General features: G+C 54.2%; 56 protein-coding genes, 1 tRNA gene and 5 pseudogenes (1 of these 62 running past the window's edge). 28 read left to right on the forward strand and 34 right to left on the reverse strand.

Annotated features, from left to right (window positions below):
- Positions 1-373: 373 nt before the first annotated feature.
- The 14 genes from JCM25354_RS16515 to JCM25354_RS04140 form a co-directional block, all read right to left on the reverse strand.
- Positions 374-2176, reverse strand: a complete 1803-nt coding sequence (locus JCM25354_RS16515) for a Hint domain-containing protein (RefSeq protein WP_051537208.1) — start codon at positions 2174-2176, stop codon at positions 374-376.
- Between the two features lie 17 nt (positions 2177-2193).
- Positions 2194-3945, reverse strand: coding sequence for a hypothetical protein (locus tag JCM25354_RS19870; RefSeq protein ID WP_051537209.1), 1752 nt, complete (start codon positions 3943-3945; stop codon positions 2194-2196).
- Positions 3946-4067: 122 nt separating this feature from the next.
- Positions 4068-4403: a hypothetical protein gene (locus JCM25354_RS04085; RefSeq protein ID WP_025885063.1), complete on the reverse strand. Its 336-nt coding sequence runs from the start codon at positions 4401-4403 to the stop codon at positions 4068-4070.
- Between the two features lie 58 nt (positions 4404-4461).
- The gene (locus JCM25354_RS04090) at positions 4462-5883 is read right to left on the reverse strand and encodes a beta strand repeat-containing protein (RefSeq protein ID WP_025885064.1); all 1422 of its coding nucleotides are present in this window, start codon (positions 5881-5883) and stop codon (positions 4462-4464) included.
- A gap of 941 nt (positions 5884-6824) precedes the next feature.
- The gene (locus JCM25354_RS04095) at positions 6825-7847 is read right to left on the reverse strand and encodes an L-idonate 5-dehydrogenase (RefSeq protein ID WP_025885065.1); all 1023 of its coding nucleotides are present in this window, start codon (positions 7845-7847) and stop codon (positions 6825-6827) included.
- Positions 7848-7922: 75 nt separating this feature from the next.
- Complete coding sequence (locus tag JCM25354_RS04100; RefSeq protein ID WP_025885066.1) at positions 7923-9200, reverse strand: MFS transporter; 1278 nt, start codon at positions 9198-9200, stop codon at positions 7923-7925.
- Between the two features lie 178 nt (positions 9201-9378).
- On the reverse strand, positions 9379-9537 hold the full coding sequence (locus JCM25354_RS21290; RefSeq protein WP_159103441.1) for a hypothetical protein: 159 nt from the start codon (positions 9535-9537) through the stop codon (positions 9379-9381).
- Between the two features lie 38 nt (positions 9538-9575).
- Entirely contained in the window at positions 9576-10766 is a 1191-nt protein-coding gene (locus JCM25354_RS04115; protein WP_025885067.1) for an anhydro-N-acetylmuramic acid kinase, read from the reverse strand.
- The gene (locus tag JCM25354_RS04120) at positions 10763-11671 is read right to left on the reverse strand and encodes an N-acetylmuramic acid 6-phosphate etherase (protein WP_035446710.1); all 909 of its coding nucleotides are present in this window, start codon (positions 11669-11671) and stop codon (positions 10763-10765) included. The genes JCM25354_RS04115 and JCM25354_RS04120 overlap by 4 nt, the downstream gene beginning before the upstream one ends.
- Positions 11661-13016, reverse strand: a complete 1356-nt coding sequence (locus tag JCM25354_RS16520; protein ID WP_051537211.1) for a sodium:solute symporter — start codon at positions 13014-13016, stop codon at positions 11661-11663. Before JCM25354_RS16520 ends, JCM25354_RS04120 begins: the two co-directional genes overlap by 11 nt.
- Complete coding sequence (locus JCM25354_RS22135; RefSeq protein ID WP_243443890.1) at positions 13013-13186, reverse strand: hypothetical protein; 174 nt, start codon at positions 13184-13186, stop codon at positions 13013-13015. Before JCM25354_RS22135 ends, JCM25354_RS16520 begins: the two co-directional genes overlap by 4 nt.
- Positions 13187-13336: 150 nt before the next feature.
- Positions 13337-14872 (reverse strand): carbohydrate porin, encoded by a 1536-nt coding sequence (locus tag JCM25354_RS04130; protein WP_025885069.1) that lies wholly within the window; start codon positions 14870-14872, stop codon positions 13337-13339.
- Positions 14873-14963: 91 nt separating this feature from the next.
- A complete protein-coding gene (locus tag JCM25354_RS20935; protein WP_159103442.1) occupies positions 14964-15602 on the reverse strand; it encodes a hypothetical protein in 639 nt (212 codons plus the stop codon).
- 246 nt (positions 15603-15848) lie between these two features.
- Positions 15849-16625: a helix-turn-helix domain-containing protein gene (locus JCM25354_RS04140; RefSeq protein ID WP_159103443.1), complete on the reverse strand. Its 777-nt coding sequence runs from the start codon at positions 16623-16625 to the stop codon at positions 15849-15851.
- Between the two features lie 189 nt (positions 16626-16814).
- Here JCM25354_RS04140 and JCM25354_RS16525 point away from each other — a divergent pair.
- Positions 16815-18373 (forward strand): annotated as a pseudogene (locus JCM25354_RS16525) (4-hydroxyphenylacetate 3-hydroxylase N-terminal domain-containing protein).
- 15 nt (positions 18374-18388) lie between these two features.
- Positions 18389-18928 (forward strand): flavin reductase, encoded by a 540-nt coding sequence (locus JCM25354_RS04150; protein WP_025885072.1) that lies wholly within the window; start codon positions 18389-18391, stop codon positions 18926-18928.
- 6 nt (positions 18929-18934) lie between these two features.
- Here the strand turns inward: JCM25354_RS04150 and hpaR are convergent, their stop codons facing one another.
- A complete protein-coding gene (gene hpaR, locus JCM25354_RS04155; RefSeq protein WP_025885073.1) occupies positions 18935-19387 on the reverse strand; it encodes a homoprotocatechuate degradation operon regulator HpaR in 453 nt (150 codons plus the stop codon).
- A 183-nt stretch (positions 19388-19570) separates the two neighbouring features.
- Here hpaR and JCM25354_RS04160 point away from each other — a divergent pair, with 183 nt between their 5' ends.
- From JCM25354_RS04160 to hpaI, 6 genes are all read left to right on the forward strand, one after another.
- Positions 19571-19954, forward strand: a complete 384-nt coding sequence (locus tag JCM25354_RS04160; RefSeq protein ID WP_025885074.1) for a 5-carboxymethyl-2-hydroxymuconate Delta-isomerase — start codon at positions 19571-19573, stop codon at positions 19952-19954.
- A 42-nt stretch (positions 19955-19996) separates the two neighbouring features.
- On the forward strand, positions 19997-21511 hold the full coding sequence (gene hpaE / locus JCM25354_RS04165) for a 5-carboxymethyl-2-hydroxymuconate semialdehyde dehydrogenase (protein ID WP_025885075.1): 1515 nt from the start codon (positions 19997-19999) through the stop codon (positions 21509-21511).
- Between the two features lie 70 nt (positions 21512-21581).
- Positions 21582-22562, forward strand: a complete 981-nt coding sequence (gene hpaD, locus JCM25354_RS04170) for a 3,4-dihydroxyphenylacetate 2,3-dioxygenase (protein WP_025885076.1) — start codon at positions 21582-21584, stop codon at positions 22560-22562.
- Positions 22563-22639: 77 nt separating this feature from the next.
- On the forward strand, positions 22640-23518 hold the full coding sequence (locus JCM25354_RS04175) for a fumarylacetoacetate hydrolase family protein (protein WP_025885077.1): 879 nt from the start codon (positions 22640-22642) through the stop codon (positions 23516-23518).
- 66 nt (positions 23519-23584) lie between these two features.
- Positions 23585-24322: a 2-oxo-hept-4-ene-1,7-dioate hydratase gene (gene hpaH, locus JCM25354_RS16530; protein WP_243443891.1), complete on the forward strand. Its 738-nt coding sequence runs from the start codon at positions 23585-23587 to the stop codon at positions 24320-24322.
- Between the two features lies 1 nt (position 24323).
- Positions 24324-25112, forward strand: coding sequence for a 4-hydroxy-2-oxoheptanedioate aldolase (gene hpaI / locus JCM25354_RS04185; RefSeq protein ID WP_025885078.1), 789 nt, complete (start codon positions 24324-24326; stop codon positions 25110-25112).
- A 24-nt stretch (positions 25113-25136) separates the two neighbouring features.
- Here hpaI and JCM25354_RS04190 read toward each other — a convergent pair whose 3' ends face one another.
- Genes JCM25354_RS04190 through JCM25354_RS16535 form a run of 3 tightly spaced genes read right to left on the reverse strand, consistent with a single transcriptional unit; the run spans position 25137 to position 26818 of the window.
- Entirely contained in the window at positions 25137-25838 is a 702-nt protein-coding gene (locus tag JCM25354_RS04190) for an acetolactate decarboxylase (RefSeq protein WP_025885079.1), read from the reverse strand.
- A gap of 21 nt (positions 25839-25859) precedes the next feature.
- Positions 25860-26117 (reverse strand): glutaminase, encoded by a 258-nt coding sequence (locus JCM25354_RS23310; protein WP_369345723.1) that lies wholly within the window; start codon positions 26115-26117, stop codon positions 25860-25862.
- Entirely contained in the window at positions 26108-26818 is a 711-nt protein-coding gene (locus tag JCM25354_RS16535) for a glutaminase (protein WP_369345724.1), read from the reverse strand. The genes JCM25354_RS23310 and JCM25354_RS16535 overlap by 10 nt, the downstream gene beginning before the upstream one ends.
- 142 nt (positions 26819-26960) lie before the next feature.
- On the opposite strand from JCM25354_RS16535, the gene mntR reads away from it, so the two are divergent.
- Positions 26961-27455, forward strand: coding sequence for a manganese-binding transcriptional regulator MntR (gene mntR / locus JCM25354_RS04200; protein WP_243443892.1), 495 nt, complete (start codon positions 26961-26963; stop codon positions 27453-27455).
- 9 nt (positions 27456-27464) lie between these two features.
- Here mntR and JCM25354_RS04205 read toward each other — a convergent pair whose 3' ends face one another.
- The gene (locus JCM25354_RS04205) at positions 27465-28316 is read right to left on the reverse strand and encodes a class I SAM-dependent methyltransferase (RefSeq protein ID WP_025885081.1); all 852 of its coding nucleotides are present in this window, start codon (positions 28314-28316) and stop codon (positions 27465-27467) included.
- A 224-nt stretch (positions 28317-28540) separates the two neighbouring features.
- On the opposite strand from JCM25354_RS04205, the pseudogene JCM25354_RS16540 reads away from it, so the two are divergent.
- The 5 genes and pseudogenes from JCM25354_RS16540 to JCM25354_RS04230 all read left to right on the forward strand — a co-directional run bounded on the left by JCM25354_RS16540 (position 28541) and on the right by JCM25354_RS04230 (position 36073).
- Positions 28541-29931: pseudogene (locus JCM25354_RS16540) on the forward strand (Nramp family divalent metal transporter).
- 595 nt (positions 29932-30526) lie between these two features.
- The gene (locus JCM25354_RS16545) at positions 30527-32365 is read left to right on the forward strand and encodes a TonB-dependent receptor (protein WP_243443893.1); all 1839 of its coding nucleotides are present in this window, start codon (positions 30527-30529) and stop codon (positions 32363-32365) included.
- A 95-nt stretch (positions 32366-32460) separates the two neighbouring features.
- Positions 32461-34740 (forward strand): FdhF/YdeP family oxidoreductase, encoded by a 2280-nt coding sequence (locus JCM25354_RS04220; protein WP_025885082.1) that lies wholly within the window; start codon positions 32461-32463, stop codon positions 34738-34740.
- Complete coding sequence (fdhD, locus tag JCM25354_RS04225; RefSeq protein WP_025885083.1) at positions 34737-35594, forward strand: formate dehydrogenase accessory sulfurtransferase FdhD; 858 nt, start codon at positions 34737-34739, stop codon at positions 35592-35594. The genes JCM25354_RS04220 and fdhD overlap by 4 nt, the downstream gene beginning before the upstream one ends.
- Positions 35591-36073: a nitrate reductase associated protein gene (locus tag JCM25354_RS04230; RefSeq protein WP_025885084.1), complete on the forward strand. Its 483-nt coding sequence runs from the start codon at positions 35591-35593 to the stop codon at positions 36071-36073. Before fdhD ends, JCM25354_RS04230 begins: the two co-directional genes overlap by 4 nt.
- Here the strand turns inward: JCM25354_RS04230 and mobA are convergent.
- Genes mobA through JCM25354_RS16555 form a run of 4 tightly spaced genes read right to left on the reverse strand, consistent with a single transcriptional unit; the run spans position 36068 to position 38357 of the window.
- Positions 36068-36655, reverse strand: coding sequence for a molybdenum cofactor guanylyltransferase (gene mobA / locus JCM25354_RS04235; protein WP_084294630.1), 588 nt, complete (start codon positions 36653-36655; stop codon positions 36068-36070). The genes JCM25354_RS04230 and mobA overlap by 6 nt on opposite strands.
- A 6-nt stretch (positions 36656-36661) precedes the next feature.
- The gene (locus JCM25354_RS16550) at positions 36662-36982 is read right to left on the reverse strand and encodes a hypothetical protein (protein ID WP_051537213.1); all 321 of its coding nucleotides are present in this window, start codon (positions 36980-36982) and stop codon (positions 36662-36664) included.
- Entirely contained in the window at positions 36979-37428 is a 450-nt protein-coding gene (locus JCM25354_RS22140) for an amidohydrolase family protein (protein WP_243443894.1), read from the reverse strand. Before JCM25354_RS22140 ends, JCM25354_RS16550 begins: the two co-directional genes overlap by 4 nt.
- Positions 37401-38357, reverse strand: coding sequence for an amidohydrolase family protein (locus tag JCM25354_RS16555; RefSeq protein WP_243443895.1), 957 nt, complete (start codon positions 38355-38357; stop codon positions 37401-37403). Before JCM25354_RS16555 ends, JCM25354_RS22140 begins: the two co-directional genes overlap by 28 nt.
- Positions 38358-38610: 253 nt before the next feature.
- Here JCM25354_RS16555 and JCM25354_RS04250 point away from each other — a divergent pair, with 253 nt between their 5' ends.
- Positions 38611-39525 carry a class I fructose-bisphosphate aldolase gene (locus JCM25354_RS04250; protein ID WP_025885086.1) on the forward strand — a complete coding sequence of 305 codons (915 nt, stop codon included), beginning with the start codon at positions 38611-38613 and terminating at the stop codon, positions 39523-39525.
- On the opposite strand, the gene JCM25354_RS04255 is transcribed toward JCM25354_RS04250, so the two are convergent.
- A complete protein-coding gene (locus tag JCM25354_RS04255) occupies positions 39474-40304 on the reverse strand; it encodes an ABC transporter ATP-binding protein (protein ID WP_025885087.1) in 831 nt (276 codons plus the stop codon). The two genes, JCM25354_RS04250 and JCM25354_RS04255, sit on opposite strands and share 52 nt — an antisense overlap.
- Positions 40305-40309: 5 nt before the next feature.
- Positions 40310-41062 carry an ABC transporter permease gene (locus JCM25354_RS04260; protein WP_243443911.1) on the reverse strand — a complete coding sequence of 251 codons (753 nt, stop codon included), beginning with the start codon at positions 41060-41062 and terminating at the stop codon, positions 40310-40312.
- Between the two features lie 289 nt (positions 41063-41351).
- Between JCM25354_RS04260 and JCM25354_RS22145 the strand changes: the two are divergent.
- From JCM25354_RS22145 to JCM25354_RS16570, 3 genes and pseudogenes are all read left to right on the forward strand, one after another.
- Positions 41352-42691: pseudogene (locus JCM25354_RS22145) on the forward strand (transglycosylase SLT domain-containing protein).
- 23 nt (positions 42692-42714) lie between these two features.
- Positions 42715-43284 carry a peroxiredoxin gene (locus tag JCM25354_RS04270; protein ID WP_025885089.1) on the forward strand — a complete coding sequence of 190 codons (570 nt, stop codon included), beginning with the start codon at positions 42715-42717 and terminating at the stop codon, positions 43282-43284.
- Between the two features lie 45 nt (positions 43285-43329).
- Positions 43330-43907 (forward strand): annotated as a pseudogene (locus tag JCM25354_RS16570) (DUF1643 domain-containing protein).
- A 126-nt stretch (positions 43908-44033) separates the two neighbouring features.
- Here JCM25354_RS16570 and JCM25354_RS16575 read toward each other — a convergent pair.
- From JCM25354_RS16575 to JCM25354_RS04320, 9 genes are all read right to left on the reverse strand, one after another.
- On the reverse strand, positions 44034-44660 hold the full coding sequence (locus tag JCM25354_RS16575) for a POTRA domain-containing protein (RefSeq protein ID WP_159103444.1): 627 nt from the start codon (positions 44658-44660) through the stop codon (positions 44034-44036).
- A 131-nt stretch (positions 44661-44791) separates the two neighbouring features.
- Positions 44792-46324 carry a peptide MFS transporter gene (locus JCM25354_RS04285; RefSeq protein WP_025885090.1) on the reverse strand — a complete coding sequence of 511 codons (1533 nt, stop codon included), beginning with the start codon at positions 46322-46324 and terminating at the stop codon, positions 44792-44794.
- 66 nt (positions 46325-46390) lie between these two features.
- Positions 46391-46537, reverse strand: a complete 147-nt coding sequence (locus JCM25354_RS21295; RefSeq protein ID WP_159103445.1) for a hypothetical protein — start codon at positions 46535-46537, stop codon at positions 46391-46393.
- A 3-nt stretch (positions 46538-46540) separates the two neighbouring features.
- Complete coding sequence (locus JCM25354_RS04295; RefSeq protein WP_025885091.1) at positions 46541-47452, reverse strand: DnaJ C-terminal domain-containing protein; 912 nt, start codon at positions 47450-47452, stop codon at positions 46541-46543.
- 117 nt (positions 47453-47569) lie between these two features.
- Positions 47570-49093 (reverse strand): efflux transporter outer membrane subunit, encoded by a 1524-nt coding sequence (locus tag JCM25354_RS04300; RefSeq protein ID WP_025885092.1) that lies wholly within the window; start codon positions 49091-49093, stop codon positions 47570-47572.
- A 2-nt stretch (positions 49094-49095) separates the two neighbouring features.
- Positions 49096-50007, reverse strand: coding sequence for an efflux RND transporter periplasmic adaptor subunit (locus JCM25354_RS04305; protein ID WP_025885093.1), 912 nt, complete (start codon positions 50005-50007; stop codon positions 49096-49098).
- 96 nt (positions 50008-50103) lie between these two features.
- Positions 50104-50298 carry a DUF1656 domain-containing protein gene (locus JCM25354_RS04310; RefSeq protein ID WP_025885094.1) on the reverse strand — a complete coding sequence of 65 codons (195 nt, stop codon included), beginning with the start codon at positions 50296-50298 and terminating at the stop codon, positions 50104-50106.
- Between the two features lie 272 nt (positions 50299-50570).
- A complete protein-coding gene (locus JCM25354_RS04315) occupies positions 50571-51002 on the reverse strand; it encodes a phage holin family protein (protein WP_025885095.1) in 432 nt (143 codons plus the stop codon).
- A gap of 133 nt (positions 51003-51135) precedes the next feature.
- Positions 51136-51414, reverse strand: coding sequence for a hypothetical protein (locus tag JCM25354_RS04320; RefSeq protein ID WP_025885096.1), 279 nt, complete (start codon positions 51412-51414; stop codon positions 51136-51138).
- A gap of 74 nt (positions 51415-51488) precedes the next feature.
- Between JCM25354_RS04320 and JCM25354_RS20940 the strand changes: the two genes are divergently transcribed.
- From JCM25354_RS20940 to JCM25354_RS19910, 10 genes and pseudogenes are all read left to right on the forward strand, one after another.
- Entirely contained in the window at positions 51489-51701 is a 213-nt protein-coding gene (locus JCM25354_RS20940; RefSeq protein ID WP_051537215.1) for a hypothetical protein, read from the forward strand.
- Entirely contained in the window at positions 51680-52597 is a 918-nt protein-coding gene (locus tag JCM25354_RS16580) for an ABC transporter ATP-binding protein (RefSeq protein WP_084294631.1), read from the forward strand. Before JCM25354_RS20940 ends, JCM25354_RS16580 begins: the two co-directional genes overlap by 22 nt.
- Positions 52598-52708: 111 nt before the next feature.
- Positions 52709-53680, forward strand: coding sequence for an extracellular solute-binding protein (locus JCM25354_RS19885; RefSeq protein ID WP_025885097.1), 972 nt, complete (start codon positions 52709-52711; stop codon positions 53678-53680).
- Complete coding sequence (locus tag JCM25354_RS19890) at positions 53677-54090, forward strand: hypothetical protein (protein ID WP_025885098.1); 414 nt, start codon at positions 53677-53679, stop codon at positions 54088-54090. Before JCM25354_RS19885 ends, JCM25354_RS19890 begins: the two co-directional genes overlap by 4 nt.
- Entirely contained in the window at positions 54083-54586 is a 504-nt protein-coding gene (locus JCM25354_RS04340; RefSeq protein WP_025885099.1) for a YcgN family cysteine cluster protein, read from the forward strand. Before JCM25354_RS19890 ends, JCM25354_RS04340 begins: the two co-directional genes overlap by 8 nt.
- 56 nt (positions 54587-54642) lie before the next feature.
- Positions 54643-55253, forward strand: a pseudogene (locus tag JCM25354_RS22150) (M48 family metallopeptidase).
- 57 nt (positions 55254-55310) lie between these two features.
- Positions 55311-55396 (forward strand) — tRNA-Leu (locus JCM25354_RS04355).
- Between the two features lie 90 nt (positions 55397-55486).
- Positions 55487-55705, forward strand: a complete 219-nt coding sequence (locus tag JCM25354_RS19905) for a DUF6538 domain-containing protein (protein ID WP_148301372.1) — start codon at positions 55487-55489, stop codon at positions 55703-55705.
- A gap of 65 nt (positions 55706-55770) precedes the next feature.
- Positions 55771-57075 carry a tyrosine-type recombinase/integrase gene (locus JCM25354_RS16600; protein WP_148301373.1) on the forward strand — a complete coding sequence of 435 codons (1305 nt, stop codon included), beginning with the start codon at positions 55771-55773 and terminating at the stop codon, positions 57073-57075.
- Positions 57076-57164: 89 nt separating this feature from the next.
- A protein-coding gene (locus tag JCM25354_RS19910; RefSeq protein WP_025885104.1) for a hypothetical protein crosses the window boundary here: on the forward strand, positions 57165-57671 show its start. The gene runs 813 nt beyond the window's last position; 507 of the gene's 1320 nt are visible here — the first part of the coding sequence; the start codon lies at positions 57165-57167; the stop codon falls past the right edge of the window.

Below are 57671 nucleotides of genomic sequence, written 5' to 3' on the forward strand. Positions count from 1 at the left end.
CCGGATTGTGCTTCATGGAAGCTGCATCAGAAGATGCTACTGTGTTCATGATTGTAGATACCAAGTTTCGATTGATAGACAATACTTATATATTTCATATTATCGTTTTTATTTATGATATAAATATGTCTTCATACTACATGCTTTGCCTCTATTAATTTTTTTTTTCGATCAAGGCAGATCAGAGAAAACAATCTATACATCTAAGAACGAGCGCAGACTGTATAGAGCTTCCAGCTCCATATCGTTTCATTCAGGATGCCAGCTCCCGATCTGAATAAGCGGTCTCATCGTCGATAGTACCGCTTATTCAGATCGTCGCAGGTCTGATAGCTCATTCAGCTATCAGACCTGATTTTAGTGACAGTATCGTCTACTCAGCTACAAACAGCTCGCCTGGTGCACCGCCCCAATCTTGATACTGATCAGCGACAAGATACGGACCGGAGGAAAGTACCTGGATCATTAACACCGCGAAAGAGTGGATATCGCGTTCACAAAGCATCAACGTAGCATCCCCGGCCGTCCAACGTGCCGTGCCAGCTTCGTGCCAGCCAGGCAATGCGCCATTTCTCTGGTGATCCGTCAGCATTATTGTTCTCTGCGCATCGAAAAGAGTGACATCACCAATGAGCACGCCAAGCTTGCGGCGGTCATCGACAAAAGGTCCGACTGTATCATATGGGCGACTGGCGTGGCTCATGATACGCACACTTTTGACCATGGGGGGCAGATGGAAGACAAACTGTCCATCATTGCTCTTGCGGGGGAGAAGAAGGTCGCCGCGATCGGTTACGAGGCGCAGGCCGGAATTGTCCGTCGTCTCCTGCGACAACACAGGGGATTGCTCGGCATATGTCTCTGCTCTGGCTTTGATCTGCCGATACACAGGTTCGACTACCTCACGCTGAACCGCGAGACTGGCTGCACCATCTGCTTCCCAGGTCTTGGCAGTGGCGGGCAGCTTGTAAACGTTGCCGACCTGCTCAAACTGGCCACGATTGCCGGTGTCGAGATAGCTTTCGGTCAGTGCACCATTGGCGCGGATCACAGAATGGCGTTCAGTTTCAATATGGTAGTAGTCATAGCTCGGAACACTCTTGTCATAATAGATGGAACGACCGTTAACGAGCATACGAGCCGGGATGAAGTTGCCACCCAGATAGAGGCAATGCTCAGCCGTCACACGGAAATCCTGCTCGGGCACGTTATCGGCAAGGGCACCACGAGCAATCACGATGGGATAGCCGGCCATGTCATCGGCCAGGTTCGGATTGACCAGGCACGTCGCCTTCCCGACCCAGGTTACGATATCATTTTGTTCAACCTCACCGTTGATCGTCGTGATGGTATCACCAGGAGCAAAATCCTCGATAAGACGAGCACCGTCCGGAGTTGCGATTTCGACACCCCTCAGGAAGCATACTTCATAAACCAGCTTGCCGTTACTATCTGAAGCAAGCGTATAGCCATAGTTGCGTACGTTCAGAATGTTGAGCGTGATTGACGAACCGCTTTTGAGCGTAAGCGTGACATGGTTGACATCCGAATAGGATACAGACGTCACATCAGCCTTGTTTACATTGGCCAGTTTGATCGTGTCCGAAGCCGTCGCGCTTGACCCGTTAAAACCACTGATGACTGTCGTAGGGCTCGTTGTTCCGGTAATCGTGACACTTGCCGCCTGACCATCGTCAAGAACGACCGTCCCGCCTGCAGTTGCAGGAATGGTCGCAGCGCCAGTCCCGGATACGGAGAGTGACCCGGCAATCGCACCGCCCGAGGCCATGCTGAGAACACCGCCAGTATAGACAGTATAGTCTGATGCTGTGCCGCCGGAATTAACAAGCGCACTCCCCCCGGAGAATACTCCCTTGGACTGGAGCACACCACCAGACGAGGCAATGGCAGTTGCGCCTGACTGGACCGTCGTCAGGGAAATCGTGCCACCACTCTGCGCGGTGACAATACCACCTGAAATTATATAACCGTTCCAGACTGCACTGGCGCCGCTTACTACCACAGAACCATAGGCATTGTTATTGCCAGACGCGGTACCGCCCGCCTGAACAATTTCTGTACCTCCGGCCCGGATATTATGATTGGTCACAATAGCGCCTGATGTGACGACCTCAGTACCGCCGGACAGGATATCAACCGTCCCCGTACCGGACACATTACTGGTGTTGTAGGCTACCCCTCCAGCACTGACTGCGAAGCGCCGCCAGATGAAACAACAGTGGCGCTTGCAACGCCACCATTGCTGACAGTGACAATGCCTCCACTCAAAACTGTGGACGGAAAAAGTGTCGCACCGCTCAGGACATTTACAGAAACATTACTTGATACGTTCCAGCCTCTTGTATCTGCATAGCTTAACTGAAGATTTATTGTACCACCACTAGATGTGAATGTTGTATTGTTCGTTCCATTCACAGAAGTGTAGATATTTAATGTACCGCCATTAACGTTTACAGCTGATACAGAGCCGCCCGTGATATTCAGGGTTCCGCCCGCATTGAGCAGCAGTCCCGAGCCATACCCACCGCTACCGACAATCGCGAGACCTCCGGCATTTATGGGATCTGAAGCAAGAGTGCCGCCAGACGATACAACCAACGTCCCACCGGATCCCGTATTCGAAGACAATATTGTCCCGCCACTTTGCGCTGTGACAATACCACCTGAACTTACATAACCGTTCCAGACGGCACTGGCACCGCTGACCAGTACAGAACCATAGGCATAATTGCCGCCAGATGCGGTACCGCCCGCCTGAACAATTTCCGTACCTCCGGCCAGGATATTATGATTGGTTACAATTGTACCTGATGTGACGATCTCGGTACCACCGGACAGAATATTGACTGTCCCGGTACCGGCTGGATTAGTGGTATTGTAGGCCAACCCTCCAGCACTGACTGCGAAGGCACCTCCAGACGAAACAATAGTGGCGCTTGCAACGCCACCATTGCTGACAGTGACAATGCCTCCACTCAAAACTGTGGACGGAAAAAGTGTCGCGCCGCTCAGAACATTGACAGCAACATTGCTCGATACGGTCCATCCTCTGGAGTCAACATAACCTGACTGCAGATTAAGCGTTCCCCCGCTTGACGTGAACGTTGTGCCAGTCGTTCCATCTGTAGGAGTATAGATGTTTATTGTGCCGCCATTTACAGTTGTAGCTGATACTTTACCACCTGTGACATTCAGCGTCCCGCCGGTGTTGAGCGCAAGGCCAGAACCAACCCCGCCACTTCCGACAATCGCGAGGCCTCCCGCATTTATGGGATCTGAGGCAAGTGTCCCTCCAGACCGGGCGATCAGCGTACCACCGGACCCCGTATTGGAAGACAATATTGTCCCGCCACTGATCACGGATGCAGTGCCACCGCTGCTTACAAAGCCGTTGAACAGTGCATTTGCGCCGGAAACAATTACAGAACCAAAATTGTAGTTGCCACCAGACATCTGGGCTCCGGCGCCCACAGATGCCACGCCACCTACTTCAATGGTTGTTCCTCTCAGCGTCGCTCCACTGGCAAGTTTAACCACACCGCCGGATTTAATATCCAGTCCACCGCCAGCAGCCGCACTCTGCAGATCGATAAGACCGCCACTGGACGTAACAGTACCACTTACTGTTCCTCCACTGCTGACGATAAGCCAGTCAGCATATCCCCCTGAAACAATGCCTCCTGAGGCGACCTGGATTTGTCCTAATAGGTGCCCCGCACTCGCAGCGGACAGAATACCTCCGGAGGCAATCACTCCCCCATTGATTACGCCGCCAGCATCAAGCTGGACTTGGCCGTATACGTAACTAACAGACCCATTGCTCGCATAAGGTGAGTATGTGCCGCCACTTCGCACAACAACTACGTCGGCTGCGGCTACATTTCCAGATCTCGTCTGACCAGAACTGACATAGTAGGTTGTCATGATCTATTTCTCACATTATCTTTGATTACTGGGTTATTATTGGAATGCGACTTCAACGATCCCGGTTTTCTGGCTGCTGCGGATTACTTTATGCATACAGAACCCAATAGGCGTTTCTCCGGTCAGTTTAGGCGATCGGAAGGCTGTGATTGTCTGTCAATAATAGCCAGCGCCTCTAGCAGGGATCTGGCCAAGACACTTGCCGCGTCACGGGTCAACCGCAGATGCACGGTTGCTGCTATGGCTATACTCTCACCAACCGGCCGCTCTGCTGCCAGAGTAGTGGTAACCACATCACCAATAGTCCCATAAACCGGGACCTTGTCGGCGAATATCATCGGAGCATTATCAACATTTGTCATGACAATACGCTTGGTATCGCCAACATTCCCTGTATTCACGGTCTTGGCTGTACGTTTTGAAACGATGGTCCGATCATACCCGCTGATCTTGCTCATCTTGACCTCCCTGGCCCAAGTATGACGCCGAGTGAACCCGGCTGCTCCTATGTTCCAACTACGAAATGGTGATGCTGGACGCCTTCAGGTCGGTCACACCGAGGAAGGTCACCTTCATGCTGTTATCGAGCTGGATCGTGGTGTTTCCGCCTGAAACGGTCGCCGTATTGAGCAGATTTTTTATAGCCTGATCTGCATCAGCGGGTTTGTAGTTATACATGAAGAACATATTGCCCGCAGCGCTGCCAAAATCCGTGATGGTAATGTCACCACCATTATGACCGGCCAGTACGCCAAAACTGTTTGCCGCTCCACTGCCACCAGTAACAGTCGCATAACTGCTGCCGTTGGAGTCCTGAAACTGCGTTCCGAAAACAAAATGGTCGGAACCTGAAGTTCCAATCACTGTATTGCTCCCGGCACCCGTCCATGCCTCCAGTGTCCCCTTGGACGACGAAGCATCAATGTATTGATTGCCGGTAGCATTGGGCTGGTTTGCAGTAAACAATGCAAGGCTGTTTGTATTGACTGTCGCACGAAGATCATTAGCGCCCCAGATTGTACCGGTACCTGCACTGATAGATGTCGTACCGGTACCCGATATAAAGCGAAGTGCCCCCGAAACACTGATATTCTGAGCAGAACCATGATAGACTTGCAGATCACCCGCCGCGGAGATTGTGTCTCCAACCGTCCCGACAATGGTACCCGTTGCACCTGTGAAACTAACTTTGGACCCCGTACCACCAAAAACAGAGCTGTTAATTCCAAGAGAAATCTGGCTGCCGGTCAGAGCCGTATCAGCTACCAGGGCATTTGATTTGAGGGTAACAATCGAATTTCCACCAAGCAGGGTAACCGAATCTGACGCATTTTCGACACCGGTAATAGTGTCCTGACCTTCTGAGGCCACAAAACTGGTCCCAGTACCCAATGTGATGCTGTTCTGCCCTTGCCCGGCACGGATATTATTTACACCGCTCGCGGCAATAATCGTGTCATTTCCCGAACCGGTAGCAATCGTCCAGCTCCCGCTACGGCTTGCACCATCGAAAAGTGTGTTACCCGTAGTGGATACAAAAGTACCGCTATAGTTTCCAGCATAGAAACTTGTGTTTGTCGTGTTACTTGCCAGAACCGAAATACTGCTTGCAGCAATCCCGCTCCCATCGACCGTAACGGGGGCATCGAGAGGAGTTACTGTACCGGAGGCGTTGTTTTCGGATCCGATCAGGAGGTTGGTATATCCCCCGGTCATTGCGAAAGAGCCGCCAAGGGTGACGACACCCTGTACTACCGTGGCAGCAGAAGACTGTGCCGCGTTGGAACCTCCTGCAAGATCTACCGAGTTAAGTGTGCCGTTGGCCGAAGCATTTAGCAGCTGCTTGGCATATGTAGAAGCAAGACTCTCCATGCGGGCGCCGTCTATAGTGACCTCGACTGTCATACCTGACGAACCAACTACAGTGACAACGCCCATGTGGCGAACTCCACCTTGATTGCCATTAACGGCAACAAAAAAATCCATATCAGACGGCAAGACTGTAATTTTTGAAATTACCCAGGATCTGGGTGCACACCATAATTAGCGATTAACGGAAATCACGATGCGTCCGGCTTATCCTGACCGTACCTAGAAACATAATGTACATTTTTTCACTAACGTCAACACATTTCGTCACAACAAACACAGATCGTTATCTGATCGTTATTTCAGTTAATATCATAATAAATCCTATCCAATCATATTCGCGCTCTACAATACTCCTATTATCCAAGGAATAAATTTTTGATCTAAATCAAATTTTCTATGGATTATGAAATTGATTATATTAGTATTTGATAATACATTCTCAGTTCCCGTTATGTTGCCTTATATCTAACGAGAACAAGAAATTTCCGGAGGTTTTTGACGTTGCACGCTGTCACAGCATTTATCGCGCGCATATCTGAACGAATTCTCTGCGAAGGGAACTTATTGCAGCGATGGCAGTTAGCCGCTCAAAAAGGTCGAAACAGCTGTTGTTAAGGGGGCGAATCGTTCGACTTGAGAATTAAACTCTCTCTACGCGACACTTTCATACTTTCTGAATGATTACTTTTGGTTCATACGAGAGAACTGTCCTGCCGCCACCCATTCACTCTTGTGCCACGCCTCCGTCAAAGGTCGATTTATTCGCAACCTTTTACTTCAGTCCGATTTCTGAATAGCCAAAAACTGGAGGTCGTACGGCTTGTCATAGATAACCAGCCCATTATCCATGCATATAAAACGAATATATCTGAAAAATATAATATTTCTATCAATTTTAAATTTGTTTGCTACGCATTACATACAAATATATTGGCGCCATAAGAAACTATATCGTTCAATAACAACAGCCTTATGCCACCAGACGAGCCTGTCAATCGTTTTACTGCTCAGAAACTGAGCAGCACCTTCATCGCCTCGCGACGATTGGAAGCAAGGTCAAACGCCCTGCCCGCCTCCTGAAAAGCAAAATGCTGGGTTACCAACATTCCCAGATCAGCCTTGCCTGAATCAATCAGATCGACAGCGAGAGAAAACTCCTCACGAAAGCGAAAAGATCCGATCCAACTAAGCTCGCCTGCGACGATACGGCTTTGTGGCAAGGTGACATCATCACCTAGACCGAGCTGTACAATCGTGCCGCAAGGAGCCATTGATTCCAGCCCGCTACGAAGAGCCTGCTCGTTGCCTGAACATTCGATCAACACATCGACCGAACGCCCAAGCACAGACAGTTTCTCTGGTGTTTCACACGAGTTGATAACATGATCAGCTCCGGCTTTCAGGGCCACAGCCAGGGGCTCCGAAAGAATATCGGTAACGATCACCTCTCTGGCACCATTAATTCTGGCTGCAATAGCGACAAGAGTGCCTATAGGTCCTGCCCCGGTGATCAGAAGGCGTTTGCCCATCAGGGAGCCTGCACGGCTTATCGCATGAAGTGCGACAGCAAAAGGCTCGGCAAGGGCGAGTTCAGCTGACGTCTTGTGACTTGCCTTCACACATTGGCGTGCCTTGCAAACCAGGTCCTGCCTGAAAGCTCCGTCAACATGAGGGTCGCGCATCGCGCTGCCATAAAAGCGCATATCAGTACAATGATTGGCACGCCCAGCAAGACATTGCGCACAGTGTGTGCATGGAAGACCTGGATTCACCGCAACAATATCGCCAACGGAAAGAGTGGTAACGTCAGGCGCCTTGTCAGTGATATGCCCTGCAATCTCGTGACCCAGAATCATGGGGTGCTTGATACGTACAGCTCCAAAGCCACCGTGATGATAATAATGCAGGTCAGAGCCGCAGATACCCCCAGCCTCCACACGTACCTTCACCTCACCTGATTGCAAGGCTGGAACCTCACGCTCCTCAATCCTGAGGTCATGAGGAGCATGAATGACGAGCGCCTGTGTCATGACGATATTCCTTCGACGTTTGGCAATACTGCGATCAGAGCTCTGAAACTACTGTCACGTTGCAGTCCTCACGCCTCAACTCCGCGTGTTCTCGGGCGCAGAAATACGCTCGACGGGGCCCATGATAAAGAGATAGGAGAGTGCGCCGACAATACAAAGTGCTCCTGCAACCGCGAGAGGCAAAACAAACGAACCTCCCGTCAACGTCAGCAATAGACCAGTGAAAGTCGTAATTCCAATTCCTGCCAGATTGGCCGCGCCATTTTGCAACGCACCAATCAGAGCAACATTACCTGCACTTGGCGCTACCTCACCTGGCAAAGTCCAGATATTGGCCGCAGTAAAGGCCAGAGCAGCATAGGAAGCACCCATTAGTACCAGAGCGGTCACCGAGCTTTGAACCAATGGGGCAAACGCAATCACGCAAGAGACCAGCATCCCGCCAACCAGACAGGTCTTTCTCGCCCTTGTTGCACTCCAACCACGGCGCAACAAGGCATCCGAGACTGCTCCGCCAATCCAGCCGAAAGGAATAGCAAAGAGCGCTGGGAACAATCCGTAATACTGGACCTCCTCCATCGAAAAATGGCGGGCCTTGATCAGAAAGGTCGGAAACCAGGTAATAAAGAAATAAATAGCAAAATTGAGACAGAAAAATCCGATCATCATCCCCCAGATCGTGCGCTGCTTCAGAAGATAACCGAGCGATACCGGGGAATTTTCTATCGGTTCATCATGCGTTCTCTGACTCTCACGCAACAGAGCGCATTCTGCTTCGGTAACATGAGAATGATCTTTCGGATCGCGATAGAGCCAGAACCAGACAGCGACCCATATAAAACCAAGAAGACCCGTCCAGATGAAGGACTGTCTCCAGCCGACGCTTGCAACAAGCCAGGCGACCAGCGGCAAGGCGAGAGCCGAGCCCACACGCGAACCACTGTCGAAAATGCTGCTGGCAACCCCCCTTTCCGTACGGGGAAACCAGTTGAACACCACTTTCGCAAAGCCCGGCAACGCTCCGGCCTCACCTACACCAAGCAACAGGCGTGCGGCCAGCAGGCTGGGCAGGCCTGAGATAAAAGCCGTCGCCGCCGTGAAAAGTGACCACCACAATACAGAGCCTGCCAGACAGCGGCGCACGCCAAAGCGGTCGATCAGCCATCCAACAGGAACTTGCATAAGAGCATAGGTCCAGAAAAAGGCGCTCAGCCCGAGTCCGACCTGAAAGGACGACAGATGCAGCTCCGCTTCAATATGCGGTACCGCTATGGCAAGATTTGATCGATCAAGAAAATTGATGATATTGGCGACGAAACAAAGAGCAATCATCTGCCAGCGCAAGGGGCTCATTGACGATCTCCACCTGATCGACCAGCAGAATTGCCTTGGCCGACCAGCGTGCCTTGAAGTCAGACTTCTCCTCAAACCAGGAAGAAGTCCGAATCATCAATCTGCTTGGCCTGATCGAAACCTTACATAACCATGACTAATCTGCCATCTTGAGAAAAGTCACAGCTGTGTGATCTGGTCAGTTGCAAGTGTGGAGAACTGCCTTGGGACTATCAACCGCGTAGGAACTTGCGGTCGGATCATTGGCACAAGCCGCATGATCGATGCCGTGACAGGCGGTCAATGTCAGCGCGCCCACGAGAATTGCCAGAAACTTGCCCATTTTCGATCCATCCATTGTTTCCGTACCATGAACGCATCAACAGACCGAAACTGTCAATCAACTCCACCTGCGGTATACCTGACCTGAGGGTCAAACCTGCCCCCATGATGATCGTTGCAAAACGCCAAAGCACGAGATGGCCTGATTGCAGCGCAACTCAGACGGCCGCCCGTGAAAAATCCTTCAGCACCAGTAATTCCCGGTGCTGAAAGCGGCAGGCCGCGCAGGCTGCGCATGGCAAGATAGGCAAAACATTCAGCCTCGACCATATCGCCGTTCCAACCCAGCGCTTCGACGGGCGCAACCCTGCCAGCAAGGGTATCGGCAAGCCCCTGCATCAGGGCCGGATTATGCCGCCCGCCTCCGCAGACAAACCAGGCGCGCGGCGCTTCCGGCAAAATCGTTTCGGCTACTGCCTGTACTGTGAAGGCAACGAGCGTGGCTGCCCCGTCTTCTGCAGAAAGCGGCGCCAGCAGATCCAAAGCCGCAACAAATTCCTGACGGTCGAGAGATTTGGGTGGCAGGCGTTGGAAAAACGGCGCTGCGAGCAGTGTCGAGAGCCGCGCTCTGTCCACCTGACCGGCACGTGCCAGCGATCCGTTACGATCGCAGGCAATACCTGTGTGCTGCAGGGCCCAGTCATCAAGAAGGGCATTCCCTGGCCCTGTGTCACAGGCCAGAATAACACCGTCGCGTCCTATGAACGTGACATTCGCGACACCACCAATATTGAGAATGGCGACCGGCCCTTCCTCCCCTGCCAGACAGGCAGCGTGATACCAGGGTGCCAACGGCGCCCCCTCTCCCCCAGCCCGCACATCGTCACTGCGAAAATCGTGAATAACCGGTAACCCTGTCGCACCAGAGAGACGCAAGGCATCGCCAATCTGCCACGTACGCCCTTCCTGTGGCGCATGAAACAACGTCTGACCATGAAAGCCGATCAGATCGGCTTCTTTCTCCGACGCCAGAACCTGACGCACGGCCTCGGCGTGAATATCCGTCAGAGCGCGCTCTGCACAGAGCAGCTCAGGCTCATCTCCTTGCAACTCTGCAGCCCGAGCGAACAGATCATATAATACGCGACGCAAGTCAGGCTCATAGCCAAGGCTGAGCGACGCCCCTCGGCGTCCGACTGTCATACCATCAGTTTCGATCAGCGCCGCATCCACTCCGTCAAGTGAAGTACCGCTCATAAGACCAATCACGCGCAAAAACCCTGATCCAGCAGACCGGCTGTTCATACCTTTTTCACACCCGTAAGAACTGCATGGAGATTATTATCGTTTTCCATCAGGGCTACTTCGGCTTCTTCCAGAGTCATACCATGACGCAGCAGCACAGCACGTTTGACATTACCGGAGCTGACCCTGAGTGCCTCACCAATCTCGGCATCGCTCCCTCCGGCAAGGCAACGGACCATCTCCACGGCGCGACGTCCAAGCTTGGCATTCGTCACACGCATATCGACCATCAATCCACAATAGACATGACCCAGACGAATCATGAGTGTCGTTGAAAGCAGATTCAGGGCAGCCTTCTGGGCCGTACCTGCTTTGAGCCGTGTCGATCCGGCAATAGCTTCCGGCCCTGTCGGCAAGAGAATACCCAGTTCGCTTTCGCGCAGCAGACGCGTCTCAGCCACGCAGCTTATACCAATGGTCAAAGCACCAGCTCTACGCGCTGCGCCCAATGCGGCACAGCTGTAAGGCGTGTTGCCACTGGCCGCGATACCAAACACGACATCCTTTGGTCCGACACGGTGCTCGGCCATCTCTCTTATGGCAGAATCTTCATCATCTTCAGCCCCTTCGACCGCTTTAGACTGAGCGTCGTTTCCTCCTGCCAGCATCAGTACCAGACGATCTGCCGGCCAGCCATAGGTCGGCGTCAGCTCTACTCCGTCCTGAATACCCACACGTCCTGCAGTGCCAGCTCCAACATAGAACAGGCGTCCACCGTCACGCAGACGTGGCACAGCGGATTCAACAACGGCTTCCAGTGAGGGCACCGCCGCACGTACCAGCGCCGTTGCCGCCATCTGGGCCTCGGCAAGAGATTCGAGAATAGTCGTGGTGGGCCAGAGCTCTATTGTCGCATAACGCGGATCATGCGTTTCAGTCTGCACAAGAGGCGGCTTACTCATCATGATGCTCCTTGAAGGCCCGTTGCGGCCCGGTTCGTTCCGGATAAGGGATTCTGGCAAGCCCGACAGCGCCAAGATGAAACAGGATACCAAGCGGAACAAGCCAGGAAAAAGCGATTGAAAAACCCGCCATCTGTCCGCCAATCAACACAAATGCCATCATTCCCAACGATACAACAAACCCGACTTTGACAGCACGCACGCCAATTCCCGGCAAAAACAATGCACACAAAAAAACACCAAGTGTCGGCCCGTAGGACCAGCCTGCAATGGTGAGCCCGAGAATAACGGCCGATTTGCTCCCCATGGTAAAGAGCGCTGCCCCAAGCAGCAGCATAATACCCCAGAAAAGCGTCATGAAACGCGGTGCGGACAGTGCCTGTGGCACGTAGCCCGCAAACCTCATAACATCTTCTACCCAGCGCCGCGGTGCTGGACCAAAATCGGTCAGGCTCGCCCCTGCCATAGCATTGAGCGTCGAGGATAAAGAGCCCATCGTGGCACTCAGCACTCCGGCAATCAGCAGACCGGAAATTCCTGCCGGGAGCGCAGTTACAATAAAATGTGGAAACAATGCGTCAGGAGAATCAAATCCCAACACATCGAGACTCCTTCCTGCCTCGGAAATCCAGAGCTGCACGCCGAGCAGAGAGAGCAACCCGAACAGTACAGCCACCACGACAGCACTTCCGATCAGGGCAAGACGCGCTTCACGCAAAGAGCGCGCTGCAAGAAGGCGCTGCACCATAAGCTGATCCGTACCGTGAGAGGCTACTGAAAGTACCGCTCCACCAATCACGGCAGCAACAATCGTGAACGGATCATGCCACCAGTTATAGCGCGTCACGGGGTGGAAGACATGCAGCAATCCAGCCTTCCATGCCTGATGCCAGCCTGATGCGCTAAGAGTAGAACCGACAAAAATCACGCAAAAGACAGCCCCCGTTCCATATAACCCAAGCTGGATGGCATCGGACCAGACAACGGCACGGAGCCCCCCGAGAATTGTATAGACAAGAGTAAAAGCAAGAATACTGCCTAACACCGTCCAGCGACCAAGCGGCATCCCGCTATGGGAGAACAGCCAGATTACCGGCAGCGCTCCAGCCAGAAGACGGATGCTCTCAGCCAGAAAACGCGTTATGAGAAACGCTCCAGAAGCCAGACGCTGCATGGATGCCCCATAACGCCTTCCAAGCAACGTATAGGCGCTTGTCAGGGCTCCCTGAGTATACATCGGCAGAAACCAGTACGCGACGATACTGCGCCCCACACAATATCCGGCAGCAATACCCAGAAAAACGAGCCCCTGCGTATAACCGACACCCGGGATGCTGATGAAAGTCAATGTCGAGGTTTCTGTTGCCACCAGGGACAGACAGAGTGCCCACCAAGCAGATCGTGATGCGCGGAAAGAAAATCCTGCGATGATCCTCCTGCCCTGCGACTCACACGCCAGATCAGAAACGAGAGTGACACGAAATAAAGAATGATAACGACGAGATCGAGCGGCTTCATGTCACCTTGTCAGACTACAGCGGTGGGGAAGAAACCATCATGTCAGACAGATCAGCACCCATACAACTCTTCATGGACCCTGCCTGCTCCTGTTCAACATTGAGGCAGCGTTATGCCTGACAAAGGGTGATATCAGAGCACAGCCCGGCTTCAGTGTGCGGAAAGGCCCGTAAGGAAACCCATATCAATAATGAGCTGTGCAGCAAGGGTAATACCATTTGCGCTGACTCTTCTGGCAGCGGGATTAAAGTAATTATCGGGATTGAACACATACTGGATGCTGGGTTCGATGGCGATACCGGGATAAAGAACGAAATGCCCGCTTCCCTGAAGCCGCATGATATTCTGTGATCCCATTCTCGGATCACCACCATTGCCGATACGCATAAGTCTCTGGAACATCATCTGATGCTCCGAAGCTCTGATATAGCTGAATTTGATCTGCTCCCTGTCCAGCTTTCCGAACAGACCGTGATAACTCAGCCCGCCTTCGGCAAGCGCACGAAAAGGCGCTGCCGGATCTGCAGCAAATCCGAAGCTGCCAAAAACATTAATTCCCTCCGGCATGGGTGAAGCGACGGGATGTTTGTGGTCCCGGCGCCAGATCAATTGCTGGAGGCGGAATTCAGCGCCTGCGCGTCCGTAATGGGAGCTTTTGGTATAAGGATCAGTATACCGGGAACTGTTGAAGAAACCAGTAAGCTGATAACGACCGCCATAGAGATGGCTGACCTGCAGGCGCCGATAATTAAACCCAGCCATGACAAGGTAACCGCTTGCGGTTCTTGTATCCCAGCGCCAGCCATTCCCGCCTTGAAAATACTGGTTCATGTTGGCTTCAAAAGCACCAGCTTCGAAACTGATGTTCTTGTAGACCTTGGCAGTGACATACCCCCCCCAGGAAGCATAAGGCGGTGGAAGAACGCCGGCGGAGGCCTGCATGATCGGATCTACGCAGTTCAGCGCATTGTCGCAGTTGTTGAAAGTGAAATAACGACGCGGATGTGTTCTGCCGATTGAAAAATTGACGCGGTTTTTGAAAAGTTTCTGTTGATAGGTCATCAGGGCCAGCCAGCCACCAGAGAGATCGGTATGCTGCTCAACGCCTGCGATATAGGAACCGACAGCTCCAGACCATCCTGCTGCAGCCGGATAGGTTGAATTTACCGTAGGACGGAACAATATTTCTTCGAAATGAATCTCTCCCCCCTGGATGCCTGCGAGTTTTTCAAGGCTTGCATCGAGACCAAGAGCAATTCCGGTGCCCAGGGTAAAACGTCCCGGTCTGGGGCCGAGATCAGGGTTGGTCATATAGATCTGGTTGAAAATGGCGTGAGGCGTAAAACCGTTGCGACGCAGGAAACGCCCCAGAAATGTAAGCGGGCCGGTTGGCGCTTTCTCATCCGGGCCAAAAAGCAGCGGCACCCCGGCAAGTACCTGCGGAGGAAGCTCGGAGGGAACAAGCGTCAGAGGCCCCTGAACAGCAACGTATTTCTTTTGCAGTTCTCTGGTAACACGCTCTGACTCTTCTGCCTCCTGACTGGGGAGTGACACGGCGGCCCGGGAGTGTCCGAAAGATGCCATGCCTAAAACGGCAACATATCCCCAGAGGAAGACCTTGCGGCGATACGCTGAAATAAAATGACGGGTGGGCGCAAAATATCGCACCACGGAAATTTTTCCCATGAAATTCCCCCTCCGACCAGTGTCGTCGAGCATTCAGTCCTGAGTGTGATGAAAGGGTGTCTGACGGACCGTCCCGTCAGTGTTCTGTCCTTCAGCCGCCTGCCCGTTCCCGGGTGCGTCCATTATCCGAAGCGAAGGAAAGGATCGCACCCAGAGCTATTCCAAGATAGGCGGCGAACAGAATTCGCCATGTGTCAGGCAGAAGAAAGGTGATCGTGTGAGCTGGTGTCCAGAAAAATACCAGGCAAAGCCCGACTATCCTTACCCAGCGCCCAAACCCTTCTTCCCTGATATAGACAAGAGGTGATCTGAAACCATTGTCGAGAAAGCGATCAGTAATGAAATGCGTGAGCATCATGAAGAAACCATAGCCCGAAAATACATTCATCCAGGCGCTGATCGCAAAAGCCGTAAATATTGAGGGAGACGTCGGACCGACAAAGCGGTGAACACCGGCATCAAGAATCATGAATGAGGTTGCGATCCAGACCCCGAAACATCCCCAGATAAGAGCACGCGCCAACAGACGTTCGGGGATCCATCCCCCCCGGGTAAGGCGGCGCTTGAGACATTCTCCAAATGACGCCAGGAAAAAGAATTTTATATAGGCAAGCAGGAAAGGATGAGAATGAACGTTCCTGACCAGGAATAAAACAAAGAAACTTATACAGATCACATAGGCCAAAGCGACCAGATCCGACCATCTGACCCGTTTATCCGTTTCAGACACGACAGAATTATTCTGTTTTTCTGACATTGAAACCTGTCCCCTATAACCTGGGCACCGCTCTTGCCGCCGGGCCAGACGTTCAGCCGGTATTATCTGTTTTCCCCGTACACTCATGGATACGAGCAATAGGGGTTCTAATCTGGAGAATTGCTTACAGGTTTTTAATTATCATGTTAACTAAAAATCCGGAACTTACTGGCAGTTCACACAAGCTTGTTATTCGGTGTCAGAGTTTTGCGACGTTTTTCAGGGTTTCTTTGACCAGTTCCGACGCCATTCCCTCGGTGAAACACCACATTCATTGTGAAAGAAACGGGAGAAATACGCCGGGTCAGGGATCCCTATTTCAGCCGCGATGGCCTCGATGGACCTGATTGTAAACGCAAGAAGACGTTTGCTCTCCTGCAGCTTCCGATCAAGAATCAGACGCTTGAGCGTCTGGCCGAAAGCCGACTGAGTGGCCTGATTGATCTGATAAGGAGTGTGATGAAGTATTTTCGCATAATCCGCGACTGTCCACGCCTCGCGGAAATGAAGTTCGATCAGTTCACGAATACGGGTAGCAAGCGTCGATTGCTCATGATGAAGCAAGGTGTGCCCAACAGACAGGGCCTCCCCCAGAACCGCAATAGCCAGTCCGCGCACGATCTGACCAGATGTATCAGGTGAAGTCTGATACCGCATGCATGCCGTTACCATAAGCGCCTCCATAAGCGGAGTCGGCTGCACACCTGGCCGTGTATCCCCTATGATCAGGGGCGTATGGGACATGTTTCCCTTGAACAGCAAATCCTGACTGACCACGTCATGAGCCAGGGAAATGACGATTGCATCAGATCCTGATGTAACATCGAAACCGTGGACGATCTGCGTCGGAACATAAACAAACATCGGCGCCTGAAAGGTCAGCTTGCGGTCTTCTATGATATAAATGCCGTTTCCTTTGATCCACAGACAAAGCTGGCACAGATGTTCATGCCGATGAGATTCGACGTGCCCGTTATGGAGGAAACGTCGATCCATGACCTTTTCCACATGAACAAATCCAACATCACCCGAGCTGACCTCGTTGCCGTAAGTCTGAAAGCTTGGAATAGACGGGGCGGAATTCATTAAAAAAAGTCCATGTTTTGTTTACTTTTCTGCATTCAGTCACCTGGATGAAACTCTTACCGTCCGACCCCTGAGATCAAATCAGGGGAACATTCAGAAATGAGCGACTCTTCCGGAAGACATGAAGCTGGGAAACAGGGCACGTCGAGCAACTCCGTGCGCCCATTTACCGGTGAGGAATATCTGGAATCCCTCCGCGACGGCAGGAATGTCTATATCAACGGAGAGCGGATCAAGGATGTCACTACTCATCCAGCCATGCGCAATTCGGCGCGATCACTGGCCCGGCTTTATGATGCATTACATGACGAGACCCTGAACAAGGATCTCGTGACCAAGACAGATACCGGCAACGGTGGCTTCACACACAAAAGTTTCCGATCACCCCAATCAGCTGAAGATCTGATCGGCCAGCAGGCTGCAATCGCCCAGTGGGCTAGAATGACCTATGGCTGGATGGGCCGAACTGCTGATTACAAGGCAGCCCTTACCAACACATTGAATGCCAATGCAGAGTGGTATGGCCCGTTCGCCGATAATGCGCGTGCCTGGTACAAGAAGACGCAGGAGCGTGTTCTCTTTCTCAATCATGCCATCGTCAATCCGCCGATCGACAGACATAAACCTGCCGAAGAGGTCAAGGATGTCTTCGTTCACATCACGAAGGAAACCGATGCCGGAATTTACGTATCCGGCGCGAAGGTCGTTGCGACCTCTTCTGCCCTGACCCATTACAATCTGCTCGCCCAGAGCTCGGCAACAGTTACTGAAGATCCGTCCCTCTCGGTTACGTTCATTGCCCCTATGAATGCCCCGGGCATCAAAATGATCTGCCGGACATCCTACGAGGAAACAGCCAACCGGACAGCCTCACCCTTCGATTACCCACTCTCATCCCGATTTGACGAAAACGATGCCATACTTGTGCTGGATAATGTTTTCGTTCCCTGGGAAGATGTTCTCATTCTCCGGGATGCCAAGAAAATTCTGTCCTTCCCGATTGGATCGGGTTTCATGCAGGGCTTCTGCTTTCAGGGGTGCACACGCTTTGCCGTGAAACTGGACTTTCTGGCCGGATTGCTTGCCAAGGCCCTGCGCTGTACCGGGGGAGACGCCTTCCGCGGCAATCAGGCTGCTCTGGGCGAGGTTATCGCTTGCGCCACCTTTTCTGGTCACTCTCGAATGCCATGGCACGCAAGCCACAACAATGGCAGAACGGGGCCGTGTTACCGGACATCGAAGCGGCCATCACCTATCGCGCCTTCATGTCAGACGCCTATCCTCGCGTAATCGATCTCGTCAGACGCTGCGTGGCCTCAGGTCTGATCTATCTGCCCTCTTCGGCAAAGGATTTCGCCAATCCCGAGATTGACGGCTATCTGGCGCGCTATGTTAGGGGATCCAACGGAATAGACCACAAGGAGCGCATCAAGATCATGAAGCTTCTGTGGGATGCCACAGGAACCGAATTTGGTGGGCGGCATGCCCTGTATGAACTCAACTATGCCGGAACCCCTGAAGAAGTCCGTCTGCAAATCTATCGTGGAGCTGAACGCGGGCCGCTTCTGAGAGAAATGGAAGCGCTGGTTGAAGGCTGCATGAGCGATTACGACGAACATGGATGGACCGGCAAGACCTGGTTGCCCCCTCTGGGCTGAGAAGGGATAGAGATCATGGTACCGCATCAATCATCCAGCAGTAATGAAAATACAGCAGCAGACAGACAACTTGCTTTTCGTGCCGCCATGGCGCGTGTAGGCGCGTCGGTCAATATCATCACCTCAAACGGTCCTGCCGGGAAAGGAGGGTTTACCGCGACAGCCATGTGCTCGGTCACGGATGACCCGCCAACCCTGCTGGTCTGCATGAACCGGCGTTCGGCGCAATGCGATCTGTTCCTGAAGAATGGCGTTTTGTGCGTCAATGTACTGGATCATGCCCATACTGATCTGGCCGGTTTCTTTGCCGGAAAAATCACGGAAATGCAGGAGCGTTACAATGCGGCAGAATGGGACAGCCTGCCATCAGGAAATCTGGCCCTGCGCGATGCGGTCGTCTCCCTCGACTGCCGTATCAGCACCCATCATACGATAGGTACACATCACGTCATTTTCGCGGAAGTGGAAACCATAAGGATACGCGCCGAGGGGAACCCACTTCTCTATCTCGATCGAGGCTATGTCCAGGCAAAAGCCCTGAACAAACCCGGCTGAATCTTGTCAGAACTTTGCCAGGTCGTCGAGCAGTTCCAGCAGGAGAGCGATTTTCTCCTTGCCGAAATAGGTCTCGATGGTGCGATAGATTTCAAGACGATCTGGCGCAATCACCCGCATGGCTGCTTCACCAGCCGGTGTCAGCCTGAACAGATACCGTCGTCGATCTGTTTCTGACTGGATGCGTATAATGAGGTCACGTTTTTCGAGCGCCGCCAGGATGCGTGTCAGACTTGGAGGAAGAATGAACGCTTTTTCAGCAAGCTGCGCTGCATCCAGAGTGTCATATTCAAACAGGAGTCGAATGACACGCCATTGCTGTGTAGTGAAATTATGCTCTGCAAGCATTGGCCGGAATCGTGACATCAAAGCCTCACGGGCTCTGAGCAGGGCAATGGGGAGCGCTTTCGTTGACTCATGGGGCAGATCAGCAAGAGCGTCTTCTGCTGGGACAGGCATTTTCACTGATGATCTTCTGACTTTCGATAGATGCATTTCCAGGAGTGCTTTGCCTTTGATGATCTGGATCACGAATACAGGATGAAAAGAATATAACGCAGTTGTGTGGATACTTAAAGTAACCTCTTCGTCTATAAACTTAACACGTTAACTATCAAATCGAGAGTTTCCCCGGAGGTCACCATGCCGCATCTTTCGCTGGAATATTCAGGCAATCTGGACAGGACCATCGACATGGCGGGTTTATGCGCTGCGTTGGGTGAAACACTTTTCAAGACAGGCTTCTTCGAAAAAGGGGCGATCAGGGTCCGCGCCTTCAGAGCCATTGCCTGGGCCATTGCCGATCAGCAGCCTGAGGATGCCTTCATCGATATGTCTTTGCGTATCGGTGAGGGCAGAAGTGCGGAAGACAGGAAACATATCGGCAATATGCTTTTTGCCACTGCAACTGACAGACTTCTGAGCTTTTTTGATACGCCGAATTTCGCCCTTTCGCTTGAAGTGCGTGAAATCGATTCCGCTCTCAGCTGGAAGAAAAATACTATCCATCACCGTTTCAGGAAATAATCGACAGCGACTGGATACTTCTCATTTGGCACGGGTGTGACAATGGAAAACCTGCAAACAAACCTTCAAAAGCTTGATCACTATCTGGAATCTGTCCGCAAGAGCGGGGTATCCAACTACATCAATGGTGAAAGCCGACAGGCTATCAGTGGCGAGCAGTTCGAAACAATATCACCGGTAGATCTGAAACCGCTTGCCCGGGTTGCTCGCGGTGATGCGCGCGATATTGACCTGGCGGCGAAAGCAGCCAAGGCTGCACAGCCTGAATGGGCCGCAATGAGCGGCGTCCAGAGACAGAAAATCCTGCATCGCGTTGCTGACGGAATTGTAGCGCATGCAGAAGAAATCGCCTTTCTGGAATGCATTGATACCGGGCAGGCCCTGCGCTTCATGTCAAAGGCTGCCATTCGCGGTGCGGAGAATTTCCGCTATTTTGCCGACAAGGCTCCATCTGCACGTAATGGTCTGTCGCTCCCCACGACTGGCCAGGCCAATATCACCACCCGTTACCCGGTCGGGCCGGTTGGGGTCATCACGCCGTGGAACACGCCTTTCATGCTCTCGACATGGAAAATTGCCCCTGCATTGGCCGCAGGCTGCACTGTGATCCACAAGCCTGCTGAGTTCTCTCCGGTTACCGCCTCCCTTCTGGTGCGCATTGCTGCAGATGCCGGTCTGCCCCCGGGTGTATGGAACGTGGTCAACGGGTTTGGCGAGGATGCCGGTGCGGCTCTGACGCAGCACCCGGATGTCAAGGCGATTGCCTTTGTCGGCGAGAGCCGGACCGGCTCAATGATCATGAAGCAGGCGGCTGACTCGCTGAAACGCTTTCACTTCGAACTGGGTGGGAAAAACCCGGTTATCGTTTTCAAGGACGCCGATCTCGAGCGGGCAGCCGATGCTGCCTTGTTCATGATCTACTCACTCAACGGCGAACGCTGCACCTCGTCGTCGCGTCTGCTTGTCGAGGCCGAGATCTATGATTCATTCATGGCTACTCTGGCCGAACGGGTGAAGGCCATCAGGGTCGGCCATCCCCTCGATCCGGAAACAGTCATTGGCCCTCTCGTTCATCCTGTTCATGAAAAGAAGGTTCTCGAATATATCGAGATCGGCAAGGCAGATGGCGCAAGGATCGCTGCTGGCGGCAAAAAACATGCTGGTCCTGGCGGGGGCTGCTATGTCGAGCCCACATTATTCACGCACGCCAGCAATACCATGCGCGTCGCCAGGGAAGAGATCTTTGGCCCTGTTCTGACGGCGATTCCCTTCTCGTCAGAAGACGAGGCAGTCAGCATTGCCAATGATACGCCTTACGGCCTTGCCGCCTATCTCTGGACTTCAGATGTCACCCGCGCATTCCGTGTCTCGGAGAAGATCGAGGCAGGGATGATCTGGGTGAATTCTGAAAATGTCAGACACCTTGATACACCTTTTGGTGGGGTCAAGGCATCCGGGATCGGGCGCGATGGAGGAGACTGGTCGTTCGATTTCTATATGGAAACGAAGAACGTCTCATTCGCGACCACGACCCATCACATTCCTCGTCTCGGATAATTCAACCAGGTTTTGATGAATGTTCCCGGTATCCCGGGATCATCCTGATCCCACAGGGGGAGTAAAAATAATGGCTCTTGCACCATTCAATCTATATCCTGAATTCAACATCGTTCGTCTCAGCCATGTCAATTTCACAGTGACGGATCTGGCTGCCAGCCGCGCATTTTATGTAGATACGTTAGGCCTGCAGGTTACTGACGAAGATAACGAGACTATTTATCTCCGCGCCATGGAAGAACGCGGTCATCACTGTATTATCCTGACGAGAAGTGAAAAGGCTGAGGTTCGTTCCCTCTCCTTCAAGGTCTACTCAGAGGTCGATCTGGATAAGGCTGCCAGATATTTCCAGATGCTGGGTCATGCCGTCGAATGGGTTGAACGCCCCTATCAGGGACGGACAATGAAGACCCATGACCACGCCGGAATTCCGCTCGAATTCTATTACAAGATGGACCGACTGCCGCCGATCCATCAGAAATACGCTCTGTATCACGGCGTGAAACCGCTCCGTATCGACCATTTCAACTGGTTCTCGACGGATGTGGACAAGTCGGTCGCCTTCTATAACAACATGGGCTTCCGTGCGACAGAATATACGGAAGAAGAAGAATCCGGCCGGCTCTGGGCCGCATGGATGCATCGCAAGGGAGGCGTTCACGACATTGCGTTTACCTGTGGCAAAGGTCCACGTCTGCACCACACGGCTTTCTGGGTACCGACACCTCTGAACATCATTGATCTGCTCGATCTGATGTCAACGACCGGCTATCTGGCCAATATCGAGCGCGGCCCCGGACGACATGGCATCTCGAACGCATTCTTCCTTTATATCCTCGATCCTGACGGTCATCGCATCGAGATCTATTGCTCCGATTACCAGACTGTTGACCCCGATAACGAGCCAATCCGCTGGGATCTGAAAGATCCTCAGAGACAGACGCTCTGGGGCGCGCCTGCACCGCGCTCATGGTTCGAGCATGGCAGCACATTTGCTGGCGTCGAACCCAGCGAGCCAACGCTCAAGGCAAGCCCGATTATCGCGCCCTGACAGGTGTACAGCCACACGCTGCCCCCTATCCGTTCCGGTAAGGGGCAGCGTGTGGCATCGGATAAGGAAAGACAGACATGACCTCCCGGTTTTTGACATTCAAGGCAGCAGGCAGGACGCGTTACGGTCTGTGGCACCCTGAAGGAATCACAGATCTCAGCGAGACTTATGGCAATATCTGGCCAGGGCTGCGTGAAGTGATCGAGGCAGGCGCTCTTGAGACTCTTGCGCGGGAGGCGCCAGTCAGGGTTGATTTCAGGGAAAGCGAGATCGAGTATCTCATCCCGGTCATCAACCCCGAGAAAATCATCTGTGTGGGAGTGAATTTTCCCGACCGGAACGAAGAATACAAGGACGGGCAGAAAGCACCTGAAAATCCTTCGCTTTTCATCCGCTTTCCGAGGAGCTTCGTTGGGCATCGTCAGCCCCTTTGTCGCCCGCCTGAGTCGATCCAGCTGGATTATGAAGGCGAAATCGTCATCATAATCGGCAAGCAAGGGCGGAGAATCAGTCAGGAACAGGCTCTCAACCACATTGCAGCTCTGAGTTTATGCAATGAAGGGACCCTCAGGGATTGGGTCAGGCATGCAAAATTCAACGTCACACAAGGGAAGAATTTTGATGCCTCCGGCGCCATTGGTCCCTGGCTGATACCGTATCGGAGCGAGGAACAACTGAAGAACGTCAGCCTCACCACGCGGGTCAATGGTGAACTGAGGCAGAATGACGTTACCGACAGAATGATTTTCTCGTTCAGAAAAATCATTGCTTACATCTCGACCTTCACAACACTCGTTCCAGGCGACGTGATTGTCACAGGAACACCGACCGGTGCGGGGGCACGGCTGGAACCGCCCCAATGGCTGAAACCGGGAGATGTGGTAAAGGTCGAGGCGACCGGTCTGGGTTGCCTTGAAAATCCGGTTGCGGATGAGAGGCCTAGCACATCATGCTGACGCCAGATCAGATACAGGCTGCAGTTACCGCCCTCGACAAGGCTGAGACAACAAGAGAACAGATCGTTGATCTCTCTGCTTCATCCCCAGGCGACGCTTGATGATGCCTATGCGATCCAGAGAGAATGGGTCCGGGTCAAGCAGGCTGGCGGGCGGCAGATCATCGGCTGGAAAATCGGCCTGACATCGAAAGCCATGCAATATGCCCTCGGGATCGATACGCCTGATTCAGGGGTATTGTTTGATGATATGCTCTTCGAGGATGGCGCAACCATACCACCCGACAGGTTCATTCAGCCCCGCATCGAGGCGGAACTGGCTTTTGTGTTCCGGGAAAACATCGAAGGGGCATCACTTTCGATGCACGACGTTCTGGCAGCAACAGACTATGTCGTGCCCGCACTGGAAATTCTTGACACAAGAGTAAAGCGGAAAGACCCGGAGAGCGGGATACCCCGCACCATTATCGACACTGTCTCAGACAACGCGGCCAATGCCGGGATTGTGCTCGGCAACACAAGAATTCGGCCCGATGATGTCGATCTGCGCTGGGTGGGTGCCATTGTCTCCCGAAACGCGGTTGTGGAAGAAACGGGTCTCGGGGCTGGGGTTCTGAGTCATCCGGCACGTGGCATTGCCTGGCTGGCGATGCGGCTTCATCAATATGGTGGGCGTATCGAAGCCGGGCAGATCATCCTGTCAGGATCCTTCATCCGTCCGGTTGAAGCCCGGCAAGGCGATACGATCATGGCCGACTACGGAAGATACGGAACCATCAGCTGTTTCTTCGAAAGGAATGCGTGAGATGCCGGCACCCAGAAATCTTTTCAAAGCGGCCCTGCAGGAAAAATCCCCTCTTATCGGATTCTGGCTGGCTTTGGCAGATGCCTATACTGCTGAAATCTGTGCCGGTACAGGCTATGACTGGTTGCTGATAGATGGTGAGCACGGGCCCAATGATCTCAGGACCATCATGCATCAGCTACAGGCCCTCAAGGGGAGTAAGAGTGCAGCTGTTGTCCGGCCAGTAGCGCCTGAACCCTGGATGATCAAACAGCTTCTTGATGTTGGAGCGCAAACCCTGCTTGTGCCCATGATCGAAAGTGCTGCTCAGGCAAGAGAGATGGTGAGCGCCGTGCGGTACGCCCCCGAAGGGAAAAGAGGTGTAGGTGCCGCTCTGGCGCGTGCCTCTGACTTCAACAGAATTCCTGATTATCTCGCAACTGCAGGCAACGAGATCTGTCTTCTCCTGCAAATTGAGAGTCGAGCCGGACTTGCTGCACTTGACGAGATCGTTCAGATCGAAGGCGTAGATGGCGTTTTCATCGGGCCAGCCGATCTCGCCGCAGATCTCGGGCATCGTGGTGATCCGGCGCATTCAGCAGTGCAGCAGCATGTCGAAGCTGCACTGCACAAGATCATGAATGCAGGTAAACCTGCAGGTATACTGACAAGTACTCTGAGCCTGGCTGGACGATATGTTGAAATGGGTGCCCGATTTGTAGCCATTGGCAGTGATGTCGGTGTTCTGGCCAGAGGAGCCGAGACGCTCTGTTCGGAATTCCGCGCAAAACACGTTCACCACACCGGGTGAACTCCGTCTGACAGACCGGGTTTTCTATTTCTCGATACGGTTAATCATCTCGTCCAGCGCGCCCACATCAATCTCAAGTGCCTTGAAGGCCTTGCTGGACGGATTCACAATCTCGATTGTGGTTTTCTCCTCAAAGCTCAGCAAGGCCTCGGGAGCCGAAAACTCGAGAACATGGCCACTTACCACCGATGCCTCGTCGAGAAAATGAAAATGAAAACCGGGGACTGAAACACGTCCGAAAAGTTCAGGAGTCCAGAAGCCAATCAGGCGTCCCTCGATCGCCTCGTGGCGATCCACCTTCTGAGCTGCAGCAACGTCATTGACGCTGCGACTGCTTCCATCCGCGCGATAGGGACGACGCAGAACGAGCTGATCGAAATGCCCGCTTATCGAAACTGCCAGGAAAATATTATCAGCCCTGATAAACCGTCCCAGCTGTTCCTCAACATTCTCATGAGTGATGGACATGACCACATGTTCCTGCTGAGGTGTGAAATCCGTCACCTGCACAAACGGTATTTCCACCTCCGGTGACAGACAGTGCAGGGTCTCACCGGCTGTCGCTTCATGCACGCGACCATCATGAATGGTCAGTTCGCCACTGATCCCGGCAGAGCACCCCAGACCGAAAGCCCTGTGCGAACAGAAGGCCGAAAGCGGTGCCTCGCCGTGAAAATACCCTGCCATCAGGGCACCGATTGTCGAAAACTGGGTAATCTTGCTCATGCAGGCATTCCTTGCAGCTGATCAGGTTATTTTCTGAACCGATAATGGAAAGGGGTTGAAGACTGACCAGCCTGTCTTCTGTACCAGCTTCTCAAGTGCCAGTGTACCAATCAGGGAATTGCCCTGTGCATTCAGCCCGGGCGACCACACAGCGACGGAGGCCAGTCCCGGCGCAATAGCGAGAATCCCGCCACCTACCCCCGATTTGCCAGGCAGACCCACCCTGATAGCGAAAGATCCTGAGCCATCATAATGACCACACATCATCATCAATGCCATGATCGTACGCGTATTGGTACTGACGTCACCATGCGCCCGGACTGGAGATCCACACCGCCGGTCATGAGATAGCCGCCAATTCTGGCAAGCTGGCGACATGACATCGTCAACGCGCACTGATGGAAATAAAGGTCGAGGGTATCTTCAATCGGATTTCGGATATTGCCGAAAGTGCGCATGTAATTGGCAAGGGCAGCATTACGAAACCCCGTTTCTCGCTCCTGCTGCGCCATGTTCTCGTCGATAAACACCTCTTCAGCGGCACCCGATTGAGATTGTGCGAAATCGAGCAGGGCCTGACGGGCACCCAGCCGTCCGAGCTGGGAAACCAGAATATCGGCAATGACAATCGCACCTGCATTGATGAACGGATTTCGAGGAATACCCGACTCGCTTTCAAGCTGGACAATCGAATTGAAAGCGCTGCCTGACGGTTCCTTACGCACACGGGTCCAGAGCGCGCTGCCCTCGAGCGTAAGGGCCAGCGTCAACCCGAAAACCTTGGAAAGACTCTGAATCGAAAATGGCTCATCCGCATCGCCGGCCACATGAGCGCCGCCCCCTGCATCGAGCACGGCGATACCGAATTTATCCGGATCGACACAGGCCAGAGGCGGGATGTAGTCGGCTACCTGCCCGCGTTCGGTAATCCCTCGCATTTCATGCGCGATTTCGGCAACAATGCTGTCGAGATCGGCCATATCCTCTCCTTCCTGCTACAAGTCTCATCCGGGGGACAAAGACATGACATGGCCGGACAGACCAGACAACGTTTCCACAGGACAAGCCTGGTTGAGATGAGCCGCCTTATCTGCAATGAGGAACTTCATGACAGGCGGCATCATGAAACCCAACGATCATACCGACGAGACAAAGGAAATGTCAGAAGTCACGCTTCCTGACGTGGACACGCAATCCGAAGGATTTCGTCTCAATCGGGCGGCGCGACGCCAAGCCCTGATCGAGGACTATGTTGAACTGATTGCCGACCTTCTGGCTGAGGGACGTGAGGCGCGACAGGTTGATATTGCAACCCGGCTGGGCGTCTCACAGCCTACAGTCGCCAAGATGCTGACACGGCTTTCGACCGAAGGTTATGTACATCGCCGACCCTATCGTGGCGTTTTTCTGACCACCAAGGGCCAGAACGTGGCCGATGAGGCCAAAAACCGTCATCGCATCGTCGAGAGTTTTCTGCGTGCCTTGGGATCAGTGAAGAAACTTCGGGTGGATGCCGAAGGCATCGAGCATTATGTAAGTGACGAGACATTGACAGCCTTTGATCGTGCGCTTGCAAGCGGCCTTGGCAACCTGCTCTCTCGCCCGAACAAGAACTGATCAGACACTCTATGGCAAGCCTTCGAGGCGCACAGCTCCACAGAGAAATGATCCACCGCTCAACAACCTGTAAAGACGTGAAACGCAACTCGCCCCAAAAGTGACGTGACGAGCCAGATCGGATTGCTCGCACAGTTCCAGCCCTTTCATACGGTCAGTTACCTCCTGCGGAGTACGCAGACACCACTCAAAACGCGCGCCTGTCTGACGCACACTCGCATTCATGTGTGAATGCCTGACAACAAAGGGCGAAACATAATCAAAGATAATGGATACCGGCGCCTTTCTGGCAATTGCAAAAGCACTCACCTTTTCCAGCAGATTCCAGACAAAATCGGACTTGAGATACATCAACACGCCTTCTGCAAAAAACAGAACAGGCTGACCGGCAACATGAGGAAGCCTTCGTAGCCAGGATTCCGGCCCTGACGCATCGCTGACAAGACTCGCCCCAATCATGCCTGCAGGCCGGACGCGCTCTCGCAGAGCCAGAATTTCAGGCAGTTCGATATCATACCACAGAGCTGCGCCGGCATTCCTGAGACGGTTCTGGCGCATATCGAGCCCGGATCCAAAACTGAGACACATCGAGGCGGGGTAACGATCGAACCAGCTCTCGATAGCGCGGTCAAACCACATGGCCCTGAGAATCGTGCCTCGCATCGATTTCCTGTCCGCCACAAAACGAGCCGGATCGAAACCCAGACCCGCAGCTACGTTTGCTGCGGAAGGATCATGAAATGGAAGTTCAGGGGTATGGTCAGGCGCCAGAAGACGAGCGGCAAGAGTGATAAGCATCGTTTCCGGCACGCCACTCAGCGCCGAAAGCGCCGGGTCGGGAGATGAAGTCATAGATATCATGACGGGACATTCCTTACTGCCATATCCCAAAAATACAGTTGAGAATCATTCTCATATAATCTAGCAAGATCTGGGCGAAAACAACAGTCTTTCTCCTGTCTTGATCAGACACATGCATCCTGCATCAACCAGTTGATCAACAGGACGTTATCGGTCCTGAATCCATTACAATATGCAATATAGCATATTGCATATCTATAAGCCTTAGGTTTGAGTAATATCCCATGTCATGTCCTCCTCCCGCACAAGAACCGATCACCTGCCCAGACCGCCCTAGGGCGGTCCGCGCTTCGTGGCGCTTCACCCGTGCGCTCGAGGCTGATGGACACAGCCTGCCGGAAGTGTTCTCCTCAGTGCATGTTGCACCGGAAAATGCGGGATGGTTCCGTCGCTTCCTGTCTTTCGTCGGGCCCGGCTATATGGTGGCCGTAGGTTATATGGATCCAGGCAACTGGGCGACAGACCTGCAGGGTGGTGCCCAGTTCGGTTACACCCTGCTTTCTGTCATCATGATCTCCAATCTGATGGCCATTCTGCTCCAGGCGCTAGCAGCCCGGCTCGGCATCGTGACAGGCCGCGATCTGGCTCAGGCCTGTCGCGATCATTTCTCACCAGCCATTTCGTTCGTGCTATGGTTCACCTGTGAGCTCGCGATCATTGCCTGCGATCTGGCAGAGGTGATCGGTACGGCTGTCGCGCTGCAACTGCTCTTCATATCCCCTTGCTTTTCGGAGCGCTGATCTCTGCATTCGATGCACTGATCGTGCTGTTTCTGATGAATCGCGGCTTTCGCTATCTCGAAGCGTTTATCATCGCTCTGCTGACTGTCATCGCCGTGTGTTTCGGCGTGCAAATCGCCGCAGCCTCGCCGCCCGTTGCGGCGGTGCTCTCTGGATTTCTGCCACGCACCAGCGTCGTCACAAACCCGGCCATGCTCTATATCGCTATTGGCATTATCGGCGCGACCGTCATGCCGCATAATCTCTATCTTCACTCCTCCATAGTGCAGACCCGCGACTACAGGAGAGACGACAGAGGGCGAAAGGATGCCCTGCGCTGGGCGACACTCGACAGCACCGTCGCGCTTATGCTCGCTCTGTTCATCAATGCTGCAATCCTGATCGTCTCGGCGGCAGCCTTCCATGGTACGGGCCATCAGGATGTCGCTGAAATCGAAGATGCCTATCGCCTGCTTTCTCCCGTTCTTGGAATGGGCGTTGCCTCAACGCTTTTTGCCGTAGCTCTTCTGGCAGCGGGAACGAATTCGACCGTCACGGGTACACTGGCCGGCCAGATCGTGATGGAAGGTTTTCTGCATCTGACCATTCCGCACTGGGCGCGTCGCCTGATCACACGCGGTCTCGCCGTGCTGCCGGTTGTAGCCGTCACAGCTCTCTATGGTGATCACGGAGTGGGCAAACTGCTCATATTCAGCCAGGTCGTGCTGTCACTTCAGCTCCCTTTTGCTGTCATTCCACTGGTTATGTTCGTGTCTGACAGACGCAAGATGGGGCATTTCACGATTTCACCCGGCATGAAGCTGCTGTCCTGGTCTGTAGCCGGGATTATTCTGCTGCTGAATTTCAAGCTGCTTTACGACACTCTCGCCGCCTGAGGCGGGTTTCCCCTGTCACTATCATCATGAAGGATCGCCTTATGCTCTCTCTCCGCTCACAGTATAGCAATTGCTATCTAAAAAAGCTTGGGAGAATCCTTAAGGCATCTGCTTATTGGCATTCGGCTGCCACCCTGACCCCGGCACTACTGGCACCGCCCCTTCTCTGCACTATGACCACAACAGCGCGCGCTGCTGACAGGCCAGTCAGCAGCGCGTCAGCTCTCACTCCTCAAAAAGATCAGAAAGGCAGGCGATCCGTGCCGGAAAACGCCCGGTCATGCAAAAATCTGCCTCAGCCAGTATCATCCGGCCCACCGGAAACTGCTGCAGACAAAGCCTTGAGGGATGCTTGCAGGCAACCTCGTCAAAGCGCTTCAGCTGCCGGAGAAACCGGGCAGCCTCCCTCGGGTCATGAAAATATTATCGTGACGGCTCATCTCGATCAGATGCGTGGTCGCATTGCACCAGGACTGGGGGCCGTCTCATATGGCATTGATCAAAGACAGATACAGGCCACGCCTGGCGGCGAGAATGCCGCTTTCAGTCAAATTCTCCTCCGGCTGCCTGGGGTAGTCATGGATCTTATGGCGAGGTGCATGTCCGCGGAGAGCATGGTGGTCTGACCTACCGTGTCAATGGTGTCCTGCTCCCCGAGGGACTGAACGGTTTCGGGCAAGAACTTGACAGTCGCATCATCCAGTCAGTCGATCTCCTGACAGGCACTCTCCCCGCCCAGTTCGGCTTTCGCACATCCGGCATCATCGATGTCAAGACGAAGACGGGAGACACTCTGAAGAACAACCAGTTCTCACTCTACGGAGGCAGTTACAACACGTTCGTACCATCCCTGCAGCTCGGCGGCTCGAAAGACCGTTGGGACTATTTCGTCACTGCTTCCTACAACCGCAATGATATCGGCATTGAAAATCCGACCAGTTCCTTCCGACCAACCCATGACTTTACCCAGCAGGAGAAAGCTTTTGGCTATCTTGCCTATCAACTGGATGATGAAAGTCGCATCAGTCTTCTGACCAGCGCATCCTATGCCGATTTCCAGCTTCCCAACACAACGGGTCTGCCCATCCTGTACCAGTCCTCGACCATAGCTCCTGAGGATCGGGATATTCAGTCGCGCCTGCTGAGAAACGGACAAACCGAACAGAATTATTATGCCGTACTGTCCTATCAGCGCAGCACCGAGAAAACGAACCTGCAGGTTTCTCCCTTTTTCCGTTATGGTCGTATCGGATACCGCAATGATCCGGACCGGGACCTCGCCTTCTCGGGTATTTCCCAGCATGAGGTCAATGACTTCACCACAGGCGGGCTGCAACTCGACACGTCCTACAACATCGCCCCACATCACATTCTGCGCGTCGGGCTGCTCGGTCAGTATACGTCCGAGCGTCTTGATACGAACACACTCGCGTTTCCGGTTGATGAATCAGGAGAACAGATCTCAATCAATCCCAGAAGGATTATAGACAATAGTGGTAACTGGGCTGTTGAAGCCGGGGCCTACATCCAAGACGAATTCCATATAACACCCAGACTGACCTTCAATTACGGCCTGCGCTATGATCGTTTCGCTTCTTCATTCCACAACGAAGGTCAACTGAGCCCGCGCGCCAATATGGTCTGGAAAGCGACAGGAACAACAACTGTTCACTTCGGTTATTCGCGCTATTTCGCGCCTCCTTCACCTCAGTATATCTCGGATACGACACTCGCAAAATTTGCAGGCACAACCAACGCACCACAAACGATGCTGAACACCCCGACACGCGTGGAGAAATCACACTATGTCGATGTCGGTATCCTGCAACATATCACGCCCGACTATCAGATCACGATCGATGCCTACGGCAAATGGGCGCATGATCAGGGCGATCTCGGCCAGTTCGGCCGTGCTGTCATTCTGGCGCCATTCAGCTACCGACGCGGGCGTGTCTATGGTGCTGAAATCGGCAATTCATGGCGCCATGGCGGCTGGTCGATCTATGGCAATTTCTCTTTCGTCAAGACCTGGGCAAAAGACATAAACTCGGCACAGTATCAGTTCGAAGTGGCTGAACTCGATTATGTCAGAAATCACGGAATCCAGCTTGATCACCAGGGTGAATTCACTTCATCGGCAGGCGTATCATACAGCAACAAGCATGACATGGCCTATCTCGACTTCCTCTATGGCTACGGGTTGCGAAGCGGTTTTGCCAATCTGGAGAAACAACCCTCCTACGCGGTTTTCAATATTGGCTATGCCCATACCTTTACTAAAGTCCCGGTCGGACACAGCCTCAAACTACGTTTCGACGTCGTCAATCTGTTTGATCACCGCTATCAGCTGCGTGATGGCAGCGGTATCGGCGTGACGCAGGCTCAGTATGGCCAGAGACGAGGTACTTTCTTCTCGATGGTAAGCAGCTTCTAGACAGCCTCACGCAGATATGAGGGAGCGATTCCGACGTTGGAAAGGTTGATGTGTATATGGTGGCAGCGGTTGCCCCCTTGACGGAGATCCGCCTGATGCCTGATCGCAAAACCCTCTTCAAGCCGTATCATCATCCGGCAGGAGGCTGGGGTGCGGTCAAGGCCACGGCAAAAGCCCTTCTGGAACAGAGCGTTGTCAGCAAGGGCTCTCGCGCCTTGTTGGCGATGAACCAGCCAGGTGGCTTCAAATGCCCGAGTTGCGCCTTTCCTGATCCGACCCGCCACAAGAAAGTGGAATTCTGCGAGAACGGGGTCAAGGCACTCGCTGTCGAGGCAACGAAGAAGCGCGTCACGAGAACCTTTTTTGCCGAATATCCTGTCAGCGAACTCGCCACGAAAAGTGACTACTGGCTGGAGGAGCAAGGACGTCTGACCGAGCCGATGCGTTACGATCCGAAAACGGATCATTACGTTCCCTGTTCATGGCAGGAGGCTTTCGATCTGATAGGCAATCATCTGCGTCGTCTTGAATCGCCTGATCAGGCCGAATTCTACACTTCTGGTCGCACCTCCAACGAAGCTGCCTTTCTCTATTCTGTTTTCGTGCGCGCCTTCGGCACGAATAATTTTCCCGATTGTTCGAATATGTGCCACGAGCCGACCAGCCGGGGCCTGCCCGCTGCCATCGGGATCGGTAAGGGGACGGTCGTCATGGACGATTTCGACCACGCCGAAGCCATATTCATTGTCGGCCAGAATACCGGCACAAACTCACCGCGCATGATGGGACTGCTGGCCCATGCCCGCAAACGCAATGTGCCGATCGTTGTGGTCAATCCCATGCCGGAACGCGCACTGATCCGCTTTGCGGAACCGCAGGACCCGGTCATGATGGCAACAGGCGGCTCGACCGCCATAGCGACCGAATTCGTTCATATCCGGATCGGTGGCGATCTCGCCTTTTTCAAAGGCATGATGAAAGCGCTTTTCGAGCGTGACGAGGCGGGCGAAAACGTTCTCGATCACGATTTCATCGAGAAGCATACCGAGGGCTTCGCCGCATTGCGTGAAGAAGTCATGCAGCAGGACTGGGAGGCAATCGAGCGTATATCAGGCATTGAAAAAGCACAGATCCTGCGCACGGCCTCGATTTATGCGCGCTCGAATGCATCGATCATCTGCTTTGGCATGGGGATCACCCAGCATCAGCAGGGTGCGCGCATGATCCAGCAGCTTGCCGCCTTTCTGATGCTACGTGGCAATTTTGGCAAGCGGGGCGCCGGTATTGCCCCTATACGTGGCCATTCCAACGTACAGGGTGACCGTACGGTAGGTATCGATGAAAAACCGACGCAGGCCTATCTCGATCGTCTGCGTGATGTATTCGGATTTGAACCGCCACGCACTCATGGTCATCATGCCGTGGATTCAGTCGAAGCCATGCTTGCCGGGACAGCCAGGGTCTTTATCGGCATGGGCGGCAATTTCATCCATGCCATTCCTGACACGCCGCGTGGCTATGAAGCGATGCAACGCCTCGATCTGACCGTAGGAATTGCGACGAAGCTCAACCGCGGCCATATCGTCCATGGCCGCAATGCCCTGATCCTGCCTGTGATCTCGCGTTCGGAGATTGACCGGCAAGCGACAGGAGAGCAGTTCGTCACCATCGAAGATGCCATGTCGAACGTGACTGCATCACGCGGCGTACTGGAGCCTGCCAGTCCTGACCTGCTTTCAGAAGTCGCGATTGTCTGCGGCATGGCACAGGTAACGCTCCCCGACAGCACAATCCCCTGGTCCCTGTTCCAGACCGATTATGGCCTGATCCGCGATCGTATTGCGGACGTCTATCCCGGGATCTATGCCGATTTCAACGCCCGGATACGGAACAAACAGGGTTTTCATCTCGACATTCCACCACGACGCCGGGAATGGAAAACCCCTTCGGGCAAGGCGCAATTTCTGGTCTTTCCCGGTCTGGAAGTCGATGACCATGTTGAGAACAACGACATGCTGCGTCTTTCGACCATTCGCTCGCATGACCAGTTCAATACGACCATTTACAGCATGAATGACCGCTACCGAGGCGTTTACAATACCCGCATGGTCGTTTTCATGAATGAAGAGGACATGCAGGAACGAGGCCTTGAACAGGAGATGGTTGTCAGCCTCGAAACGCTTTCGACAGACGGCATTACAAGACGCGTCCAGAATCTGGTTGCCATCGCCTATCCCCTGCCCCGTGGAGCCATTGCAGGCTATTATCCAGAACTCAATCCGCTTTTACCCCTCAACCATTACGATGAAATCAGCGGCACTCCTGCCGCCAAATCAATCCCCGTACGGGTTCACTCATCTGCGAGGGCGCCATGACAATACGACCAGACAGTCTGGCTGCAGCCCATGTACTACGCCATGCTATCACAATTGGCCCTGACGGTGAGCAGGAGCGGATCGAACTCGGCATTGCTGAAGAAAAGCCGCTTACCCTGATCTTCAATGAATTTCATGTCCATGCGGTCATGATGGTGACCCCGCTTGACCTTCATGATTTCATTCTCGGCTTCGTATTGACCGAAAAGATCATCGCCTCACCCTCTGACCTTATCTCCTGTCATATCGACCGCCTTGATAATCAGCTTGCCGCGCATATTCTTATCCCGGGTGCCGATTTCAGTCGCCTGATACGCAGGGGGCAGCGTTTTCTGACCGGGAGCAGCAGTTGCGGTCTCTGTGGCGTGACCGACCTGGATGATATCGCAACAGACCCGCCAAACCTGCCCGCGCACCCTGTGCCATTGGCAGCCATAAAGAAGGCTCTGGCCGCGCTTCCTGACCAACAGGTCCTCAATCAGAAAGTGCATATGGTCCATGCTGCAGCCTGGGCGTCACCTGATGGAGTGATTCACTATGTGCGCGAGGATGTGGGACGCCACAACGCCCTCGACAAACTGATCGGTGTTCTCAGCCAGTCCCCCCGTGAGCCGGGACGTGGCTTCTGCCTGCTGACCAGTCGATGCTCTTATGACATGGTTGAAAAAGCCCTCACATTGGGCATCTCCACACTCGTTGCCATTTCCTCTCCCACCGATCGTGCAATACAGGTTGCACGAAAGGCTGATATGACTCTGATTGGTAATGCCCGGCCTGATCGCCTCGCCATTTTTTGCGGTGCGCATCGCCTAGTCAAACCTGAACCTGAGGCTGTCACAATGGTTGGCGTATGAGTTTCGATCCCACAGACGATTTCTTTGCATTCGAGCAGGATTTTGCAGGAACGCTGCGCTGCATACCCATGAAGGTGCGTCTCAAGCTTGATCTATGCGGTATAAAGCTGAGTCTGCGCCAGTGGAGCCAGCTCTTGCCGACAATCCGCAGACAACTTCTGCACTCGCCTTGCGAGACGGTTGATGAGCAGGCAGCCTATCGCGAAACCCTTGTAAAACTGATTGCCAAATATTGCGATGAGCCTCTGAGAACACTGGCCGGCAGCGACGATCACCTGTGGAGGGATGTCTCTGTGGTGCCCACCTGCATTCTGGTTCAGGCTGAACGTGACAAGGTATCCCCACCGGATTTGGCCCGTTGGCAGAGGCTGCACGCTCTTCAGCGCTTTGCTCTGGTAAAACTGGCACGATCACAGCATGAAAACGAGAATTTTGTTCCGGCACTAAGAGAATTTGGTCTGATACAGACCGGATCATGAAGCAGTCTGGTTTATAGCAGCCAGGTCTTCATATGTATTGATATTAAAAAAAGGATCGCCAGCATCGCTATCGAACGAGACCTGGCGCATACCGATCTTCTCAGAAAAAGGGCGCACAGCCATCTGTCGTCGTAACCCTGATGCCAGAGCCAGATTTATATGCTGGTGCAACTCCGGGAGGCAGGCAGTCGGCCAGAATGCTACGAGAGGGTGCATACGCCCCAAGCTTTCCGCGCAGGATGGAGCTGGAGAAAGTCTCGTAACAAGATCATAGGGGATGAAGGGTGTATCGCCAGGTACGGTAAGAACAGAAGACACACCCTTGCGACTGGCCCATTCAATTGCGGAAAGGATCCCGACAAGCGGTCCTTTGCCGGATCGTGAGTCTGGAAGAAGCTCCATGCCGCAACCCCTGAAGCTGTCCTGTTCCTGTCTTATTGCAAGAGCAATCTGGGAGACCTGCGGGGAAAGACGCAACACCAACTGGTCAAGGATCCTGTTCTTCCCCAAGGAAAGGAGCGGTTTGTCACAACCGCCAAGCCGCTCTCCCCTCCCTCCTGCCAGAATAACCGCCAGTGTCATCAGACTTTAGCGCGGTTGTGGCGGCAGAGGCACCTCTTGTCGGTCTGGAGACATCGGATGAAGATGATGTCTTGGAGGATGCCGGATTGGTGGCGGTGGTTCGGGGGGAAGCTGAACCGGCCTGAACGCTGGCGGCGCCTCTCCACGATGATAATAAGGCCCCCTGTAATTATCGTTGAGTTGTGAAGCGTTCAGCCTGTCAATCATGCTGTTGCCAGTGCCATCAGCATAATGACCGGACATCGCGGCGGGCCCCTGCTGCGCCAGAGCGAAAGACGGGGCAGCCAGAAGCATTACCCCCGATAAAACCCCGATATGACGGTTCATGGTGTATTTCCTTTGGAAACAAGTCCGTCAGAGACAGGCTCACCGCGCTGCCAGACCTGAGATATCAGGTCAATATCAGATACGGATCGATCGGGAGCACCGTCAATGACCAGAAAATCCGCCCGCTTGCCACTCAACAATACGCCGCGATCCTGAAGTCCCAGCAACAGGGCTGCCTTTTGCGTTGCGATATTGATTGCCTGCAATGGCGTTAACCCTGCCTGTACCATCAGGATCAGCTCTCTGTGCTCAGCAAAGCCGGGTAAACGAAGAGGCGTTGCTCCTGAATCAGTCCCGAAGCCAATTTTTGCACCTCCACGATACAGAGCAAGCAGGTTGCGTTTGTTCATGGCCAGTGCAGTTCGCGCGGCTTCTGTCGTCGGTTTGGCGAGGGTCTCCCTACGCCAGACTTCCTGACCTACAGTCTCTCGCAACGCTGGCGACATGGCCTCATTGGCTGCTCTCTGCCCAAGTGTTTCAGGATGTTCGGCGAAATAATAAGTCGATTCATCAAGTGAGAGAGTAGGGATATACCATGAGCCGTATTCTTGAGCTGCGTTACGAAAGCAGTATCAACCGGTTTGTCACGTACACCATGAGCGAGAATATCAGCACCATGGGCAAGTGCCTGGCGTGCCAGATCGAGGTCATGAATATGCACTGCAACACGCAGATGCCGTTTATGAGCCTCGACAATTGCGGCCTGCCACACAGAGGCGCCAAGCAGGGGCAGCGGAGGTTTTGCAGGATTGGTCAAATGCAGATCGTCCAGCCAGACCTTGACCAGATCTGTACCCTCGTCGGCCATACGATCAACAGCCTGACGAGCTTCCTGCGGAGTATGGGGCCGAAAGATCTGATCATGTCCCATATTCTCAACCATGGCTTCCGGCGGCATGCCGCCTGGAGCGCCAATTCCCTGGTCCACACCAAAGAGATCAGCGCCAGGATTGATGCCCTGATGCTGCTCCCGGCGCAGCTGATCGAAAAGTGGTGACTTGTTCAGTCCAAGCGCCGTAACCGTCAGGACTCCATAACGCCTGTATTGCTCAAGTGCCGCCAGGATTATTGTACGCGTATAATTGCGCGAGGCGGTCGACATTCCCTCAACCAGACCGACATGACTGTGATCACTTATCAGCGCAGGCATCACGGTCTTACCTTGCAGATCAATAATTCTGGCGCCTGCCACAGGGGCCTGGCCGATAGACAGGATCTGACCACGATCGATCACGATTGTCATATCGATCCGCGCTTCTGCTCCGGTCCCGTCAATCACTCGGGCATGGGTCAGGGCAACAGGTTCGGCATGGCTGGCAGAAGAAGGAAAACAGGTCGTGACCGCAAGAGAGGCAAACAGCCAGATAGAACGCATCTCGGTTGGACTCTCTCTTTGCTTTTCTCTCCTGCACACATGACAGAAAAACTGCATCCTGATGCAGGAGGGACTGCCATCTGAACGCAGAAAGCCTCCTCAGGATGCATGGCAGGAAAATCTGGTATCGAATCTGTGAAGGGTAGTTTGGACATCGTAAGAAACGGATAAGGCCAGCAGCAGTTAGGAAGTGTTATAATCTTCCGGTTGCAGCAACAGAAACTGCGACCACCACCCAACACAGGAGCGTTGCATGTCATTGACACCCCAGGTCAAAGCCATTCTTGCCAATTACGAGTCAGACAATCCCGGGACAAAAGCCAATCTTGTCCGACTGATGAATACGGGCGTGCTGGCTGGCACAGGCAAGCTGGTGATCCTGCCGGTTGATCAGGGCTTCGAGCACGGACCTGCGCGCTCTTTTGCGGCCAATCCGCCAGCCTATGACCCGCATTACCACTTTTCTCTTGCTATCGAAGCCGGTCTCAATGCCTTTGCTGCGCCCTTGGGTATGCTCGAAGCTGGCGCCTCGACTTTTGCCGGTCAGCTACCGCTGATCCTCAAATGCAACAGTTCGAACTCACTGGCGACCGAGAAGAACCAGGCCGTCACCGGCACAGTAGCCGATGCACTGCGTCTGGGATGTTCGGCCATCGGCTTTACCATCTATCCCGGCAGCGAATATTGTTTCGACCAGATGAACGAATTGCGCGAACTGGCACAGGAGGCAAAGGCGGCTGGTCTGGTTGTAATCGTCTGGAGTTATCCACGCGGGCCAATGCTGGACAAGGTGGGCGAGACAGCCATCGATATCTGCGCTTATGCTGCCCATATGGCGGCCGAATGCGGTGCCCATATCATCAAGGTCAAACCTCCGACCGACGCTCTGTCGCTCCCCGCTGCGAAAACGGTCTATCTTGAGCAGAAGATTGATATCTCGACCATGGAAGCGCGTGTACGTCACGTGGTACAATCCACCTTTGCCGGTCGTCGCATTGTCATTTTCTCGGGTGGTGAGCATGCCACGACCGATGCCCTGCTCGATACGATCCGTGGCATTCACAAAGGTGGCGGATTTGGTTCCATTATTGGCCGCAACACGTTCCAGCGTCCGCGTCAGGAAGCCCTTGCCCTGCTGTCCTCGATCACAGGAATCTTCAAGGGCTGATGTTCAGCCTGATTGATCGCTTCATAAGCATCGATCACGAGATCCGGCGGACCATCCATACGGATGCGTCCGCCTTCCATCCAGATGATACGCGTACACCACTGACGCAGGACTGGAAGGGAATGTGACGTGATGACCAGAATACTGACATGCTCGATAAGGCGGGTCAGGCGTAATCGTGCCTTTTCCTGAAAATGGGAATCCCCGGCCATGAACCATTCATCCATGAGCAGGATTTCCGGTCTGGGCGCTGTCGCAAGACCAAATCCCAGACGGATTGCCATCCCTGAGGAATAGAGCCTGACCGGAAGATCAAGAAACGCACCGAGCTCGGCAAATTCCTCCACATCCTTTTCAAGCGTGATGGCCGCAGCCTTGTCCAGTCCTATGTAACGTGCATAGAGCCTGATATTCTCACGTCCGGTAAGATCGGTATTCATTCCGGCCTGGGGGCTCAGAAGAGCATGCAGATCACCCTCTACATGCAACACACCAAGCCGCGATTCGTAAATACCTGCCAGCGCGCGCAGAAGCGTCGACTTTCCAGCACCATTATGACCGATCAGGCCGACACGCTCACCTGTTTCGATGGACAGGGTAAGCTGGCTGAGCGCCAGAACCACAGTCATGTCAGCCTGGCTGATAATGCTGCCACCGACTACCTGCCGATCTGCCACCTTGCTTTTCACACCTTTGAAAAGGCTTTTCTTGAGAGATCGCGCACTGCCATGAAACATCGGATAAACGAGCGAGTAATCGATCAGTCGTGTCAGCGGCATGATGGTCAAACCCAGAAAGCCAGCCGCTCGCGCGTTCTGGCAAAAAAGAGAAATGCAACAACACACCAGATGATACTGAGACTGACAGAAATCAGCACAGCAGAGAGCGGAGGAAGCGTGCCCAGAATGGGCCCTCTTACCATTTCCAGAAGATCATAGAACGGGTTCAGGACAAGATAACGACTCTGATGTGGCGAAAGCTGAGTGGGTTTCCAGATGATAGGTGTGACATAGAAAGCAATTTGCATAAAAGCGCCGATAATCGGAGCAATATCGCGAAATCTGGCGCAAAGGGCTCCCAGCAACAGACAGGCAGCAAAGCCGTCAATCAACCACAATGCAAGTCCAGGCAAGGAAACGAGGCTGATCAGTCCCGGAAAAAGGCCGTAGATCAGAAATACCCCGATCGGAACAACGATGCTATGAGCGAAAACAATGGCGTTGCGCACCAGCAGACGAAAGGCCTGCAGTGAAAAAGGCAGCTTCATTGCATGGATACTGGCTTCGGCATCAATGAAGCATGTGCAGGATTCCTGTATCAGGCTCGAAAGCCCGACCTGCCACAAAGCCATGGAAAGCGAGAGAAAAGGAAGATAGTCGCGTAGATTCATGTGGAACAGGCGCGCATAGATCACCCCCATTGAAGCCACCATGATCGCCGCCGAAATCGTCATCCAGAATGGCCCCAGAACCGACCCTCTGTAACGCAGGCTGATATCGGTCCAGCCAAGCGTTCCGGCAAGCCGCAAGGAACGCATGCCTGACACTATATCATCCATGCGCGGGCATATCGACTCTGGTTCATGTCCCTCCAGGGGATTTTCCGGTTTGCTGTTTCCGAGACGGGTAGAGCGTTCCGCCGTAGCGGATAAGCCCCTTTTCCGCAACACTCAGCCTCTATCCGCGGAACAATCCCGCCTGATTGGACAGGTCGGCTTTTGATCTCCTCAAATTACTGCTATCTTTATGCGGTCTGGCTCCGTAGTTTTGCCGCATTCTTGCCGCAGGATGCGGTCTACGCTCGGTATGCATCAGGTGAAGGCTATCATGACCCGTTCCCGCCATTTGATTGCCAAGGTCGGACCACAGGAAACCGGCCGGGTCCTTCCTCGGGGGCTGAAATCTTCACGTCTGCTGCTTGTTACCGGCGCGACAGCGCTTCTGGCCGCATGTGCCAGCTCTCCGCAGCGGCCACAGATTCCTGTCGCCCAGGAAGCCGCCAATTACCGGGAACATGCAAAATCCTATTATGCTCCGCCTGGCCCCCCCGAAGATCCCTGGGGGCCATACATTGAAGAGGCCTCACAACGCTTCGACGTTCCCGGCACCTGGATCCGTGCGGTGATCATGCAGGAATCAGGCGGTCGACTCTATGACCGCAATGGCGGGTTCACGACTTCAGCTCCCGGGGCCATGGGACTGATGCAGCTCATGCCTCCCACCTATGACGACATGCGCTCCCAGTACAGCCTGGGTGACGATCCCTATGATCCGCGCGACAATATCATGGCAGGCACAGCCTATATCCGGCAGATGTACGATATCTACGGCTCGCCCGGCTTTCTTGCCGCCTATAATGATGGTCCCGGCAGCCTGGATTCCTATCTCCGTCGCGGGCGCTCCCTGCCACGCGAGACACGACGCTATGTGGCCCATGTCGGTCCCCAGATTGCAGGCATCTGGCCGCGCAATCGTTCTGCAGCCGATCTGCTGGTTTCCCAGCATGACCCCTCTGCAGCTACAATGGTTGCACAGAATGACAGTGATACGGCCAGCGTCCGGGCAGCATGGCGCCAGCAGGCCCAGTCAACAACCTATCGGGCTGATCAGCAGGAAATGCAGGTGGCAGAGGCCCCCGCCAACAGCCGTTCTTCGGTCAGCGCTGCCTGGGCAGCACGTGTATTGTCGCCCCCCCCCCGACACGCAGTGCTCCGGTACAGATGGCAAGCCTGAACACGCAGGATGATACGGAATCTTCCCCGGGCAGTGTGGCACAGGCCTGGGCCGGCCGTGCACCTGTACAGCCAATCCCTGTCGGGCGTCGCCTTTCAGCCGAACCGGTTTTGGCCGTCATGACACCTCGCCCCGTCCAGCACAGCACTCAATCCGGGCAGATACCCAAAAGCGTGCAGACCGGGAACTGGGCCATTCAGGTCGGCGCCTATAATTCCGCCGTTCAGGCCACACGTGCTGTCGCCCAGGCACAGAACCACGCAGGAACTTCACTCTCTGGCGCACGTAGTCAGGTTTCCACGGTGCAGTCAGGACGGGCGCATCTTTACCGGGCGCGTCTGCTCAATCTTTCTCATGACAACGCCGTGGCAGCCTGCCGGAAGATGGGCCGCGACACACCCTGCGTGGTCGTCTCTCCGGGATCATCGTTCTGAACCTGATCTTGTGCGGAGATCATATGCCCCGTCGTCTCGTCTTCCTTCCCCTTCAGACCATGCTCGGTCTGTCCCTTATCCTTGCCGCTCCTGCCGCAAAAGCTGAGCTGAAACAGGGTGCCGAAGCCCCTGATTTCACCCTGCCTGCGACCCAGAATGGCAAGGAGATGCAGTACACGCTGCGCGATGCCCTCGCGAAGGGGCCGGTTGTGCTGTACTTCTATCCTGCGGCCTTTACCAAAGGCTGCACCATGGAAGCTCATGGTTTCGCCGATGCCATGCCGCAATTTTCCGCCTTGGGTGCCAGCGTGATCGGCGTCTCGATGGATAATATCCACAAACTCGACAGTTTTTCAGTCAGTCAGATCAAGGGACAGTTTCCTGTCGCCTCCGACAGTGAGGGCAAGGTGACAAGACTTTATGACGCCAAGATGCCGATGCTTGATATCGCCCAGCGCGTTACCTACGTGATCGCACCGGAAGGGCAGATCATTGAAACAATAAGTTCGGAATCGCCAGGCAATCATGTCGAGAAAGCTCTTGCTGCACTCAAGACATTCAAGGCTGATACGATGAAGAACAGAAAGAAATAGGAATATAGACCCTCTCTGGTTTCGGAAGAGGGTCATGCATATCATATGACCCAGAAAAGCATGGGGCACCATGTAGGCTCCTCAAAAGCCTTGCGTCTTCAGGATGATGTTGTCAGCACGGCTGTCTATGACGGACCAGATGACTGCTATCGTTACAGGCTTCACCGCCTCTGGGATGACAGCAGGCCCACGATCATGTGGCTTATGATGAACCCTTCTGTTGCCACAGAATATGGCGATGACCGTACAGTAGCGAAATGCCAGCGTTACGCTCGGGCCTGGGGTTACGGTGCAATGTTTGTGGGCAACAGCTTCGCCTATCGTTGCACCGATCAGAGAAGGCTCCTCGAAGTGAGTGATCCGGTGGGACCAGGAAACGAGAAAGCCCTGCTGGACATGGCAAGACAGGCCGACAAGGTTATTCTTGCCTATGGTTCACCTGCACACCCTTCTCTGCGAGAGCAGGGCAACAGGATTGCCCTTATCCTGCATCGGGCAGGAGTGGCCCTTTGTATTCTGCGGCTGAGCAAGGGCGGACGCCTGAACATCCTCTTTATCTGCCTAGCACATTGGAGCCGGTCGCGTTGGAGAATGATTTCTTTTCGAAGCTGGAAGCCATCTGACCAGAACGGACGAAGCCTTCTCGACGCGCCCGGCATCAGAGAAAGCAGGATTTTCAGGGCGCCCCCGGATCTTTCTCGGCAGAGAAGAAACCGGGGGGCAGCAGAGTTCTTCGGGAAATCCGGACTCTACTTCTCGGTGATCTGATAGGTCAGCACGACGTGATTGTCGTGGTTTGGCTGGGTCGCTACAGGCTGGATCTGTACACCCAGATTATGCTTCTGATAGATTTTCTGGATCGCCACTGTATCAGCTGTGGCAGCCTCTGCAGTTACAGTAGCACCGGGACGGAGCGTTGTAGCAGCTTCCAGTTCGGCAGTTGGGACCTTCTTGTTGCCCACAAACTCGACCTTGTCGAGCACGAACGGTGCAGGGGCTGGCGCTGCACTCGGAGCCTGTTCTTCGATCGTCAGATAGAACTGCACCGTATTCTTTACGAAGCGTTCCTTTTCGCTGAACTTGGCACCCAGATTTTTGGCCTTGTAAAGATCAGCCGCTTTCTGCACCCCGGCATCAAGCTGGTCACGGGTAACAGTATCACCCACATGGTAGGGCAGTGCTGCCATGATCTCTTCAGTAGAAATGGCCTTGTTGCCCTCGACCTTGAGAATCTTGAGCGTAAGGGGGGCATTGGCAGCCGGTGCGCTGGCTGCCATGGCAGGCGCCACAAAGCCCGTGACAGGCAGGCAAGGCAGCGCAGCCGTACCAGCGATCAGGGCCAGACCGGCAAAGGCATAACGGGAGCTCGGCTTCATGAATGTCATCCTTCTGAACAGGCTCGTTCTGAGCGCGGGAATGATAGGCATCTTCCTGGCATGTTGGCAAAGTTCCGGAGGAACCCCACCGGAACCTGACAGACAGGAATTCCCTGACAACCCGGCAGGATCTAGTCCTCGACTTCGAGCGGCATTGACGGACGGACATCCGGAACAGGAAAAAGCCCACTGGCAAGCACATGCTCACGATCCCAGCGTTTGGCGAGAGGCAGCAGACAGATCAACAGCCCTGTCAGCACCAGCCCCGCGATGAAGAGATCGCGAAAGAGCGGTACATAAAGCGCTGCTGCCGCCGCTCCCGTCGTTGGCTCACCGCTGGCCGCCGCGAAATTGGCCACAAGACTGCCTGCATACATGGCAATGCCCCAGAGAAGATAAAGCGAGCCCATCATGAAACCGCTGTTCTCGGCTGCCGTATAGCGAGCGATAATAGCTAGCCCCAGCGCCATGGTCAGCAACTCCGCCACTGATATCAGCCCGTATCCCAGCACCATTACCCAGGCCGATACCAGATTCTGGGCGTGGGAGGCTGCGATCCACCAGATAAGAAAGCCCAGCGTAACCAGACCGAAACCAAGCACCATTTTATGGGCCAGTGACAAGTCACGCCCCTGTGCAGCCAGTCGGTTGTAAAGTGCAGCTAGAACAGGACTGGCAAGCATGATCCAGATCGGATTAAGCGCCTGAAACTGGCCGGCACTCAGATGCACCAGCGTCACGCCACCGATGCGGAGATCGCCATCAACCGCCCGCAGAGCGAAAAGCGTAAGCGATGTCATCATCTGCTGATAGAAAATCAGATAGGCCATGCTTTCGAGACAGAGAAGGAAAGTTAGACGCAGACCAGGACGCGCTGCCGTCTCGGAACGCAGATAAAGACGTCCCCAGAGAAAAGCGATGGCAAGGCTCGCAACCCATACACAAGCCCGCGCGATATCAGGACTGGCGATAATACCGGTCAATACGGCCACTGTTAGCGCAAAACCACCCAGAACGAGCAGGAAAGGCCTCATCTGGAACATGCCCTGATCAAGTGCCGAACCTGCATGGTGAATCCAGCGACGACGCCAGAAGTAGTAGAGCAACCCGACAACGAGACCGCCCGAGCAGGTCAGAAAAGCGCTGGCAGGCCCATAGCGATCCTGAAGGAGCGGGGTAATCAGCATCGAGACGGTCGAACCCACATTGACCGACATGTAATAGATGGTGAAGGCAGCATCGAGCGCTGCATCATCACCCTCATAAATGCGTCTTACCAGATTGGCCGCATTCGGCTTGAACAGCCCGTTGCCAGCCGAAATCAGCGCCATGGCGAAAAACAGCAGAGCCCGATACTGATCGGCCAGAGCCAGAGCCGCATAGCCAAAAACCAGAGCAAACGCGCCCATCAGCATGGTTCGGCGCGGCCCCAGAATACGATCGCCCGCATAACCGCCGAGAACCGGCGTGATATAAGTCAGACCGACAAAAGCCGCGATCATGACATTGGCCGATACATCGCTCAGACCGAGCCGCTGCACCAGATAGAGCGTGAGAACGGCCTGCATGCCGTAATAACCGAAACGTTCCCACAGCTCGATGGCGAATACGACAGAGAAGGACTGTCGCCGCGTCGGCAGCTCGGAAAGGGAGGATGAACTCATACGTAATATTCCGGGCAAATGAAGATCAATCGCCCGGAGATATCACACTCCCCAGTCTGGGAAAGTCTAAAGTCCTGCCCAGACCCCTGAGATTTTCATACCACCATGACAGAGCATGACGAGCAGGGCTGTGAAAAGGAGTGCCACGACCGCCCCCATGACTTCACGAGTGAAGAGCAGTCTCCAGTCAAAAGAGATGCGTCTTGCAGCCATGAATCAGGCTTTCTCACTCTCATGTGCCTGTTGTTCGGCCAGAAATGCCTCCAGCGCCGGATCAACCTTGCCAATCTTGACCTGCAGCATGACGTAGAGATTGCCAGCCTTGTGCTTGCCGTGTTCCGCTACTCCACGACCTCCCAGACGCAGCACAGTCCCCGTATCGGAATGCGGCGGCACTTTCATCGTGACCTGCCCTTTGGGAGTTGGCACCACAATCTTGCCTCCCAATATGGCTGTCGTCAGATCAACCGGGATGCTTGCCCGTAAATCACGCCCTTCACGCGTATAGACTGCGCTCGGCGTAACCGAAATCGTTATCAACGCATCGCCGGATGACGCACCTTCCCCCATACCGGGGGCTCCTTTGCCACTTAGCCGGAGTGTCTGCCCATCCTCGATCCCGGCAGGAATCCTGACTTCCACGGTCCCGGCCTCAGGCAGGGTGACACGACTGGTCGTTCCGAGCACTGAATCCTCGAAGGAAATGGTCAGCGTATAGGAACGATCTGCCCCTCGACGACTACGCCGACGGCCTCCAAACCCACCCTGACCAAAATTGCCTCCCGCTCCACCACCGCTGAACATGTCAGAGAAAAAAGCGCCCAAATCCTCCTGACTGAACTGACCATCCCCCCCATGAAACCCCTGGCCGCCACCAAATCCGCCCGGCCCGAATGGGCCTCGTTCATTGCCTTCGCCATCGATTTCCCCACGATCGAAGCGTGCCCGCTTTTCCTTGTCGCCGAGAATGGCATAGGCTGCACCGACTGCCTTGAAAGCTTCTTCCGCTTTCTTGTCGTTCGGATTGTGGTCCGGATGATGTTCCTTGGCGAGCTTGCGATAGGCGCTGCGGATTTCCTTATCCGTGGCGCTGCGCGTCAGGCCAAGCGCTGCATAAGGGTCTTTCACGCCTGTTTCTCCTCGTTATTTCTAAATACCACAGAATTCATACGTTTTATGTTGGTTCCGCACGAGACAATTCAAGAGCGCCCGATATATCCGAACTCTTAGTTTCCTCGGAAATCTTTAACGGGAAAATGCCTTGGCCAGGATACTCTGCTTGGCAGCATCGATTGGCAAGGCCGTGTTGCGGAGCGCAATCCCCTGCCACCCTGCCCCCATCGCCGTATAAAGCGCTACCGTATCGTGCAGACGCGCCGTACGCGCCACAGCTTCATGATCCTGGGCGTTGAGAACTGTACGCTGTGTCGTCAATACGTTGAGGTAATCCGTGAGCCCCGCAGCATAGAGACGACGCGCACGATCGGCCGCAAGTCCGCTGTCAACAGCTGCCTGATGAAGCTGGGACACATAGTGATCATTATGCAGCCAGGAGGTCATGGCATCCTCGACTTCGCGAAAAGCATTGAGCACGGTCTTGCGATAGGTCAACCGGCTCGCTTCGGCACGGGCACGGGCTTCGACCACCTGTGACGTGAAGCGACCACCATGCATGATGGGAAGAGTAGCCAACATCATGAACGACCAGCTCATCGCATTGACCTGAAACGCCTGATACATCGCCGAAGCATTCGGGTTGAACGTCAACGGTATGGAAAATTTCGGATAAAGCTGGGCGACAGCCACACCGATACGAGCCGTACTCTCAGCATAACTCCGCTCCGCCGCACGGATATCGGGGCGATTGGCAACGACAATAGAAGGCAGCGTTGCAGGAAAACGGGGCATGACAGGCAATGAAGCGACACCATTCGGAAGCGCCTCAAGCTCGGATTTGAGATCACCCGGCATATCCCCGAGCAACACGCTGACACCGTGGCTCAGGGTATCTATCTGTGCCTTCAGAGGCTCAAGTGAAGCCAGCTCACTGTCCAGCTCGCTCTGCGCCTGCGCGATCTGGAGCGTATTGCCGATACCTTCGAGATAAAGCCGCTTGGTCAGATCGACTGCATTCTGCGCATTCTTGACATTGGCCTGAGCAATGGCAAGGCGCAATTGCGCACCGCGCAGGGAAATATAGGCCCGTACCAGATCTGACAGGAGAGTCATCAGCGTGGCACGCCTGTCTTCTATACTGACATCGATGGCGCGCTCGCTTGCTTCGACCTCGCGGCGTATCCGACCGAACGCATCGATCTCCCAGCTGGCCTGAGCACCATAGGTCAGAACAGAGGCTTCAGGGCGGTTCTGCGGATTGCCGGGACGGATCGGCCAGTTGTCGATATTGATGGAGTAACGGCTCGACCCGCCACCTGCATTGGCATCCAGTTGAGGATACCATGCCGACGCGGCTTCCTCGCGCATTGCACGCCCGGCAATGATACGCTGATCAGCAATAAGCAGATCATAATTGCCCTTGATTGCCTGTGCCACCAACCGGTTGAGAAGCGGGTCATTGTACTGCCCCCACCACTCCTTCATTTCCGCTTCGGTACGGGCAATCTCTTCCGTCGTTGCCGCGTGATCCGTCTCGACAAACCCGTCTGGCAGTTTCATGCGATCAGGTTTGTAACTCGGCCCTACCGTGCATCCGGCAAGCAGCGAAGTCGCAACGGCAAAGACAGCCAGCCTATGTGGGAGCGCGGTCATGATCAGAGATGGTTCTGCAGCCAGGTCGTCAAACGACCACGTTGCCCCTGTGGCGGTGTACCGACAGTAACCGTACAGGTCATACCGGCAGCAAGTATGACTTCAGGCGGCACCCGGTCGAGATGGATACGAACCGGTATACGCTGCGCCAGACGTACCCAGGTGAAGATCGGATTGACGTCCTGCAGGCCAAGCTTGTCGGGTGATCCATTCTGGTCATTGATGCCACGGGCGATGGAAACCACATGGGCCGGAATGATCTCGCGGTAACCCATGAGCTTGACGCGCGCCACATCGCCGACATGTACACCCCACATCTTCGTCTCTTCGAAATAGGCATTGATCCAGAAGCTGTCGGCGTCGATGACCGCCATGCGCGACTGACCCTCATGCGCATAATCCCCAACCCGCAGATTGAGATTGGTGACGTACCCTTCGACCGGTGAATAGACGATTGAGCGCTGCAGATTCAGACGCGCCACATCAAGCGCGGCCCGTGCTGCATTCACCGCGTCAAGCTGGGTTTCGACATTCGAATTGTAAATCTCTTGCTCTTCAGCTGAAACAATTCCGTTCAGCCCCATGCGACGTTTGGCATCATTGCGACGCAGCTTCAGATCTTCTTCCGCACTGGCCAGATGTGCTTCCGCCTGCTTGATGGCCAGACGAAATCTGACAGGATCAATGACGAACAGCGGATCGCCGCGATGGACGAAATCGTTGTCGTGTACCGGAACGCTGACAACAGTACCTGATACTTCCGGCGCTGCATCCACAACATAGACGCGCACACGCCCATCACGGGTCCAGGGTGCGATCATGTAGGTTTCCCACAACGTGTAGCCCAGGAGAATCGTTACCCCGAGTACCGCGAGTGTCAGGAAAACGCGGATCAGCGTACGGGCGAGCAGCACGAAGAATATTCCTTTTCAGAGAAGAGCGGCAGAAGAAGATACGGCAGGAGATTGAAAGAGCATGATTCTGCTCTCCCGCCGGATACTGCGCGCCTCTCAGACATAAAGCACCATCAGGCAGAGGACACAGACATAGAGCGCCACTTCGAACAGGGCGACATGCCAGAACCACTCAATGGCGCCCGTACGCCAGAGTAGGAAACGAATGAAGAGCGTTACAGGAATAGCAACCAGAGAATAGACTGCAATCGGAGAAATAAAGACGCCGAAAAGATCAAACTCTGCGAGCATCTGCTCTTCCTCACCCCTTCCAATTTACAACGTTTCGGGATCAGGAGGAGGAAAGCATAATCCGCTCAGGCGAGAAAGCGCTGCTTTTCTTCATATCGCCGGGACGCGGATACCAGTTGACCAGACCTGACTGAACCCGGAAGTGCTCAACGTGATCACGTTGAGCATCCAGAGCTAGGTCATAGGGGAAAGAACGTCTGACTGCCAGAAGGTAAAGCTGAATTTTACCTTAGATTTTCAGCAACAAACCTCACAACCAGGTTACAGACGCCTTATTTCCGCGTGAAAATATTCCTGAGGATTTCAAAAACCTGCCTGCCGGTAAACCGCCCGATAGGACCAACAAGCAAACCAGCGATAGTCGAAAGTGCGAGGGTCTGCTTGAACTCTATCATCTTGCGATCACGACGGAGGCGCGCTTCGAACTCAACCGGGTCAGCAATGTTACGCGTGCCAAGCAGGGCAAATATAATGACGAAGAGAAGGTCCAGCCCAAGCACAGAACAGGCAGCCGCGAACGCCGAGAAATGCAACACACTGAACGCGAAGGCCCAGAGCACCGCATGGAACGACACAAGTGCGAAGAGCCCGAAAATGGCGGCAATGATAAAGTAGGCGACACGACGGCCAATGCGCATTGCTACGCGCTGCATCACCTCGCCCTGAGCCTGAAGGGCTTCCTGCCCGACATCTATGACCTTCATGGAGTTTCGCTAGCCTTTATCGTGTAAGCGTGACAGGGGCGAACTAGCAAAGGTCAACCGGCAACAGACCGGCCCACCTTGCCACCCCCGAAACGGGTTGAAAGGAAGGCCGCCCTGCTCGGGATGAAACGGCCTACTTGGAAATACGTCCTGCAATAAAGCCAATGACAGCAGAAATCAAAACTGCCGCGATTGGACGAGCCCTCACGCTGGCTTCAGCGTTATGAAGCTGAACGTCCTTGATCTTGTGTGCATTGGCAACAGCCTGATCGGCACGGCCAGCGACATCGAGCAGAGCTGGATTGATACGGTCCTTGAGCAGCTGCTCGAGCTGGTTCTTGAGGGTATCGATCTGCTCCTGGGCTGATTTGGCCGTAAGATCGACAGTATCCTTGACGTCTGATTTGCTCATGTCACAACTCCTTGCGCGGTATCAACCGCGTTTAGTGGTTTAGGTTCAAACGTTCCGGACAGTGGCGAGGTTTCATGTCGGCATCATCACGCACGCGCAAATCGGTTCTGTTCGTCGAAGCTCTGGCGCTTGCCAGTGAGTCACATCCCTTTTCGCTCAACCTGCATGCCGGTGAGGCACTCAGCCTTCTTGGGGAGGATTTCAGCGCGATCAGTCTGTTCTGCGACATACTGGCAGGTTTCAGCAAACCCGCTCAGGCAGGATTATGCTCGACGACCATGACATAGCTTCCCTTCTCCCCGAAAGGCGTCCGATCGCCCTCATATCATCACGCGACCCGGTTTTCGGCCACCTGAATGTGGCAGAGAATATTGCATTCCCCCTGCGGGTACGAGGCAACACAGCCCAGGAAATCAATGCCACTCTTGCAAAGGTTCTGGCGCTTGTCGGTCTCGATGCATTGAGCAATGACGATGCCTCTCAGCTCACGCCCGAGCAGGTTCTGCGCGTCAAGCTCGGCCGGGTTCTGGCCTATGCGCCATCTGTCGTGATTATGGACAATATTATGGAGGGGCTCGATCTGCGCGCCGCTGCAAAAACACGACAGCTGATCAGCCGATTGCACCGTGCCCTAGGTCTGACCCTGATCTACGCTGCCAGAAATCGTGAGGATGCCTTGTGGCTGGGTGGACGCATCGCCGTATTTGACGGTCAGACACTTCTGCAATGCGCCGATGCCGCCACCCTGCTTGAAAGACCGAGCGATCCCCGCGGCGCAGCTCTGTTTGGTGAAGCCAACCTGCTGACAGGTCGTGTTCTGAGAATTGATGACGACATCGCCCGTATTCATCTCGCTTGTGGGGGCGTGGTCGAGGCAATGGCTGACGCCGCTCTGACAGAAGACGCGCTGTGCACAATATGCATACGGCCCGACCGCATGACGCCTCTGCTCGGCGCACCTTTGGCCGGAGATGACGAGCCTCCCCCTCTCCTCGCAACCATTCAGTCCATACTCCATACAGGTGAACATATCCGCTTCAGGCTGCGTCTGGCAGATGGCGCCGAAATCGAGATGCGCCGACCATCCCTGCAATCGATGCGAGGCATGACCCAGGGGACCGCACTGCAACTTGCATGGCAGGCTAGTCAGGCTGTGGCCTTTCCCATGAAAGACGATCTATAAGAGCAATCCTGCATCAACCTATCCCGGGAAGGGTATTACCTGCTCGCGTCTCCACCTCCTCCCAGACAAGGCTGCAAGCGCCGTGCCCTGCGACGAAGCGTAGCATGGGCTATGGTGATGACACTTGGCATGCCTTTCATGGCTCTGGCGACATCCCATCATGGTGCCCATCACATTGTTCATCACTCAAAGAAAAAGAAAGCGACCCGACCGGTTGTGACCCGCCCGGTGCTGGCCGTCCTGTCTGGCAGCATAGAAGCCCATTCTCTTCTCATGCCTGACCAGCCCTACCCCCTGCGTGAGTGGGATGGCAGCCTTTCCTCACTGAGAGAGACGGCGCTCGGCCGATCGGTACCCTGGCTTGCAGTGATGGTCGATAATACCACGCTCTATGCTGCCTGCCGTGACGGACTGGTTCAGACCTATCCGGCGCCATCTACCCCACAGCCTGCTGGCCAGTCGCCATGCGGGATTCAAGCTGGCGAGGAAAGCATTGTTCTGGCATGGGACCGTGGAAGACTGGGGGACAATGCCCCGGACTGGGGCGATTTCTGGGATATCGCGCGCCACCCCGGAAAGCGTGCTCTGCGTCTGGACCCGCGCGGCACTCTGGAAATCGCGCTCATGGCTGACGGTGTTGCCCCCAGAGACATCTATGGCGTTCTCTCCTCACCTGCAGGCATTGACCGTGCCTTTCGCAAGCTCGACCAGCTACGTCCCTATCTCGTCTGGTGGAAAACTGCTGAAGAAGCCAGCCGTATCATGAATAGCGGGGCCGCGCTGATGCTTTCAACACCCTACGACCGTCTGGCGGATAACGGACCACGCGCGTCCTTTGCTGTACAGTGGCGACAATCCCTGCGCCAGAAACTTTCCTGGGCAATCCCGCGCAATGTGCCACCGGAACAGACCGACGCTGTCATCAAGATGCTCAGAGACCAGACACCTTTGCATGACGATACACAGGACGCCCCCCAGGACGGCCGCAACCTCGGCATTCTGGCGATCAATGACAGTTTCTGGGCCGTCAATTTCGATGCGCTGCAAAAACGCTTTCAGAGCTGGCTGACCGCAGCACCATGATGATTGATCTGGGGCTCCTTGTCACAGGAGCTGTGTTCTGTCTGGTTCTTCTGGTTTTCTTGCGACTGATCCTGTCCGAGGAATTTTCAAAAATTCTTTTCGCAGGCGCGTCGGGCGGACTGATCGGGGCATTCTGGCTCAGCAATGCTCTCATCGACCCTCTGCATAGAATGGCCATGCTCATGGCCGGCTTTCTGATAGCGCCCTTTTGCGTCCTCCCGATCATCTATCGTTTGTCGGGACGGGTAAAAGGACTTTCACGTTCGGCATCAGGACTTGGTGCAGGATGGTCAACACGGATGCGTCTTCTCTGGCTCCCCTTGTTGCGCCTTCCCGTCGCCCTCTCTTCTCTTTCTTTTGCGCTCTGCCTCGTGCTTTGCCTGCTCCTGACAGGACATTCCCATGGCTGACGATATGTTACGTTTCTGGCAAACGACGCCTCTTTCGGAAATGAGCAAGGAACAATGGGAATCCCTGTGCGATGGCTGTGGCAAATGCTGCCTGCACAAACTGCGCGATGACGAGACTGACGAGATCTATTTCACGAATGTGGCGTGTCGCCTGCTCGATCTGCATTCCTGCCACTGCTCAAGCTACGAAACGCGCTTTAGGAAAGTTCCGGATTGCGTTTCCCTTACCCCGGATATTCTGACCACCATCGACTGGCTGCCGCCGAGCTGTGCCTATATTCTGATCCGTGACGGGCAGGATCTGCCCGACTGGCACCCGCTCCGCTCCGGCTCTGCTGAATCGGTGCATGAGGCAGGGATCTCGGCCCGCGACAAGATAATCAGCGAACGTAAAGCCGGATTGCTTGAAGACCACATGGTTGAGTGGCCAGCAGATATTCCGCCGGGAGTTGCACGCAACCGCCGCAAACGCAACACACACAAGCCTAGCAAATGACAACACCGGGCCAAAATCTGGTCTGGCATCGCTCTGCACGGGCACGTCGCCTTTCCATGCGTCTGGATCCCGCACGACGACAGGTCATTGTTACCTGCCCTGCTTCCATATCACTCAAACGCGCGCAGGATTTCGTTTCATCCCACTCCGCATGGATCGACGAAAAACTTGCTGCCCTGCCGGATGCTCTTCGTCTCGTTCCGGGCAAGACGATCACTATCAACGACCATAAGGTTCTTCTGCATCATCTCCCCGATCAGCATCGCCCGGCGCTGCTGATCGGGGATTGCCTTGCAATTGGCGGCCCGATTGACCGTTTCGAGGCTCGCGTATTGTGCTTCATCAGACAACAGGCGAGAGCAACCCTTCCCGAACAACTCAGTCAGCATGCCATAATTATGAACAGCACGCCAAGCAGCATTGTCTGCAGCAATGCTCGAACCGTTGGGGAAGCTGTACCCGCGCTGGCCGGTTGATGCTGAACTGGCGCCTCGCTTTGATGCCACAATATGTACGCGATTATGTCATGATCCATGAACTTGCCCATCTGACACATTTCAATCACAGCCCCGCTTTCTGGCGGCATGTGGAATGCTTTCACCCCGAAAGACGAACAGCCCAGAACTGGCTCAGGGAACATGGCGCAGGGATATTGGCTCTTGGTTAGCAAACAGCAGGGATTTTCACATCCTGCACCACGTGCTAGAGCACAAACCGGTAATGTGCGAACTTGGCGGAATGGTAGACGCACGAGACTTAAAATCTCGAGTCCGTAAGGGCGTGTGGGTTCGAGTCCCATAGTTCGCACCACATAAAGCATTGAAATGATTGTGTTTTTCAGGTTCCCGCAACCTGAACCCGGTGTTTTGCTACATCCGGGTGCCCCATCATGGCCTTGCAATGCTGGTTCGACGCCCTGCCGGATATGCTTTCAGACGTGTCATTCCGACACATCTGCGTGAACTGATGAGACGACGCGAGCTCTGGGTCACGCTCGACACGAATGACAAATCGCTTGCAAAAAGCCGGGCCTGTGCAATCTCTCTGGCCACGGACCGGCTGTTTTCAGGAGTGCATCGCGTGACGCAGGAGTCTTTCAGGACATCAATGATTCACTGAGAGAGAGCGTCGATGACCAGCTCCGGCCTCTGCTCGACAGTCTCATCTCTGCCTACGAAAGTGAGTTGTCAGCGCTACGGTCCCAGTATCGCGTCATGAATGCAGAACACCTGCTCCATCGTATGCGGGACCACAAGCAGTTCATGACCTTCGTCGATACAGCGAAAGAGTCTGTAGAAGAGCTCCAGACCATCGTGAAAAACTCTCCCGCATTCGACGTGCAGGAGAAGATGTCTGCCATCCTCGGTCACTTCAGCAATATCGAGACCTGGACCAAGCCGAAGGAGCCAGAGAAAAGCCCTCTGTTTTCCGAGGCCAGCGAAGCCTTCATCCTCGCCTCCTCCCAGAAATGGAAGGACGCCGACTTCAGAGGTTATCGCAATGTCATCAGGCGCTTTCTCGAAGTCTGCGGAGACAAGGAGATACGCCTGTACACCGGCGCCGATGCCGGACGGTTCAAGGAGGTTATGGAGAAGCTTCCAGAATACCACGGCAGAAAGAAAAACGACAAAAGGACCGCACTCGAACTGGCAGAAGAGTCGACCCGGCTCAAACTCAGGACGGTCTCAGGCAAGTCCGTCAAAAACAACTTCTCTCGCCTGTCTGCCATCTGGCGCTATTATCTCCTGCGAGACCTCGTGGACAGAAACCTGTTCACAGGCTGGTCATTCGACACGAAGAAAAAACTCCGGCGCATCCGCTGGAGCGATGAGTATCTTGCCCAATTGGCAGAAGCTCCTTTCGAGATTGCCACATCCATTTCAAAGGAGACGTTTGGCTTCATCGTTGGTGTCGGCGCCTATACGGGTATGCGGGTGGAGGAAATCTGTCGCCTCCGCAATCAGGACATCATGACCCTCAGGGGCATCCCCTGCATCGTCATTCAGGAGCATGAAGCTACAGAGGGAGAACCCTGGACCGAATGGAACCCCAAGACCGAAGCTGGCACACGGGTTGTTCCTGTCTGCCAGCGACTGATTGACGAGGGCTTTCTCGATTTCGCCATGCGTTCGAAACAGGCGGGTCATACCTATCTGTTTCACGAGCTGAGCTTTTCAGGGAAGGACAAGAGACGGTCGGGGCTTTTTGGCAGGAACTTCTCGACCCACAAGAAGAGGCTGGGAATCCCTGCCACGATGGTTTTCCACTCCTTTCGTCACTACGTCTCCACCAAGCTCCGCAATATCCACGAGCATGGCGAGGGTGGTCTGCGTGACGTGTGGATTGACAAGTTCCTTGGACATGAAGGGCAAAGCCGTTCGGTAGGCATCAAGGAATATCTCGATGAAATCGAGGTGGAAAACCTGAAGAAGGTCGCCGATGCTGTCGTCTATCCCGCGTTCTGGCGCATCAAGGCCCTGCAACAATAGACAGACAGTTTATTCGTCTCCCTGACGAAATATACCGCAACTGCTCCTACGAACAGGCCAAGGCTGAAATCAGCAGACGCTGGAAGCGTGTGAAACGTAAAGCCCGAGACAGGGATATTCTCCTGCTGGGTATGACAGCGCTGGAACTGCATGAGGATGAAACACCCCATTATCACATTCAGCTCTATGTCTCATCTGAACACAGGGCATGGGTCGAGGAAGAGATACTCAGCGCCTTCCCCAATGAACTCGACAGACGAGATGAGGCTATCAAGGATATCCGTGATGTCGCCAGAGCGTCACGTTATACGACCAAGGACCATGGCAAGCCTGAAACCAGCCTGACCTTCATCGGACTGAGGAAAGACATCAAGCGCCGTTACCGGGGTGTATACGAGGGCAAGGACACCGGCACTCTCTCTGAATGGCGTGTCAGTAGAGCCAGACAACTGATGAAACAGAAAACCTTAGGAGGGGCTGTTCTCCTGCTTCTGCGTGGGCTTGCTGATGAGAGACTGAACAGGCTGTCAGCTCGCCATCCTGATTTCCACTATGCCGGAACCGATACCCAGAGACTGCAAACCATGCTCCTGCAT

It is taken from the genome of Asaia prunellae JCM 25354, assembly GCF_000613885.1.
In the GTDB taxonomy this organism is placed as follows: domain Bacteria; phylum Pseudomonadota; class Alphaproteobacteria; order Acetobacterales; family Acetobacteraceae; genus Asaia; species Asaia prunellae.

Bases quoted from the DNA above. Each gene is read 5' to 3' on its own strand.
- JCM25354_RS19870 (WP_051537209.1), bottom strand. From the start codon at position 3,945: ATGACAACCTACTATGTCAGTTCTGGTCAGACGAGATCTGGAAATGTA.
- JCM25354_RS04085 (WP_025885063.1), bottom strand. From the start codon at position 4,403: ATGAGCAAGATCAGCGGGTATGATCGGACCATCGTTTCAAAACGTACA.
- JCM25354_RS04090 (WP_025885064.1), bottom strand. From the start codon at position 5,883: ATGGGCGTTGTCACTGTAGTTGGTTCGTCAGGTATGACAGTCGAGGTC.
- JCM25354_RS04095 (WP_025885065.1), bottom strand. From the start codon at position 7,847: ATGACACAGGCGCTCGTCATTCATGCTCCTCATGACCTCAGGATTGAG.
- JCM25354_RS04100 (WP_025885066.1), bottom strand. From the start codon at position 9,200: ATGAGCCCCTTGCGCTGGCAGATGATTGCTCTTTGTTTCGTCGCCAAT.
- JCM25354_RS21290 (WP_159103441.1), bottom strand. From the start codon at position 9,537: ATGGATGGATCGAAAATGGGCAAGTTTCTGGCAATTCTCGTGGGCGCG.
- JCM25354_RS04115 (WP_025885067.1), bottom strand. From the start codon at position 10,766: ATGAACAGCCGGTCTGCTGGATCAGGGTTTTTGCGCGTGATTGGTCTT.
- JCM25354_RS04120 (WP_035446710.1), bottom strand. From the start codon at position 11,671: ATGATGAGTAAGCCGCCTCTTGTGCAGACTGAAACGCATGATCCGCGT.
- JCM25354_RS22135 (WP_243443890.1), bottom strand. From the start codon at position 13,186: ATGAAGCCGCTCGATCTCGTCGTTATCATTCTTTATTTCGTGTCACTC.
- JCM25354_RS04130 (WP_025885069.1), bottom strand. From the start codon at position 14,872: ATGGGAAAAATTTCCGTGGTGCGATATTTTGCGCCCACCCGTCATTTT.
- JCM25354_RS04140 (WP_159103443.1), bottom strand. From the start codon at position 16,625: ATGGATCGACGTTTCCTCCATAACGGGCACGTCGAATCTCATCGGCAT.
- JCM25354_RS04150 (WP_025885072.1), top strand. From the start codon at position 18,389: ATGGTACCGCATCAATCATCCAGCAGTAATGAAAATACAGCAGCAGAC.
- hpaR (WP_025885073.1), bottom strand. From the start codon at position 19,387: ATGCCTGTCCCAGCAGAAGACGCTCTTGCTGATCTGCCCCATGAGTCA.
- JCM25354_RS04160 (WP_025885074.1), top strand. From the start codon at position 19,571: ATGCCGCATCTTTCGCTGGAATATTCAGGCAATCTGGACAGGACCATC.
- hpaE (WP_025885075.1), top strand. From the start codon at position 19,997: ATGGAAAACCTGCAAACAAACCTTCAAAAGCTTGATCACTATCTGGAA.
- hpaD (WP_025885076.1), top strand. From the start codon at position 21,582: ATGGCTCTTGCACCATTCAATCTATATCCTGAATTCAACATCGTTCGT.
- JCM25354_RS04175 (WP_025885077.1), top strand. From the start codon at position 22,640: ATGACCTCCCGGTTTTTGACATTCAAGGCAGCAGGCAGGACGCGTTAC.
- hpaI (WP_025885078.1), top strand. From the start codon at position 24,324: ATGCCGGCACCCAGAAATCTTTTCAAAGCGGCCCTGCAGGAAAAATCC.
- JCM25354_RS04190 (WP_025885079.1), bottom strand. From the start codon at position 25,838: ATGAGCAAGATTACCCAGTTTTCGACAATCGGTGCCCTGATGGCAGGG.
- JCM25354_RS23310 (WP_369345723.1), bottom strand. From the start codon at position 26,117: ATGGCATTGATGATGATGTGTGGTCATTATGATGGCTCAGGATCTTTC.
- JCM25354_RS16535 (WP_369345724.1), bottom strand. From the start codon at position 26,818: ATGGCCGATCTCGACAGCATTGTTGCCGAAATCGCGCATGAAATGCGA.
- mntR (WP_243443892.1), top strand. From the start codon at position 26,961: ATGAAACCCAACGATCATACCGACGAGACAAAGGAAATGTCAGAAGTC.
- JCM25354_RS04205 (WP_025885081.1), bottom strand. From the start codon at position 28,316: ATGATATCTATGACTTCATCTCCCGACCCGGCGCTTTCGGCGCTGAGT.
- JCM25354_RS04220 (WP_025885082.1), top strand. From the start codon at position 32,461: ATGCCTGATCGCAAAACCCTCTTCAAGCCGTATCATCATCCGGCAGGA.
- fdhD (WP_025885083.1), top strand. From the start codon at position 34,737: ATGACAATACGACCAGACAGTCTGGCTGCAGCCCATGTACTACGCCAT.
- JCM25354_RS04230 (WP_025885084.1), top strand. From the start codon at position 35,591: ATGAGTTTCGATCCCACAGACGATTTCTTTGCATTCGAGCAGGATTTT.
- mobA (WP_084294630.1), bottom strand. From the start codon at position 36,655: ATGACACTGGCGGTTATTCTGGCAGGAGGGAGGGGAGAGCGGCTTGGC.
- JCM25354_RS16550 (WP_051537213.1), bottom strand. From the start codon at position 36,982: ATGAACCGTCATATCGGGGTTTTATCGGGGGTAATGCTTCTGGCTGCC.
- JCM25354_RS22140 (WP_243443894.1), bottom strand. From the start codon at position 37,428: ATGTCGCCAGCGTTGCGAGAGACTGTAGGTCAGGAAGTCTGGCGTAGG.
- JCM25354_RS16555 (WP_243443895.1), bottom strand. From the start codon at position 38,357: ATGCGTTCTATCTGGCTGTTTGCCTCTCTTGCGGTCACGACCTGTTTT.
- JCM25354_RS04250 (WP_025885086.1), top strand. From the start codon at position 38,611: ATGTCATTGACACCCCAGGTCAAAGCCATTCTTGCCAATTACGAGTCA.
- JCM25354_RS04255 (WP_025885087.1), bottom strand. From the start codon at position 40,304: ATGCCGCTGACACGACTGATCGATTACTCGCTCGTTTATCCGATGTTT.
- JCM25354_RS04260 (WP_243443911.1), bottom strand. From the start codon at position 41,062: ATGCGTTCCTTGCGGCTTGCCGGAACGCTTGGCTGGACCGATATCAGC.
- JCM25354_RS04270 (WP_025885089.1), top strand. From the start codon at position 42,715: ATGCCCCGTCGTCTCGTCTTCCTTCCCCTTCAGACCATGCTCGGTCTG.
- JCM25354_RS16575 (WP_159103444.1), bottom strand. From the start codon at position 44,660: ATGAAGCCGAGCTCCCGTTATGCCTTTGCCGGTCTGGCCCTGATCGCT.
- JCM25354_RS04285 (WP_025885090.1), bottom strand. From the start codon at position 46,324: ATGAGTTCATCCTCCCTTTCCGAGCTGCCGACGCGGCGACAGTCCTTC.
- JCM25354_RS21295 (WP_159103445.1), bottom strand. From the start codon at position 46,537: ATGGCTGCAAGACGCATCTCTTTTGACTGGAGACTGCTCTTCACTCGT.
- JCM25354_RS04300 (WP_025885092.1), bottom strand. From the start codon at position 49,093: ATGACCGCGCTCCCACATAGGCTGGCTGTCTTTGCCGTTGCGACTTCG.
- JCM25354_RS04310 (WP_025885094.1), bottom strand. From the start codon at position 50,298: ATGCTCGCAGAGTTTGATCTTTTCGGCGTCTTTATTTCTCCGATTGCA.
- JCM25354_RS04315 (WP_025885095.1), bottom strand. From the start codon at position 51,002: ATGAAGGTCATAGATGTCGGGCAGGAAGCCCTTCAGGCTCAGGGCGAG.
- JCM25354_RS04320 (WP_025885096.1), bottom strand. From the start codon at position 51,414: ATGAGCAAATCAGACGTCAAGGATACTGTCGATCTTACGGCCAAATCA.
- JCM25354_RS20940 (WP_051537215.1), top strand. From the start codon at position 51,489: ATGTCGGCATCATCACGCACGCGCAAATCGGTTCTGTTCGTCGAAGCT.
- JCM25354_RS16580 (WP_084294631.1), top strand. From the start codon at position 51,680: ATGCTCGACGACCATGACATAGCTTCCCTTCTCCCCGAAAGGCGTCCG.
- JCM25354_RS19885 (WP_025885097.1), top strand. From the start codon at position 52,709: ATGGTGATGACACTTGGCATGCCTTTCATGGCTCTGGCGACATCCCAT.
- JCM25354_RS19890 (WP_025885098.1), top strand. From the start codon at position 53,677: ATGATGATTGATCTGGGGCTCCTTGTCACAGGAGCTGTGTTCTGTCTG.
- JCM25354_RS04340 (WP_025885099.1), top strand. From the start codon at position 54,083: ATGGCTGACGATATGTTACGTTTCTGGCAAACGACGCCTCTTTCGGAA.
- JCM25354_RS19905 (WP_148301372.1), top strand. From the start codon at position 55,487: ATGCTGGTTCGACGCCCTGCCGGATATGCTTTCAGACGTGTCATTCCG.